Raw genomic sequence first — 57,423 nt, forward strand, 5'->3', positions numbered from 1 at the left:
CGCGAATCTGTTGAATCAAATGCAGCGCGGGCGAATCGCCCTTCAAAGTGAACTCATGGGCGGCATCATTCAAGTACAACGTCTCGAAACCCGCTTTGCGTGTGGCCCCCTTGGCCACGCCGAGCAGGATCAGGTCAGGTACCGCCAGCTCGTTGAGCACGTCGCGGGCCATGGACAGTTGCCCCTTGCCGCCGTCGACCAGAAGGATATCCGGCAACCTGCCCTCCCCGTCCTTCAACTTACTGAAGCGGCGCGTGAGAGCCTGGTGCATGGCGGCGTAGTCATCGCCGGCGGTCACGCCTTCGATGTTGTAGCGCCGGTAGTCGGACTTGATCGGCCCTTCCGGACCAAACACCACACAGGAGGCTACGGTGGCCTCGCCGCTGGAGTGGCTGATGTCGTAGCACTCCAGACGCTGTGGTGGCTCGTCCAGATTGAGGAATTCGGCCAGGGCGTCGAAACGTGCGGCAACATGCTGCCGGTTGGCCAGGCGCGCACTCAGGGCCTGCTCGGCATTGGTCACCGCCAATTGCTGCCAACGCGCGCGGGTGCCGCGTACGCGGTGGCTGATGTCCAGCTCGCGGCCACGCAGTTCGTGGATCGCCTCGATTAAGGTGGGGAAGTCTTCGTGCACTACGTTGACGATCAGCTCCGACGGCAGGTCGCGCTCAGGGCTGCTCACGTAGTACTGGCCCAGGAAGGCGGCCATGACTTCGGCTACTTCCTCGTCGATACCGGTCTGCGGGAAGAAGTTCTTGCTGCCGAGCACTCGCCCGCCGCGCACGCTGATCAGGTGCACACAAGCGCCGCCCGGGTTGACGAAGGCCGCTATCACGTCAACGTCGCCGGTGCCACCTTCCATGCTTTGTTGGTCCTGGACACGGCGCAGCAAGGAGATCTGGTCGCGTAGCTCCGCAGCCCGCTCAAAATCCAGGGTACTCGCCGCCTGCTCCATGGCTGCCGATAGCTCATCGGTGAGCGCATTGCTGCGTCCTTCTAGGAACATCACCGAATGGCGCACATCCTCGGCGTACTCCGACGGTTCCACCAAGCCCACACAGGGCGCCTTGCAGCGTTTGATCTGATATTGCAGGCAAGGCCGCGTGCGATTCTTGTAGAAACTGTCTTCACACTGGCGCACAAAAAAGGTTTTTTGCAGCAGGCTCAAGCTTTCACGAATTGCCCCAGCGCTGGGATAAGGCCCGAAGTACTTGCCCTTAGCCTTCTTCGCCCCGCGGTGAATGCTCAGGCGCGGGAAATTACCGTCCGATAAAAACACATAGGGGTAGGATTTATCGTCACGCAGCAGAATGTTGTAGGGCGGCCGCCATTCCTTGATCAGCGTCTGCTCAAGCAACAGCGCTTCGGTCTCATTGGCGGTGATGGTGGTTTCGACCTGGGCGATGCGCGCTACCAGGGCGGCGGTTTTCGGCGCGAGACCGCTCTTGCGAAAATAGCTCGCCAGACGATTTTTCAGGTTCTTGGCTTTGCCGACGTAAAGCAGGCGGGCCTCGCTGTCGAACATGCGGTACACGCCAGGGCGGCCACTGCAGGTTGAGAGAAAGGCACTCGGATCAAACGGTGTGGTCATGTCAGGCGCTGGCGTCCACCATGCCGTGGCGCACCGCGAGCAGGGTCAATTCAACATCACTGCTGATGGCGAGCTTCTCGAAAATGCGATAGCGGTAGGTATTAACGGTCTTGGGTGAGAGGCACAGTTTGTCGGAGATCGTCTGGACCTTCTGGCAACCGACGATCATCAAGGCGATCTGGATTTCCCGCTCCGACAGTGCATCAAACGGCGAGTCGCTGACAGGCTGGAAGGACTTGATGGCCAACTGCTGAGCAATCTGCGGGCTGATGTAGCGCTGGCCGGCAAACACCAGGCGAATGGCTTGGACCATTTCCGCCAAGCCTGCCCCTTTAGTGAGGTAACCCGCAGCACCAGCCTGCAGCAGACGTGTCGGGAACGGGTCTTCCTCGCACACAGTCACCACCACGACTTTGATGTCCGGATGGCTGCGCAGCAATTTGGTCGTTGCACCAAGACCGCCGATCCCAGGCATCTTGACGTCCATCAACACCACATCGGGTTTCAACTCCCGGGCCTTAATCAGGGATTCCTCCCCCGACTCGGCCTGGCCGACTACTTGCAGGCCATCGATGTCAGCCAGCATTCGTGTAATGCCTGTACGAACGAGATCATGGTCATCGACTACTAGCACCCTAATCAAGCAGACACCTCGCGAAATGGTCTTATAGGTTGCCGAACACCTTAGCAAAAAACCAAGGCGCAGACCTAGTTGCACGCGTCATATATATGGAGTTTGGTTAAGCGACGGCCACCCGCCGGGAGGCGGATGGCTCAATTTGCTGGGCGAAGCGTCAGGAATCCTGGGGGTTTGGCTTGGCTTTTCCATTCATCGACGATGAATGCTCGGCCAAAGTAGAGGTCAGGCGACGGATCGCAGCCTGGTCTTCCTTGAACATTGCGCGGTAATCCCCGAGTACCTTCTCTTCGATGTGGCTCAGGTTTTCCAATTGAATCGGCGTGGCTGCGCCAGTCAAAACGTACAGCACATCCACACCTCTCGCGGCGACGCGAGACAAGTAGTCCGCTTTAGGTGCACGTCCTCCACTTTCGTATTTACCTTGTGCGTTGGCTTCAACGCCTCCGATTTCACCAAATACTTTTTGCGACAGACCAAGTCGCTCCCTTTCTTGCCTCAAACGCAAACCGATTCCACTCATTTGGATGTATGATCCTGTTTGGCACACCCCAAGAGGTGACACTCTCATCCCTTATTTAAACAAACTTGAACGGTTTTGAACTATGCCCGGAATCCGTACCGCAGCACAAGCCAAGGCCTGGCTGGAACACCAAGGCAAGTCAGTTCAAGCGTTCGCTCGAGAACATGGCGTCGATCCGGCAACCACCTATCAAGTGCTCGCTGGGCGCAAAAAGGGACGGCGTGGGGAGGCCCACAAGGTAGCGGTCCTTTTGGGTATGAAAGAAGGGATTATCCTTTCTGAGGCTGATGGCCAAAACGCCGATCAGGAAGTCAACTCCTGAAGCCAGTATGCGCTTATTAGGATTGAACGCATGGTTTAGCTGCAGACACGCTCCATACGCAAGAAGTAGTCTTCTTCGCCCACGATATTGAATCCCATACGCAGATAGAGTTTTTTGGCCGGATTCGTCTTGAACACGGTCAGGCGCAACAGGCCCAGCACCTGCGCCTTGAGCGTCATCTGCGCCAATACCCAACTCCCGGCGCCGATCCCGCGACAGTCTTCGAGCAGATGCAACTCCCGAATGTAGAGCGCCCGGCTATCACGGCTCAGACTGATAAACCCCAAAACGGTGTCGTCCCGGCAAATCAGCCAGTTTTCCCGACCTGCCCACGCGGTGTCGAAGCCATCGTTGGACCACCACAACCCGTACTGAACGTAATAGCGGGCCATGGCTTGTTGGGTCAGCGTTCGTGCAAAGGACAGGTCCTGGTCGGTCGCAGCGCGCAGGTGAAAGGCCATTTACAGAGCTATCACTTGGCTGGTCCAACGCTCGGCGTGGCGACTCGCGATCAGCAGCGCATTCCCTACCCCGGGCACAACAGCAAGCAAACTGCCATCGGCGGCCCAGATCGCACTGCGACCCGCGCAGGCCCAGCCACCCGAAGGCCCACCATGGTTCGCCATCAACACCAGCAAGCCATATTCAGCGGCGTAGCCTTGGAGCAGCGCACTGTCAGTTGCGTAGCCGCCTTCACTGATCAGCACACCGGCGGCATAGACAGTGGCGCCCACTTGCGCCGCAGCACGCGGATGACTGGCGTGGGAAAAGTCTGCACACACCGCCAGTGAAATCCGGTCAGCCCCAAATTCAACAACAGCACCGCCCTGCCCTGGGACAAACGCGGCTTCTTCGCCGTCATGCAGATGTTGCTTGGTATAGACCGCCAGGGAGCCGTCCGCGCCCAGCACCAGAGCACCGATCAACACACCCGCCTCTGGCGCCAGTCGGATCGGCATACCCACCACCGCCGTCAGTCGCAGCTCCTGCGCCATTTCACGCAAGGGCGCCAGCACCCGATCCTCTGGCGCAATCGCCAGTTCAGCGGCCAGCGACGGCTCATAGCCCGTCAACGACAACTCGGGGAACACCAGCAGTTGCACCCCCTGCTCCGCTGCAGCACGCATAAATGCCAGATGGCGTTCGATGTTGGCCGGCACATCGCCCGCAATGGAAATGGATTGAGCAGCAGCAAGGCTGAAGGCAGTCATGGTCGCGTCCAAGCAATCGGTATGTGAGTGTGACCAGCATATCGGCACTCACCCCATAGCCGTAAGTACCCCCATACAATAGAAATTACTGATTGAATCTCCCTGCTTGCCTCTAGTAAGCTCCGACCATCATTTGGAGACACACCATGTTGCAACTCACCCACACTCAGGTTTGCACTGCTGCCAGCGCCCAGCGCTCGGTGTCGGCTACCCGTGTGAACGGTTCGAGCGCACTGGTCAGCTTTTATTTTGGGTATTGGTTTAGCCACTGGCGCGCCTGATACCTGAAATCGGCGCCCACTACTCAAGGGGTCGCCTACCAGAGAAATCTAACCCCCGGTCGGCTCCCCGACCGGGGGTTTTGTTTTTCAGGCCTCCATACACTTTTCAACTTGGTCAAGAACACTTAAAGGAATCACGACATGAACTACGCCACCTATTACCGCTACGACACTTGCACTGCATGGCGATTTAGCAAGCTCCGCTCGGGACAGCCTGCCGCCTCCGATCGGTCACCTATTGGTGGCAAGCCAACACACGTAGCCGATACGGCCAATTGTCGAACACCCCAGTAGGCCAAGCGCGCGGGAATAGCCCGCCGCTTGACCAGGAAGCCTTGAATATGAACTCCTCCGTCGCCGCTCTACCCGTTGCCGCTCTGACTTGCGCCAATGAAACCCTGACCCAGCGTCTGCCCAGCTCCCTTGAGCTCAAGCACCAACTGCCCCTCAGCCCGTTCCTCACTGAACAGATCCACGCCCATCGCCAAGCCGTGCGCGCCATCCTCAATGGCGAAGATTCGCGCTTGCTGGTGATCGTCGGCCCATGCTCGATCCACGACCCGGAATCGGCCATGGAATACGCCCGCAACCTGAAGAAACTGGCCCTTGAGGTCAGTGACCAGATGTTGCTGGTGATCCGCGCCTACGTCGAAAAACCACGCACGACGATCGGCTGGAAAGGCCTGGCCTACGATCCTCGCCTGGATGGCAGTGATGACATGGCCGCCGGTTTAACCCTGTCACGCGAACTGATGCGCGAGATGCTACGCCTGGGCCTGCCCGTCGCCACTGAACTGCTGCAACCCATGGCCGCCGGCTACTTCGATGACCTGCTCAGCTGGGTGGCGATTGGCGCGCGCACCACGGAATCGCAGATCCACCGCGAAATGGCCAGCGGCCTGGGCATGCCCGTGGGTTTCAAGAACGGCACCGACGGCGGCGTCGCGATTGCCTGTGACGCCATGCGTTCGGCGTCCCATCCGCACCGTCACTTCGGCGTCGACAGCCAGGGCCACCCGGCCATCATTCAGACCTCAGGTAACCCCGATACCCACCTGGTGCTGCGCGGTGGTCACCGTGGGCCGAACTACGATGCTCAGAGCGTGGCTGAGGTGAAGCACGGCCTGACCCAATCCAAGGTCATGCCACGGATCATGGTCGATTGCAGCCACGCTAACAGCGGCAAGGATCCACTGCGTCAGCCGGCCGTCTTCAATGACGTGCTGGAGCAACGCTTGCAGGGTGACACCTCGCTGATCGGCATGATGCTCGAAAGCCATTTGTTCGAAGGCTGCCAGCCGTTGAGCCCTTCGATGAAATACGGTGTGTCAGTGACAGACGGCTGCCTGGGCTGGACCGCCACCGAGCAGTTGTTGCGAGCGGCTGCCGAGCGCCTGCGCGCTTAAGATTGATCGTTCAAGGCGCTGCTACAGTGGGTACAGCGCCTCATGCCCCAGCCCCACACACTTGCCATTCGTGACATTCAGTCAAGAGTCCTTTTCGGATTCGACTGTGTTTGCAAAGGAACGACGAGGGGATACTTGACTCCATTGCCTACAGCCCTCATGGAGTTACTGATGTCTATCCTCACGCAAAAAGTCCCCGCCTTCGGCCTCGGCACCTTTCGCCTGCAAGGCCAAGTGGTGATCGACTCCGTCAGCACCGGCCTTGAACTGGGCTACCGCGCCATCGACACCGCGCAAATCTACGAGAACGAAGCAGATGTCGGCCAAGCAATCGCCGACAGTGGCATCCCAAGGGATGAGCTGTTTATCACCAGCAAGATCTGGATCGCCAATTTCGCCGAAGGCCAACTGATCCCAAGCCTCAAGGAAAGCCTGCGCAAGCTCAAGACCGATTACCTGGACCTGACCCTGATCCACTGGCCATCGCCGGAAGACCAAGTGCCCGTCGCCGAGTTCATGGGGCAGTTGCTGGAAGCCAAACGCCTGGGCCTGACGCGCCAGATTGGTATTTCCAACTTCACCATCGACCTGATGAAGCAGGCCATCGCAGCCGTGGGCGCCGAGCACATCGCTACCAACCAAATCGAACTGCACCCCTACCTGCAAAACCAGCACGTCGTGGATTTTGCCACCGCCAACGGTATCCAGATCACCTCATACATGACTCTGGCTTACGGCGAAGTGCTCAAAGACCCCGTGATCCAGCAGATCGCGAAGCACCACCAAGCCACCCCGGCACAAGTCGCCCTGGCCTGGGCCATGCAGTTGGGTTACGCGGTCATCCCTTCGTCAACCAAACACGCCAATCTGGAAAGCAACCTCAAGGCCATGCAGCTGACCTTGAGCCCTGCCGATATGGCGCAGATTGCCGGGCTGGAACGTGGCCACCGCTTGACCAGCCCCAAGGGCATCGCGCCGAAGTGGGACTAAACCCCGGCCACCGTTTTGCGCGATAATTCGCGCAGCCACGGCAGCACCCGCAGGCCGACCGTGGCCTCGGGTGGGTCGATAATGTCCATGAAATGTTCGAGATTGACGTTGTCCGGCACACCGGGAAGCCGTACCACCACCGCCGATGTTGCGCCGCAGGGTGCCCCCAAATCCAGGTGATCGTAGACCAGTACATGGCGCACCTGGGGCTGGGGCCCGCAGCCATGGGTTATCAAACCCGCGCTGATAATCAGCACGTCAAAGGGTTCGGCTGGGATAGCCGTGAGTATCTGGACTTCTTCGAAGGTTTGTACCGGCACGATCCGGTGGTACCCCAACTGATTGAGCATTTTTTCGATGTACAACCGTTGCAGGTGTTGTTCATCAGCAATCAGGATGGTCAGTGCTTTGTTCGGCATGGCAAACACCTGGGCAGGCAGCGCTCGTCAGTGAGCGACGCCTATTTTCCAGACATATCCCGAAGACAAAATCAGGCATATTCCCGCTTCGCGTAGGAGTTCTCCCAAATCAACCGAATGGCCCTCCTCCTCAGTCAAGCCTGATTGCCATAACGACTCAGGCTGTGCTGCAACTGTTCGATGGCCGCGTCTACGGACTCAACTGCAGCGTCCAACGCCCCCCTATCACGCCGCTCACATGCGCCCTCCAAGGTCTCGCAGCAGGAGGTCAGCACCTCAGCCTTGACCAAGCGCGCGCCTCCTTTGACACGATGAGCCAGGTCGTGAAGCTTGGCGAAAGCGCCTTGCCCTTTCAGCGTCGACAGCAAAGCACGGTCCTCTTCGAGGCTGTCCAGTAAAGGCGTCAGCAGTTCGCTGAGAGCATCGTCATCGCCCTGCGTCAGCGTGAGCAGCGGGCTTAAATCAAACGCTGCTCCGGCGTTATCCGTGGCGACTCCGGCGGTCCGTGATGCCAAGGCCAAGCGCAGGTCCTCAAGGCCGGTAGGTTTAAACAGGCAACCGTCCATGCCTGCTTGCCGGCAGCGTTCAGCCTCTTGCGGCAGTGCGTTGGCGGTGAACCCAAGTAACAGGCACGGCGTCAACCCAAGCTGGTGCTCTTGTGCACGAATGTCATGCGCCAACGCGTAACCGTCCTTGAAGGGCATATTGCAATCGGTGATCACGCCATCAAAATGTCCGGCCTGCCACAGTGCAAATCCTTGGGCACCGTCCTCTGCCGAAGTGATGCGATGCCCTAGAAAACTCAGTTGTCGAGCCAGTAACAAGCGGTTGGCTGGGTAATCATCCACCACCAGAATGTTTAACCCACGGGCAGGCGGTATATGCGGGACCGGTGCAGAGACCGGCAGGGCGGTGGTCATCGCAAGCGCCAATGTCACGTCCACTCGCGTGCCCTTGCCCAGCACGCTACTAAAATGCAGTTGACCGCCCATCATCTCGCACAGGTTACGGCTGATCACCAACCCCAGACCCGACCCACTTCGCCCTGGCTGCTCATTATTACTGCCTTGGATAAAGGGGTTGAACAAGCGCTGCTGGTCTTCGGCGCTGATGCCAATGCCCGAATCCTCCACCCACAACCGCACGTTCAGTTGGTCACTGTCCAACACAGGTACGCCCTGGGCGCCCAGCGACACTTGACCGGAGGCGGTGAACTTGATCGCATTGCCCAATAAATTGGACACCACCTGCTTGAAGCGCAGCGGGTCGACGATCACGGGTCGATCTATCAACGGGTCAAGTTCCACTCGCAGCAACAGGCCCTTGTCCCTCGCCAACCCCTCAAACACCCGCGCCACGGAGGCCAACAGTTCGTGCAGATTGGCTGGCTCCAGGCTAAGGGAAAGGTGGCCGGATTCGATCCGTGCAATGTCGAGAATATCGCCGATCAACTCCAGCATGCCCCGGGACGCCACCGACGCGACCTCCAGCGCATCCCGGTCAGCCCTGCCCTGTTCGGCATTCTTCAGCGCCAGCTCGATCATGCCGATCACTGCGTTCATGGGAGTGCGGATTTCATGACTCATGGTCGCCAGGAACGTAGTCTTGGCACGATTGGCCGCGTCAGCCTCCTCCTTCGCTTCCTGCAACTGGCGCAACAAGCGCTGGCGCTCGCTGACATCCACCCAGCCCGCAATCATGCCCACGACACTGCCATTGCTATCGCGGTACGGGAGCATCCACTGGTAAATGGTCAGAACGCCACCACCCGGCACCTTGAGCACGCGGTCATGGATCTGCGGCTCACCCAACTCCATCAAACGCAAATAATCGGCATGAAACGAACGGGCCTGGGGCGGGTTACCTGTATCGGTTTCCACCACTGTCTTACCGATGACGTCTTCCAACTTGAACCCGAATACATCGAGATAGGCGTTATTGCAGGCCATCAAGCGACCCAGGCGATCACGCACATAAATGGGGTGCGGTGTGCCATCAATCAGCACACTCATAAAACGCATCTGGTCGCTCAAAGCACGTTCGGCCTGGGCGCGTTTGCGAATCAGATTACGCAGGTAGAACACCCAGCCCAGCGTCACCAGCAACAGCAGCGCGGCTAAGCCGAACCCTTGGATAATCATATTGCGGTGACGCATCCAGTAGTTGTCTTCGATGATGATCTCGCTGCGCCAATGGTTGGTCAGCTCATCCATTTCTTCGGGTGAAATGCTCAACAATGCCTTGTCGAGGATCGAGTACAACTCCAGTTCGCTGCGGTTGACTCCAAACGTAATCCGCGCAGGCTCCCTCCCGACCGTACTGGTGATACGCAAACGCTTAAGGTAATGGCGCGCGATCATGTAGCGCGCGCTGATCAGCGAAACCGCCGTCGCATCGACGCTGCCATTGGCCACCCATTCCATTGCCTGCTCAGGGTTCTGCGCGTCGACAAACCCGATATTGGGATAGTCCTTGGCGATTTGTGCGACCAGGCTGTCGCCGCTAACGATTGCCAGGCGCTTGCCGGGCATATCTTCCAGGGTCACCAGTTGCTCGTCGTCGGCACGCACCACCAACACATAGGGGTTGGACAGGTAAGGTCGGGTAAAACGGATCTTTTCGGAGCGCTCGGCACTCGGGGTGACGACCGCCAGCATGTCCACACGACCGGCGCTGGCCTGATCAATTTGCGCGGGCAGCGAACTGCCGCGCTCTACATCGAACTTCAAGCCTGTGCGCAAACTGATGCGCGACAGTACTTCGGCGCTCAACCCTTCGAATTGCCCCTGCCCGTTGAAAAAAGACAGCGGCACAAACTTGTCGAGCACCGCGATTTTCACCCGAGGGTTCTTCTCCAGCCAGCGTTGCTCGCTTTCACTTAAGCGCAGCTGATCCGCCTCCAGAAACCCGCTGCCACCGGCACTCCAACGACGTAGGATTTCCAGCTGCTGGCTGGCCGGAACGTCGGCCAAAGCAGCGTTGATGATGCCCAACAGGCGTGTATTGTCCTTGGCGAATGCGAACCCGAAAGGGTTGACCTCCAGTGCGGAAAAATCCGCCATGCGCACGTTGTTGAGGTGGTTCTTGTTGATCAGATAACGAGTGCTGATAGCGTCCCCCAGGTACACATCGGCCTGGCCGAACGCGACAGCACCTATGGCTTCGAAGGCCGAGGCAAATAAGAGCAACTGTGCATTGGGATAAAACGTCTGAACGGCGTCGGGCTGCATGTAGTGGTAGAGCATCGCCACGCGCTTACCCGAAAGGTCAGCTTTCAGCGCCTGGCTTTCCCCCTGCGCGCGTTACCAGCGCAGGTTGGTCATTGGCGTAAGAACGGGACAGTACCAACTCCGAGTCAGCCGCCTCATAGCCATTGGCCGACCCGACAAAATCTACCTCGCCGGCCTTGAGGGCATCGATTACCTCATCGCGGGTGTCGTACCGCTTCACGTCGATCGAGACATTCAGTGCCTGGGCGACCAGTGCCGCATAATCGGCGGTGATGCCCTCCAATTCATCGTTGTTGCTGCTCAGGTCAAAGGGGGCGAAATCAGGGGCCGACACGCCCATCGACAGCGTGCGCCGCTCGCGCAGCCAGCGCCAGTCGGCCTCGTCCAACACTACAGAAGGGTTTGCAAAAGTGGAGTGACCCAGCAGTCTCAGGTCGCGGGGTGCTTCGATGGCCATCGCCGCCCAAGGCAACAGCCCCATCAGCAGGATGGCCGCGTGTTTCGCCAGCCGGGAGGTAATCATTTCAGATCAGATGATTGCGCTGGGCAAACTTGGACAGATGAACCACCGAGGACATGCGCAACTTCTCCTTGAGCCGCGTTTTGTAGGTACTGATGGTCTTATGGCTCAACAGCATGTCCTCGGCGATCTCCTTGTTACCCAGGCCCAGCGCCAGCTTTTGCAACACCGTCAATTCGCGGTCAGACAGCGCCGCCACCAACTCCTGCTCAGTGGACTGCAAATCGTCGCGACGCACCGAACTGGTGGGCAGGCTGGGGAAGCAACTGTAGCCAGACCTGATCGCCCTGATCGCCTTCTGCAGCTCATCAAGTTCACCTGTCTTGGCGACAAACCCCATCGCACCAGCGCGCATGCAACGAGTCGAAAAGAACACCGCCAGATAAGAGGTCAGCACCAGGATCCTGCAAGGCAGCTCCAGCGCCTTGATCCGGCTGATCACCTCCAACCCACCGAGCTTAGGCATCGCCAGGTCAAGAATGATTAGGTCAGGGCGGGTTTCGCGAGCAATCTGCATGGCGTCAGCGCCGTTACCCGCCTGGTAGATTTTGTCGAAGCCCTCCTGCTTCAGCAGATATTTGACGGTGGCGCGTATAAAAGGGTGGTCATCCACTATTAAAGCTTTGTTGCTCATAAGACTCCCCTGAGAAGATCAGTACGCTTACATATCACGCGAGACCCAACTACCTGTGAAAAGTAACAGTTCCGACAAACGGTGCTGATTACTCCCTACAACAACTCAGGCAGTAAAGGCCCCTCCTTTTGAAAAAAACAGTAAACACGTAAAGCCGCGCCTTGATTCCTGAGCAGGCGCAAGCGCGCAACCTTAACAACCGACTGTTTTTTCCAATGAAGGGATAATCTCGACTAAATGTAGGACTTTTCCTCGGCACAGCAAGGTTGAGTCATCGAACGTTACTCGGTGGTACTCGGGCTCCAGAAGGCCTGTACCACCAGCGTCGACCTGGAAATCCGCACCACCAGGGCGTCCAACTCGTCACCGTCGACCGACGTCACCGCCAGTGTGGCTTCGATTTCCACCTCCTCGGTGCCGAACGGACGCACGTCGACATCACTGGCAGGGTAGTTACAGCGCGCGAGTTCGGATTCCAGCAACGCCAATACCGCGGTTTGCTGGGTACGTCGGGCAATCACATACAGGATGTTGGTGACTTCCGCCGACACCACATCCAGCGGCTGGCGGTTGATGTTATTGACGATTGGCCGCAGCAAGGTATTGGCCGCCAGCACAAACAGCGTGCCCAGCAACGCTTCGAGCACCAGGTCGGCACCGGCACACGCCCCCACGGCCGCCGACGCCCACAGCGTGGCGGCGGTATTGAGGCCACGCACATTGCCTTCTTCGCGCATGATCACGCCGGCACCAAGAAAGCCGATGCCCGACACCACATACGCAACCACTCGCACCGCGCCTTCCGCCCCACCGAGTCGGTTGGCCATGTCGACAAAAATCGCTGCCCCCACCGCCACCAGCACATTGGTGCGCAGGCCCGCCGTGCGCTGCCGGTACTGGCGCTCGAAACCGATCAGGCCACCGAGGATAAACGCGGCGGTGAGGCTGACCAGGGTGTCGATCAGGGAGTTGAGGTTGATGTTGTTGATTGCTTGCATAGGAGAGCTTCCCTATTCATTGCCAGCCAAACTTACGGATGTAGTAGCCCTTCACCGCTTGTGTCAGCGCCATGTACGCCAGCAGGATCACCGGCAAAAACACAAAGTACAGCGAAGGCAGCGCCTGTAATTTGAAGTAGTGCGCCAGCGGGCCCATTGGCAGGAAGATCCCCACGGCCATGATCACGCCCGTCATCACCATCAACGGCATCGCCGCACGGCTTTGCAGGAACGGGATTTTCGGGGTGCGAATCATGTGCACGATCAGCGTCTGGGTCAGCAGCCCCACCACAAACCAGCCCGACTGGAACAGCGTCTGATGGTCTGGTGTGTTGGCATCGAACACGTACCACATGAGTGCGAACGTGGTGATGTCAAAGATCGAACTGATAGGCCCGAAAAACAGCATGAAGCGCCCCACATCCCCCGGCTGCCAGCGTTGCGGCTTGGCCAGCATCTCGTCATCGACGTGGTCGAACGGGATCGCAATCTGGGAAATGTCATACAGCAGGTTTTGCACGAGCAGGTGCATCGGCAGCATCGGCAGAAACGGGATAAACGCACTCGCCACCAGCACCGAGAACACGTTGCCGAAGTTGGAGCTGGCGGTCATTTTGATGTACTTGAGCATGTTGGCAAAAGTGCGGCGGCCCTCCAGCACGCCCTCCTCCAGGACCATCAGGCTCTTTTCCAACAGGATGATGTCGGCCGCTTCCTTGGCGATGTCCACCGCGCTGTCCACCGAAATACCGATGTCCGCCGTGCGCAGCGCCGGTGCATCGTTGATGCCGTCGCCCATGAAACCCACCACATGCCCGTTGGCCTTGAGCAGGCGCACGATGCGCTCCTTATGGCTGGGCGTCAGCTTGGCGAACACATTGGTGGTTTCCACGGCCCTGGCCAACTCAGCGTCAGTCATGTCTTCGATGTCGTTGCCCATCAACAGACCTTGTTGCTCCAATCCCACTTCGCGGCAGATTTTTGCAGTGACCAGTTCGTTATCACCGGTCAGTACTTTGACCGCAACACCGTGGGCTTTCAGGGCTTTCAGCGCAGGCGCGGTGCTTTCCTTGGGCGGGTCGAGGAAGGCCACATAGCCGATCAATGTCAGGTTGTTCTCATCTGCCAAGCTGTAGGTGTCGCGCCCAGGTTCCATCGGTTGCGCAGCCACGGCCACCACACGCAGGCCTTCTTCATTGAACGTTGCGGTCACTTGGCGAATGCGCGCCAACAGCTCATCGGTGAGTGCTTCGTTGGTGTCGCCGTGGCGCACGCTGTTGCACACCGAGAGGATCTCCTCCACGGCGCCCTTGCAGATCAGCAGGTGCGGTAAGCCTTGCTCGGCGACGACCACCGACATACGGCGGCGGTTGAAGTCGAATGGGATCTCGTCGACCTTATGGAAGGCGGTGCCGACTTTAAGCTCGCGATGCACCTCCACATGTTCCAGCACCGCCACGTCCAGCAGGTTCTTCAGGCCAGTCTGGTAGTAGCTGTTGAGGTAGGCCATTTCCAATACGTCGTCGGATTCTTCACCCCACACATCCACATGGCGCGCCAGGAAAATCTTGTCCTGGGTCAGGGTGCCGGTCTTGTCGGTGCACAGCACGTCCATCGCGCCGAAGTTCTGGATCGCGTCCAGGCGCTTGACGATGACCTTCTTGCGCGACAAAAACACCGCGCCCTTGGCCAGGGTGGACGTGACGATCATCGGCAGCATTTCCGGGGTCAGCCCCACGGCAATCGACAGCGCGAACAGCAGCGCCTCGGTCCAGTCGCCCTTGGTGAAGCCGTTGATAAACAGCACCAACGGCGCCATCACAAACATAAAGCGGATCAGCAACCAACTGACTTTATTCACCCCATGCTGGAACGAGGTGGTAGCGCGATCAGTGGCGGTCACGCGCTGGGCCAGGGCACCGAAGTAGGTGTTGTTGCCGGTGGTCAGGATCACCGCCGTCGCCGCACCGGACACCACGTTGGTGCCCATGAACAGGATGTTGTCCAGATCCAGAGGATTGCGGGTATTGGCGTCCTGATGCTGGGCGAACTTCTCCACCGGCATCGACTCACCGGTCATCGCCGCCTGGCTCACAAACAGGTCCTTGGCACTGAGCACGCGGCAATCGGCGGGAATCATGTCGCCGGCCGACAGCACGATCAGGTCGCCGGGCACCAACTGCTTGATCGGCAACTCGACGCGCTTGGCCTCATCACGACGCAGCACCGTGGCGGTGTTGCTGACCATGGCTTTCAAGGCATCGGCGGCCTTATTCGACTTGGCCTCCTGCCAGAAACGCAGCAGCGTCGAGAGCACCACCATGGAGAAAATCACCGTGGCGGCCTTCATGTCTTCGGTCAGCCAGGAGATCACCGCCAGCAAGGTCAGCAACAGGTTGAAGGGGTTTTTGTAGCAGTGCCACAGATGCACCCACCACGGCAGCGGCTGCTCGTGCTCGACTTCATTGAGGCCGTGTTGCACACGCAGGGCATCGGCTTCCTGGGTGTTCAAGCCCTCGGCATGGCTGCCCAACGTGCCGAGCAATTGCGTGGTGCTGCTGTTGGCCGCGGCCACCAGGGTTTGCGCCAGGGTCGGCGGCACTTCGCGGCTGACGCTGGCGTCGGTGACGGTTTCGAGCATGGCCAGGCGACGGAAGTGCCGGGCGATGTGCCGGGTCCGCAGGAAGCCGGCGAAGAACTCTTTCAGCAGAGTGAGGTTCATGGTGTTACTCCTGCGCGAGGAAAAACCGTCGTGCAGGTACTGCCGCTGCGCACCACGCCTGTCAGACAGGCGCAGTCAGCTTGGCCCGCCCGCCGCAAAAGGCAGGCGCGTCCGTAGCAACCTGAGGTCACTCAGGTGCTGGTCAGCGTCGATGAAAGAGGATCGAAACAGGACCAGAACTGGCCGCTGTCGGGATGCCGCTTCTCGCTTTGATGGCGAGACAACGGCATCGGATAAATGCGCGTTACCTTGCCAAGCCTATGCCGGTTACCGAAACCGGCCGACTACTGTCACTCGAACAAGTACCCACTGAGGGTCTCCGCTATTGATGAAAACGCGCGAAGCTTACGCCCCGACTTCAGGAGAGTAAACCGTAGGAAAGTTTCCGCATGATGAATAAGAAGATTCTTCAGGATGGGTTCAGGTAGGCGTTTTCCTGAGCTCACTGAGGATCAAAATGTGGGAGGGCGCGATCCTGAGCAACCAATGCCAGATACTCATCAAGCTGCCCTTCGGCTAGAACCTTGAGCTGGATCGACACATGGTTCACCTGGCGGCCCATCCTGATTCCCTCGCGGGTGCGCACCTCGACATAGCCGAGCTTCGGCCAGAAACGCTCGGCCTTGGAATTGCCAACAACCACTGTCAGCCGCAGCCACCGAGCGCCATTTTCGATCGCCCACGCTTGAAGATCCGCATGCACCTGCTGCGCCAGTCCAGTGCCATGAAAACGGGCATCTACCAGCAGCAGACCGATATGCCATACGCCATCTGCGAGCAAATCGGCCGCAATATTCACTACGGCGACCAGTTGCCCGTCCGCACCGCGATAACCCAACCAGTAGATCCGGCTGCAACGCCAGCCCGGCGGAAGCTGGTTCTGCAACGCTTCGTGCGCTTCGGTTGGCGTGGCAGGCTCGCCGTTAACCGCCATGAAGTAATCCGGCGCCCGCTCAAAAAAACGCTGGAGCTCAGCCTCATCGCCGGCCCCCAGTTCAACTATATAAACGTCCTTGATGGTGCAGTTGATATCCACATCGCTCGACTCTTCTCATTCATCCCGCGTCAGTACTTCCAACAACTCGATCTCAAAGCGCAGATTGCTGTTGGGCTTGATATGCGCGCCCATGGAGCGCTCGCCATAAGCCAGATGCGCCGGCACGTACAACGTACGCACACCACCCACCTGCATGCCCATCAAGCCCTGGTCCCAACCTTTGATGACACGACCGGTACCGATCACACACTGGAACGGCTTGCCCCGCTCCCAAGACGAATCGAACACCGTGCCATCTTCCAAGGTGCCTGTGTATTGAGTGGTGATCAGCGCGCCCTTGACGACGGCTTTGCCGGTGCCAGGGCGGGTGTCGGTGATCTGGAGTTCGTTGTTGCTCATGGGGGTTCTCGTTGAAGGCGTAGAGGGTGGGTTTTTCCCAGAATTGGGTGGGATTGGCAAGTGCAAGAGAACCACTGAACGCCCGCATGTTCTGCGTGGGAACCATTTAGATCAGGGGTTAAACCCATGGACCAAATCGTCCCCGCCCGCCCCAGAACTGCAATTTTTCACCACCACCCCAGACCTCAGCTTCGAAAACGCCCTGACCCACGCCAGCAATGTGCTGCGTTGCGCCACCGTTGCAGCACAGAAGGCTGGTGATCAACGGGACGGTACTCACACACGCTGATGCTTTCCGCCATGCACCTGGCGGACATGGCCAGTGTGATGGTGGATCGGTCACTGGAGTGTATGCAGCCGCGCTAAAGGCACAATCGGCCTCCGTGGAGAGGGAGTTTGCTCCCTCTCCACAAAAAGCCTTTGCGCCAACGTACTCCGCGTCGTGCGGATCAGTTGCTTGGCTACAACCGTTCTCCCTTCAAGGACTTATTCCTCGGAGTGGGGTTTCAGCACAGACCGCTAAATCAGAGTTAGAGAACTTAACTACAACGCAGCAGGAACCATCCGACTTTTCTCCAAACATCTCATCGCCTTTTATAAACATCCAACCAACGTTGGTTGCATAAAAATAAGAGGTCAACCCATGAGCGAACCAACAAGCCCTGCCCGCGTCGCCGTCATTCAGTTCGATCCCCAGGTGGGCGTGCGCAATCGAAGTGAAAACCTACGCCAGAGCCTCGTGCTGGCCACCGAAGCAGCAAACGGCGGTGCCAATCTGATCGTACTGCCCGAGCTTTCCAACTGCGGGTACTTCTTCAGCAGTCGCCAAGACGCCTTTGATCATGCGGAGACGGTACCCAGCGGGCAGAGCATGCGGGAGTGGATAGATTTTGCCCGTCAGCACAACGTGTATCTGGTGGCCGGTCTTAGCGAGATCGACGGGATGCAGCTGTTCAACACAGCGGTATTGATAGGTCCCGGTGGGTTTATAGGCAAGTACCGCAAGGCCCATTTGTGGAACCTGGAAAAACTCTGGTTCACCCCTGGAGATACAGGATTTCCGGTATTCGAAACGCCGATTGGTCGCATCGGCCTGCTGATTTGCTGGGACATCTGGTTCCCAGAGGTACCGCGCATTCTCAGTCAGCAAGGTGCCGATATCATTTGCAGTCTGAACAACTGGGTGTGGACGCCACCACCTCTTTTCGATGACGCCGGAAAGTGCATGGCGTCGTATTTGACGATGACAGCAGCCCATGTGAACAACGTGTTTATCGCTGCCGCCAGCCGCATCGGTGAAGAGCGGGATGCGCGCTACCTTGGATGCTCGCTGATCGCAGGAACCAATGGCTGGCCGATCGGCGCAGTCGCATCGGCAAATCGTCAGGAGATTTTGTTCGCCGATATCGACATCACCAGCGCCCGCAGCGCACCGATCTGGAACAGTCTCAACGATCTGCAAAGAGACCGACGCCATGATCTTTACGATCAGATGCTCGGATATTCCAAACACTCTGCCCTGCCTCGCTGAAAAGAGGGCATGCCATGGAAACCTTATTTGCCAAAAAAACCTTAACTGGCTCACGAGCCGATACTACGGTTCTCATCGTAGGCTTGATCGTCAGCTCGCTGGTGCTGTGGGTCGTATTCAGCCATCGAGGCTCCTGGCCGGGATACAGCGAGATGATTACAGGCTTCCCCCATCCGGCCGCCTGGTTGCGGTGGGTAGTGGGAGATATCAGCGAGGTTGCCTTCTATAAACATGAACTTGCATCACTTGGCCTGTTGAGCGGCGCTTACCTTGCATGGTGGGCGAGCAAGCGCGAAAAAGCCTGGCAGGGTTTTTCCATTTGCTATGGCAGCGGATTATGGCCTTGGCTGATAACAAGTTCTTTGATCGGGTTGCTGCTAAGCAACGTGCTGTGGGGTTGGAGCGTCACCGCCGAAACCTGGCAGCCAACATTTGCGGCGTTTGTTTCGTTGCCAGCCGCGATGGTGTTGATGTTTGGCGGGGGTTGGAAAGTCGCACTCAATGGTGCGGTGCTGGGCGCGTTGCTGGTTACACCGGCGTGCCTACTGATCGTCAATTTCGTGTGCATTCCATTGGGATTGCCGGCAGTTATCGGCAATGTGCTTGGAATGGCGTCTGGAAGCGTTATCGCGTTTTCACTGTGTCGCCGGGTGCCCTCGTTGGTGCGTTCAAACTACATAGCCCCAACCAGGCCATCGCCCGCTCCACCGCAATCGTATGGCGTAATCTGGAGCCTGCGCCGCGTGTTGGCGGACTTTTCCGAAGCACCGTTTTTCGGGAATGAGCTAGCCAGCCTCGGGTTGTTAGCCGGTGTATTGCTCGCCTATGCACTCAACCCCATGAGTCCGACCTATGGTTCAGGCTTGCTTCTACACTTGCTAGGTGCGCAGGCACTGACTTCTGCCCTCGGGGTCGTGATCTGGCGACGCCAATGGATCAAGCGGGGTTGGTATCCAACCTATGTTCCGTTGGTATCTGTGGTACCCGCAGCCGTACTTACCCATGGTGGCAGTTGGATGGTGATTGGCTCTAGTGCAATGCTCGGCGCACTGATCGCACCACCATTGGCCTGTGCCATCGCATCTAAGTTGCCTGCTCACTTTCATCCGTACATCGGCAATGTGATGTCGATGGCATTGAGTACGTTGATGATTGTGCCGGTAGTAGGATGGTTGGGAACTTGACGGACGTGGGGGTCGATCGGTTGCCGAAATGCATGCGGCCGCATTAAGCAAGTACGCTTCAAGCAATACCCTGTGGCGAGTGAGCGTACCCGCTTGCCATAGGGATAACAGCAACCCTGTAAAGCCACTGACAAAATCGACTCCAGAACCTCGCCCCAAGCATCCTTGCACCTCGCATAGTGCTCCGCATACGTCTGCGAACGCGCCTGCACAAGAGAGAAGTATCAGTTAGACGCCTTTGCTTGCGCTCTAATGTCACCTTTGCGTGATGCGCGTAACAAGGTCGCCCGTTTACGCGCATCACCATCAGGTCGAGCGTAGCTTTAACCCGTAAAGCGGCGTCCCTGCCACCTTATCGCCGGCCTTAAGCCAACGGCACGCGACGGTTAGTCAATGCCATGCGCCCTACAAAGAAGCTCAACGCCGCACCCAGCAACAGCATCGCCAGCGTACTCCAGGCCGCGCGGGACAATTGCTTGGCCGCGACTTCACCTGCTTCACGGGCCTTCTGCTCAGCCTGCTGTTTCAGCTCGTCAACTTTCTGCATGGCTTGCTGATAAGCCTGGGCATAGTTGTCGACGATCTGTGTGGCCTCTTCCTTGCTCTTGCCGGTACGGGCAGCAACGATATTGACCAAGGCTTCTTTGTCAGCCGCGTTAAGCGCTGGCTCACCGGAGGCTTTGACGCGCTCAAACCACTGCTTCAGCGCATCGCCGGCCTGGGCAGGATCGGTCGCTGCGGTAGTCGCTGTCTGCTTGCCATCGGCGGCAGCCTGGTCGGTTTTCTGCTCGACATTGGCCGGGTCCAGCTCAGGCTTGCCGCTTTGCTTGAGCAAGGTGTCCAGTTCGCCTTGCAGGCTTTTCCAGTCCAGCTGGATGCCCTGCTCGTTCAGTTGCTGCTTGACGCTATCGCTGATGCCAGGCGCGGCGGCGGCAATCCCGCTACCGGCAGCAGACAGGCCTTTACCAACCACGTTACCGGCGGTGCCAACCACACTGGCGGCCAAGCCTGCCAACAGCCAGGTGGTAAGCAAGGTGGTGACGGTCCAGGTCAGCACGCCGTGCAGGCCGCCACGATCCGGGGCCGTGCGGCCGGCGACGAAGGCACCCACACCGATGGCAAGTAATGTGGAGACAAACAGCCAGATCCCGGCCCCCGTGCCGAAACCGCTCAGCGGGTTACCGGCTTGCATCGGGTTAACCGCACTGGCACCGATGGCAGTGCCCAACACACTGAGGACCAGGTAGGTCACCAGGGCAATTGCACTACCGGCGAGCACCGAGCTCCAGGACACACGAAACAACGAGCGATTGGTTTCATAGACAGTGGTCATACAGAGGTCCTTCACATGTTGTTGAGGCAAGGCGAAATGCCTTGATGGATGGAGTCTGGCGAAACGACATACGTTCAGTCATGGCCCAAATGCACCAGTGCGCCTGGTGCATTCGCACTCCCCCGCACTCAGTTTCTTTGCACTATCGTGAAGGCAGGATGTCGTACGTCCATGCGCCCCTACACCGGAGAAATCATGACCCAGGATGTACTTGCCAAAGAAACCAACCGCCGCCAACTGCAGCAGATTATCTCCGGGCTCTCCGATGGGATTATCCTCGCGGAAGTCGACCAGACCATCCTGTGGGCCAATGAAGCCGCGCTGACCATGCACGGTGTGGATGACGTGGAGGCACTGGGTGCGAACGCCCAGGCCTACGCCGAGCGTTTTACCCTGCGTTATCGCAATAACCATCCCGTACAGCCGGATAGTTACCCATTGGCCCGCGCGGCGGCAGGCGATGAATTCAGCGACGTGGTGGTGGAAGTCACGCCCATCGCCGAGCCGGACAAAACCTGGGTCCACCGCCTGCGCAGCCTTGTGATCACTGACTCCCACGGCGAGCCGGAGTTACTGGTGTTGATCCTCAGCGACGCCACCGAATGGGCCAGCGCCGAGCAGCGCTTCGAAAAAACCTTCAACGCCAACCCCGCGCCCGCGGTGATTTGCCGCTTGAGCGACCTGCGCTACATCAAGGTCAACCAGGGCTTTTTGGAGATGACCGGCCACAACCGCGACCAGGTCATCGGCAAGTCCGTGTATGAACTGGATGTGCTGGAGCAGGCAGAGCGCAAAGACCTGGCCATCCAGCGCTTGGGCGAAGGCGCGACCATCCCGCAGATGCAGGCCGAACTGAAACTGCCCGAAGGCGGCAGCAAACTGGTGATCGTCGCCGGCCAGCCGCTGGACATGAACGAAGAAGACTGCATGCTGTTTTCGTTCACCGACCTTGAGCCTCGACGCAAGGCCGAAGTGGCCCTGCGCCAAAGTGAAGAACGTTTCGCCAAGTCGTTCCGCCTCACGCCGGTGCCCACGCTGGTGTGTAACGCCGCTAACCGCCAGGTGGTAGACGTCAACGAAGCCTTTATGAACATCACTGGCTATATCAGCGAAGAACTGATCGGTAAGTCCATCGAAGACATCGACTTTATCGACAGCCCCCAGGCAGGCACACAGTTGTTCACCACCCTGGAAAAAGCCGGCAACCTGGATGGCCAGGACCTCAAGGTGCGCAAAAAGGGCAACGAAGTGATCGACTGCGTGGTTTCCGCCGACACCGTGATCATCCAGGACGTGCCCTGCTACCTGCTGGTGCTGATGAACATCACCGAACGCAAGCGCTCGGAACTGGAGTTGGTGGCAGCCATCGAGGAAGTGATGCAGGACGCCTCTTGGTTCAGCCAGACCCTGATCGAAAAGCTGGCTAACGCCAAGAGCGTCAACAGCCCCAACCTGCCTAACGTCAACTTCACCGACCTCACCGCCCGCGAGCGCGATGTGCTGGGCTTGATCTGTGAAGGACTGGCCGACAAAGAGATCGCCTCACGCCTGAAACTGGCGCCCAACACCGTGCGCAACCACGTGGCCACGGTGTACTCGAAATTGGGGGTGCACAGCCGCAGCGCGGCCATCGTTTGGGCCCGCGAACGCGGGCTGTTCGCGAGTGAACTGCGTCTGAAAAACAAGCCCTGACAGTGCAAATGCACTAGTGAAGCTAGTGCGAATTCAACTTATGGCGGGGCGGCGTAAGCAATAACCTTCAAGGCGTCGAACTGGATGCCCTGAAGGAACACGCATGTTTACCCTCGCCCAACTGCGAAATTGCATCGAAGAAGGCCTGTCGCCACTGACCTGCGAGTTCACCCTGTGCCGGGATGCGTCCTTGACCCTCAAGGTCTACGACGCCGATACCGGCCGGGTTGATCTGGTGGTTACCGGGATCAGCACCAACCGGCTGCAGACCCCGATAGAAGTGGAAAAAATGGTGGAAGAACTGCGCTACGAACTGCAGAGCAACACCATGGGCAAGCTCACGCTGAATGACTTCCCTTCAACGACGAACCAATGAAATAGAACACACCGCCGGCCACGATAAACATCCCCAGCATGTAGAACATCGTGTGGGCCGGCAGGTTGGCCAGTACCAGCCCACACAACACCGGCCCCAGGGCTGCGCCGAGGTTGGACAGGTTCTGCGCGCCGTAGTACATGCCCCTCAAATGGTCCGGGGCAATCCGGTCGATAAACATGTATTCGGCCGGGAACACGATAATCTCCCCCACCGTGAACACCGCCATTGCCAGCACCCACCACAGCACGCTGGTGGACAGCGCAAAGCCGATCAGCCCCAACATGAACATGCTCAAGCCGAAGATGAGCCACTGGCTCAAATGACGGTGTGATATGCGCCGGCCGATCACATATTGCAAAGCGATCACCATCACCGCGTTGGTGGTGAGCACGGCGCTGATCACGGTGTAAGTGTGTTGCGCTGTGGTGGTGATCACCAGGTACTGCGACAGGTAGGCCGTGAACTGGCCGAACACGACTGCACTGAGCACACCGCCCATCGTGAAGCACACCAGCCGACGGTCCTGCAGCAATACACGGCCAACGGCAAGAAACGACACCGGCTTTTGCGCCACGTCCACTGTGGTTAACGTGCGATCGCCCCAGCGCCAATACAGCAGGAAAAACCCCGCCCCCAGCAGCGCCGATAACATAAACGGCAGGCTGATATCCATCTTCGCCACCATCGCACCGAAAAACGGCCCGACCGCGTAGCCAATGTTGGTAAGGGTGTACTTGATGGAAAACACTTCGCTGCGCGCGTCTTCCGGCAGCAGGCTCGCAAAGCCGGCCTTCACCGCAATATCGATGACCGCGTACGCAAGGTTGATCAGGATCAGGCAGCTATAAAACGTCCAGATGTTCTGCGCCAGCAGCGTGCCAATAAACCCCAGCACAAACAGCACGCTCATCCAGAGCAATAACCGATAGCTGTTGATGCGGTCGACCAGAAAACCGCCATACACGCTGAGCAGCGAGCCGACGATCAACGAGCTGCCGATCACCAGGCCAACTTGCGTGATGTCGAGGGTGAAATGATGGGTGAGGTAGATCACCAAGTACGGAAACGTAATCGCCTTGGCCAGCGTCAGCAGCAACGTGGCGCTCAGCAACAGGTTAACGGTGCGGGGGTAGTTTCTTATTGTGGCAAGCATCCTGCTCTCATTCTTTGAAGGTAACGCGACCATTGCGGTCGGCTACCTTAACGCAAGAACAAGGCAAAAAGGAGGGTCACTTCTTGACGGGTGTGATCTCCAGAATGGTGCCGTTGGTGGTCTTGAGCAGTACGTATTTATCGCCCACCCGCGCCCATTGGCTTTCGTCCTCGGGCTGCTTGAGACCGCGCTTTTTCCAGTCGCTCACGGCCGACTCCTTGCGCATCAGAATATCCGGCGCGCGATCGCCTTCTTTCAGGTCACGGGTGTTGATGTTGGAAGGTTGCACAGTTTCCTGAGGCGTATCACCGGCCTGTACCACAAAGCTGGCGGTGGACAGGCTGGCGGCGACCAACAGGCAGGCAGCTAGGGTTTTAGACTTCATGGGTGCTCCTTCAATTAATGACACGTACCCAGGTTCGGACCGCGAGGGTTCGCAATCATTCAGCAAAGAACGCGGCTTAAAGACATCTACCGACGACTTCACCGCCCCCATTGCCTCCATGAAATAAAACCTGTAATTTTTCATGAAATTTCTCGATATAAATTTCATGAACCAGCAAGAAGAACTCGACGCCCTGGCGATCCTGATCCACGACCTGCGCAAGCACAAGAAGCTGACCCTCGCCCAACTCGCGCAAAAGATCGAGCGCTCGGTAGGCTTTCTGTCACAGGTGGAACGCGGCCTGTCACGTCCGACCGTGGCGGACCTCACTGCCATCAGCCACGCCCTCGACGTGCCCACCACGTATTTCTACAGCCAGCCCAAACCCAAGGCCATTGACTGGATCACGCGCCCCAACGAGCGGCGCACGGTGTATTACGCCAATGGCATCACCGACATCCTGGTCTCCCCCAGCATGAACGGTGCGTTTTCGATGCTCGACAGCCTGCTTGCTCCCGGTGCCAACAGTGGTGAGCAGACCATGAGCGACCGCGCCGAGCAGGCCGGTTTTGTGCTGGAGGGTGAATTAACACTGTGGGTCGAAGGCGAGGCGGATTCGGTCACCCTCGGCCCTGGCGACAGCTTCCACCTCGCCAGCTTTGCCCATTGCCGCTACGCCAACTTGACTGACCTGCCCGCCCGCGTGTTGTGGGTTTACAACTAGGAGCTGCACCCGTGAAAAGCCATGCCGCCACGTTACTGGCCGAAGTACGGACCTTTCGCCAGAACCACCCCGACGTGCGCTACGTCGACCTGATCGCCCTGGACATCCCCGGGCATTTCTACGGCAAGCGTTATCCCATAGAAATGCTGGAAAAGGTCGCCTCCGGCAGCCCGCTGAAGTTGCCACAGAACGCGGTGCTGCTGGGCGCCCAGGGCGGGTTGTTCAAGATCGGCGATTACTGCTTCAACGACGGCGACCCAGACGCCAACCGCCGCCTGGTGCCGGGCACGCTCAAGCCGGTGAACTGGGAATCGCAGCCCTTGGGCCAGATGTTGATCACCTCGGACGGTACCGACGCGCCGATCGAGTTCGAACCTCGCGAAGTCTTGGCCAAGGTGTTGGAACGCCTGCACCACAAAGGTATTCACCCGGTGGTGGCCTTCGAGCTGGAGTTCTATCTATTCGACAAGAAACTCGACAACGGCCTGCCGCAATTTGCCCGTGACCCACTGAGCGATGACGCCGACGACCAGCCCAACCTGCATATCGAACGGCTGTCACGCTTCAACGATGTACTCGACGATATGGCCCAGACCGCCAAGGACCAGGGCATCGACATCACGGTGATCACTGCCGAACTCGGCCCCGGCCAGTTCGAGATCAACTTCGGCCACCTCGACGACGGCCTGCGCGCCGCCGACTGGGCCGCCCTGTTCTGTCGCAGCACCCGGGGCGTGGCGCTCAAACACGGCTACCGCGCCAGTTTCATGGCCAAGCCCTACCTGCAATTTCCCGGCAGCGGCATGCACGTGCATGTCAGCCTCTACGACGGCGCGGGCAACAACCTGCTGGCGGCGCATCAGCAACAACCGTTGCGCCATGCGGTGGCCGGCTGCCTGGAATTACTGCCCCACTGCATGCCGATCTTCTCGCCCAACCACAACGCTTTCCGCCGCCTGGGCGGCACGGTCAACGCTGCCACCCGCGCCTGCTGGGGGTTTGAAGACCGCGACGCGTGCGTGCGCATCCCTGAGTCTGACCCACGCAACCTGCGCATCGAACATCGCCTGGCCAGCGCCGACGCCAACCCGTATTTGGTGCTGGCGGCGATCCTCGTCGGTTTGGAACATGGCCTGGAAGCCAAACAGGAGCCCATCGCGCCACTGAACGAGGACCGCGCCAGCGGCACCGACTTCCCAGTGGAAATGCTTGATGCCGTGCGCGCCATGCAGCATCAGCCAGTATTGCGCGATAAGCTGGGCGCCGAATTTGTCGACGTGTACTGCGAGAACAAACGCCAGGATCACCTGGCCTTCCAGCAAGAGATCCACGCGCGGGAATACCGCTGGTTTCTCTGACTCAACCGCCATGGAATCACCGATGACCGACCAAAGCGCCCCGGCCCTCAAGGAAATCTTCAACGTCGAACGCCTGCAACACATCGCCACTGAAATGACGGCGGTGTATCCCGCGTTCGACGCCAAAGGTTTCCTCAAACACGCCACCGCCGGGCTGGACGAGTTGTCGGTGATGCAGCGCATGGCACGGGTCAGCGAAAGCCTGCACACGGTGATCCCCCTGGATTACCCCAAAAGTCTCAAGCTGCTTTACGCCCTGGCGCCACGCCTGAACAGTGGATTTGTCAGCCTGTTTCTACCGCACTACGTGGCAAGTTACGGCCTGGCTGACTTCGAGCGCTCCATGGCGGCGCTCAAGTACTTCACCACCTTTGGCTCGGCCGAGTTCGCGATAAGACACTTCTTGCTGCACGACTTCGAACGCTCCCTGGCAGTGATGCAGGCGTGGTCCCTGGATGACAACGACCACGTACGCCGCCTGGCCAGCGAAGGCTCGCGGCCCCGTTTGCCATGGTCGTTTCGCCTGACCGAAGTGCAGGCCAACCCAGCGTTATGCGCCTCGATCCTCGACAACCTAAAGGCCGATCCGAGCCTTTCTGTGCGCAAGTCCGTGGCCAATCACCTCAACGACATCACCAAGGACCATCCGGAATGGGTGCTCAGCCTGATCGAAGGCTGGAGCCTGGATAACCCGCACACTGCCTGGATTGCACGTCATGCGCTGCGCAGCCTGATCAAACAGGGCAACACCCGTGCGCTGACCATCATGGGCGCCGGCGCCAGGGCCGAGGTGACGCTCCATAACTTGAGCGTGACGCCGGCGGTGATCAATCTGGGCGAGCGGATTAACCTGTCGTTCAGCCTGGAGTCCACCGCGGCCACTGCGCAAAAACTGGTGGTGGATTACGCCATCGACTATGTAAAAAGCGCCGGGCATAGCGCGAGCAAGGTGTTCAAGCTCAAGGCGTTTACGCTGGGCGCGGGAGAACGACACAGCCTGCGCCGCGAGCAACATATTCGTGAACTGACTACACGCAAGCACTATCCCGGTCGGCATAGGGTGCATGTCATGGTGAATGGAGAAAGGCTCGGCAGCGCTGAATTCGAATTGCGCGATTAACCCGATGTTTAGCCAACACCGCCGATCAATGTGGGAAGGGGCTTGCCCCCGATAGCGGTGTATCAGCCAGCCCATCTGGCGACCGGCCCACCGCTACCGAGAGCAAGCCCACTCCCACAGTTTTGCTTCGGTTTCTTCAGGTCGACTCGCCGAGCAACAGTGGCTGCTCCCGCGCGCACAACTCCACCACGTAATCCCACAACACCCGCAGCCGCACCGACTTGTGCAGCTCCCTGCGCGAGCTGATCCAGTAGCTGCGCTGGATCCCCTCCCCCGGCAGCAACGCGACCAGCTCCGGATCGCCGGCAGCCATGAAGCACGGCAACACCGCAATGCCCAATCCGGAGCGCGCAGCCTGGTGTTGTGCGATCACGCTGGTGCTGTGAAACACCACTTTGGGGTTACGGCAGAAGCTGCTGAGGAATTTCAGCTCCTGGCTGAACAACAGGTCGTCGACGTAATCGATCCAGGAATGGGCAGCGAGGTCTTCGCGCTTTTCGATGGCTGGGTTGCGGTCCAGGTAAGCGCGGCTGGCGTAAAGGGCCAGGCGGTAATCGGTGAGTTTGCGGGTGACCAGTTGGTCGACGCTGGGGCGTTCGAGGTGGATGCTGATTTCCGCTTCGCGATTGAGGATGCTGACAAAGCGCGGCACCGCCACGAGTTCCACTTCCAATCCCGGATAACGTTCAAACAGCCCGCCCATGCGACTGGCGAGAAACATCACGCCCAGGCCTTCAGCCACGCCGAGGCGGATCTTGCCCAGCGGCGCGGCGGAATGCGTGAGTTCGTCTTCGGCCAGCAGCGCAACGTTTTCCATGGCTTCAGCGTGTTTGAGCAGGGCCTCGCCGGAAGGCGTCAGTTCGTAGCCCTGGGCGTGCTGCACGAACAGCGCGGTGCCGAGGCTTTTTTCGATGGCCTCGATATGCCTGGCCACGGTGGCGTGGGTGGTTTTCAGGCGCTGCGCGGCAGTAAGCAGACGACCACTGCGTTGGAGTTCAAGAAAGAACCGTAGGTCATTCCAGTCGAACATATCGCCTCCATTCAATCAGCCAGGGCAACGCTGTTTAAAAACGCACAGCAGCTGGGTAAAAACTAACATTTTTAAGACGAAAACTAACAACTAGGATGGAACCAATAAGAAAAACAAGCGAGGCCTCAGATGCCCATTGCAGCTGCACAATACGATTACGTGGTAGTAGGTGCCGGCCCCGCAGGCTGCCTGCTGGCCAATCGACTGTCCGCCAACCCTGCCCACCGCGTGCTCCTGCTCGAAGCCGGTGGCCGCGACAATTACCCCTGGATCCACATCCCCGTCGGCTACCTCTTCTGCATCGGCAACCCACGCACCGACTGGTGCTTCAAGACCGAAGCCCAGGAAGGGCTGCAAGGCCGTGCCCTGAGTTACCCGCGCGGCAAGGTGCTGGGCGGCTGCTCGTCCATCAACGGCATGATCTACATGCGCGGCCAGGCCCAGGATTACGACGGCTGGGCGGCGCAAGGTAACCCGGGCTGGGCCTGGAAAGATGTGCTGCCACTGTTCAAGCAGAGCGAAAACCACTTTGCCGGTGGCTCGGAATTCCACAGCGACGGCGGTGAATGGCGGGTCGAGCAGCAGCGCCTGTCGTGGCCGATCCTGGATGCATTTCGTGAGGCGGCGGCGCAAAGCGGCATCGCCGCTATCAATGACTTCAACCAGGGCGATAACGAGGGCTGCGGTTACTTCCAGGTCAACCAGAAAGCCGGCGTGCGCTGGAACGCGGCCAAGGCGTTTCTCAAGCCTATCCGCCAACGTCCCAACCTCACCGTGCTGACAGAAGTCGAAGTCGACCGCGTGGTCCTGGAAAACGGTCGCGCCTCAGCGGTGGTCGGGCGTCAAAACGGTCAGCAGATGAGTTGGAAGGCGTGCAAGGAGATCGTGCTGTGCGCCGGTTCCGTGGGCTCGCCAGGCATTCTGCAACGTTCAGGCATCGGCCCATCCAGCGTACTCAAGCCTCTGGGCATTGATGTGCTGCATGAACTGCCTGGCGTTGGCGGCAACTTGCAGGATCACCTGCAACTGCGGCTGATCTACAAGCTGGAAAAAGCCCGCACCCTGAACCAGATCGCCGGCACCGTGTGGGGCAAAATGGGCATGGGACTGCGCTACCTGTACGACCGCAGCGGCCCGCTGTCGATGGCGCCCAGTCAGCTCGGCGCGTTTGCCCGCTCCGGCCCGGAGCAAACCTCGGCCAACCTCGAATACCACGTGCAGCCGCTATCCCTGGAGCGCTTCGGCGAGCCGCTGCACGCATTCCCGGCATTCACCGCCTCGGTGTGTGATCTGCGCCCGCAGAGCCGTGGCCGTATTGATATCCGCTCGGCAAACCCGGCGGATGCGCCGCTGATACAACCCAACTACCTCAGCCATCCGCAAGACTTGCGCGTGGCCGCCGACGCGATTCGCCTGACCCGACGCATCGTCGCTGCCCCCGCCCTGAGCCAGTTCAAGCCGGTGGAGTATCTGCCCGGTGACTCGCTGCAAACCGAAGAGGAACTGCACGAAGCCGCCGCCCGTATCGGCACCACGATTTTCCACCCGGTGGGCACTTGCCGCATGGGCAGCGACAAAGACGCCGTGGTCGATGCGCAACTGCGGGTGCATGGCGTGCCCGGCCTGCGCATCGCCGATGCCTCGATCATGCCGAACATTACATCCGGCAATACCTGTTCACCGACGCTGATGATCGCGGAAAAGGCCGCGCAGCTGATCCTTTCGCCGAACACAAGGAGTCTCGCCCCGGAGAAAGAACTGGTTCATGCAATCTGAATAGCGGCGCCAAACCTGGCGCCGACAGTGGAACAACAATAAATAATCACTGTGAGGGCTTCCCGATGTCAGAACACGCTCAAACCCTGGGCTCGACGAGAGACGCGAGCGCCAGCAACGACTCCAAAAAGGTCATCTTCGCCTCGTCCCTTGGGACGGTGTTCGAGTGGTATGACTTTTTCCTCTACGGCGCGCTGGCGGCCGTGATCAGCAAGCAGTTCTTTGCCGGGGTCAACGACACCACGGCATTTATCTTTGCCTTGATGGCCTTTGCAGCCGGCTTTGTGGTGCGCCCGTTCGGCGCGCTGGTGTTCGGCCGTCTGGGCGATATGATCGGGCGCAAGTACACGTTCCTGGTGACTATCATCCTGATGGGTGTCGCCACCTTCTGCGTCGGTTTGCTGCCGACCTACGCCAGCATCGGCATTGCGGCGCCGATCATTCTCATCGTGCTGCGCATGCTGCAAGGCCTGGCGTTGGGCGGTGAATACGGCGGCGCGGCGACCTATGTGGCCGAGCATGCACCCGCCGGCAAACGTGGCTTCCATACCAGTTGGATTCAGTCCACCGCTACCCTCGGCCTGCTGCTGTCGCTGCTGGTGGTGCTGGCCTGCCGCTACTTCACCGGCGACCAGTTCGAAGTGTGGGGCTGGCGCATTCCGTTCCTGTTTTCCATCGTACTGCTGGGCATTTCCACATGGATCCGCATGAGCCTGCACGAGTCGCCGGCCTTCCTGAAGATGAAAGAGGAAGGCAAGGCCAGCAAGGCGCCGATCCGCGAGTCCTTCGGCAAATGGGAAAACCTCAAGGTCGTGCTGATTGCGCTGTTCAGCATTAACGGCGGGCAAGCGGTGACCTTCTACGCGGCGCAGTTTTACGTGCTGTTCTTCCTCACCCAATTCCTGAAGATGGACCCTGCATTGGCCAACATGCTGCTGATCATCAGCGTGGTGATCGGCGCGCCGTTCTTTATCTTCTTTGGCTGGCTGTCGGACAAAGTCGGGCGCAAGCCGGTGCTGATGCTCGGCCTGCTGCTGGCTACCTTGCTGTACTTCCCGATCTTCAAGAGCCTGGCGCACTACACCAACCCGGCGATGGACCAGGCCAGCACCCAGGCCCCGATCACCGTACTGGCCGACCCAGCCACCTGTACCTTCCAGTTCGACCCCGTGGGCAAGGCAAAATTTGACAGCCCGTGCGACAAGGTCAAGACCTTCCTGGTCAAGCAAGGCCTGCCCTACAGCAGCGCCGCCGCCCCCGCCGGCAGCCCGGTGCAGGTGAGCGTGGGCGACGTGCGTATCGACGGTTTTGACGAAAAAGCCCTGCGTGGCGCGGTAACCTTGGCCGGTTACCCGACTTCGGCGGATGTGGCTCAGGTCAACAAAGTCATGGTAGTGGTACTGATCGTTGCGCTGATCCTGATCGCAGCCATGTGCTACGGCCCGTTGGCGGCCCTGATGGTGGAACTGTTCCCGACGCGTATCCGCTACACCTCGATGTCACTGCCATACCACATCGGTAACGGCTGGTTTGGCGGGTTCCTGCCGACCGTGTCGTTTGCGCTGGTGGTGTACACAGGGGATATTTTCTACGGCTTGTGGTACCCGGTGGTGATTACCGGGGTGAGCCTGATTGTCGGGCTGTTCTTCCTCAAAGAAACGCGGCATGTGGATATCGATAACAACTGATCTTCAGAACGGCGACAGTCCCCTGTGGGAGGGGACTTGCTCCCGATAGCAGTGGTTCCGTCACCGTTACAGTGACTGATAGACCACAATCGGGAGCAACCCCCCTCGCATATTGGCTTCGCAGTGTTCACATAATTTGCTGTATATCCATCCAGATAAAGGTTGATCAAATCCCTTCTTTTGCCCATTCTGCTCCCCATTCATCTGTGTAACGAATGGGCTGACCATGCGGCTGTACCTCTGTGAAAAACCCTCCCAGGCCAAGGACATCGCGGCCGTGCTCGGCGCCAGTCGCCGGGGCGACGGCTGCTGGCTGGGCAATGGGGTCACCGTCACCTGGTGCATCGGCCATCTGCTGGAAACCGCTCCGCCCGATGCCTATGACGCCAAGTACAAGCGCTGGGTACTGGCCGACCTGCCAATCGTCCCGGAAAAATGGAAGATGCTGGTCAAGCCCAAGACCGCCAGCCAGTTCAAGGCGGTCAAGCGCCTGCTGGGGGAAGCGCAGGAGTTGGTGATTGCCACCGACGCCGACCGCGAGGGCGAGATGATCGCCCGGGAGCTGGTGGAACACTGTCGTTATCGCGGGCCGATCCAGCGTTTGTGGCTGTCGGCACTGGATGACGCCTCCATTCGCAAAGCCCTGGCGGCGCTCAAGCCGGGTGCAGAGACGTTCAGCCTGTATCACTCGGCCCTGGGCCGCTCCCGCGCCGACTGGCTGATCGGTATGAACATGAGTCGCCTGTTTACGCTCCTTGGGCGTCAGTCCGGTTATCAAGGTGTGCTGCCGGTGGGTCGGGTGCAAACCCCGACTTTGCGTCTGGTGGTGGACCGCGATCGCAGCATCGCCGATTTCGTCCCCGTGGCTTACTGGGCCATCGATGTGGACCTGCGCCACGAACGCATGACCTTCACCGCCCAATGGCGGGCTGCCGAAGATGCCTGCGACGACCAAGGCCGCTGCCTGAACCCGCAACTTGCCCGAGAAGCCGCCGATGCCATGACCCGCGCCTCCAGCGCACGCCTGGTAAAACTGCGAACCGAACGCATGCGCGAAGTGGCGCCCCTGCCCTTCGACCTGGGCACCTTGCAGGAGATCTGCTCCAAGAAGCTCGGCCTCGGCGCCCAGGAAACCCTGGACATCGCCCAATCCCTCTACGAAACCCACAAAGTCATCACCTACCCGCGCAGTGATTGCGGCTACCTGCCGGTGAGCCAACACAGCGACGCACCAAAGATTCTCGCCGCACTGGGCCGTGCCGATACGGCAGTCAACGAACTGATGCCCCATCTCGACCCCCAACGCCGCTCGCGGGCCTGGAACGACGCCAAAGTCAGCGCTCACCACGGCATCATCCCCACGGGCGCTGGCAAGGACGTCGGGCAACTCACCGGTAAACATCGCGCGGTGTACACGCTGATTCGTGCGCGCTACCTGGCGCAGTTCCTGCCCAACCATGAATACGATCGCACCCAGGCGGATTTCGACTGCGCAGGTTTCGCATTGCGCGCGGTCGGCAAAGTCGTGATAGAGCCAGGCTGGAAGCGCGCCCTGCCCGAAGCGTTGGCGCCGACCAGAGGCCGTGAGACACCTGCGCCACAGGCCTTACCGACGCTGACACAGGGCCAGGACTACGCAGTGGACAAGGTCAACCTCAAGGATTTGTGGACTCAGCCGCCCAAACCCTTTACCGAAGGCGACCTGATCAAGGCAATGAAAAACGTCGCCAAACTGGTGGAAGACCCGCTCCTCAAGCAAAAACTCAAGGACACCACTGGTATCGGCACTGAAGCGACCCGCGCCGGGATTATCCAGGGTTTGCTTGATCGAGGTTACCTGGTGAAGAACGGCAAGGCGCTGTCGGCTACCCCGGCGGCGTTCAGCCTGATCGACGCAGTGCCCCGCGCCATCGCCGACCCCGGCACCACCGCAATCTGGGAACAAGCGCTGGACATGGTGCAAAGCGGCGAAATGAGCCTGGAAGAGTTCGTCGCCAAGCAGGCGGCCTGGATGAGCAAACAAGTGGCGCGATGCAATGGTATGCGCATGACCATCACTGGTCCGGCAAGCCCCGCAGGTCGAGGCACAGCCCCGTGGAAAAAGAAACGCAAGAGCGCCCCCCGCAAGACCGCTACCGGACCAAAGCGCGCCAAAAAGCCGACAACTGCGGGGTAAACCGCAAAAAAATCCGGCGAATGACGTTTTTCGACGGGTTTAACGCCGCTTTGGACCTTGCTCCCGCGCAGGCCGTCTAGGATTCTTTAGGGCACCTTGACTACCTGATAACAACACCGGAGTGGCCGCCATGAAAACTGTCGCAGAAGTACTCAAAGCCAAGGATCTTAAAAACCAGGACGTCCACACCATCCAATGGGACCACACCGTGTTTGAAGCGCTGGTGCGGATGTCGGAGAAAAACGTCGGGGCCTTGCCGGTCGTCAAGGAAGGCGTGGTGGTGGGGATCATCAGCGAGCGCGATTACGCACGTAAGCTCATTCTCAAAGGTCTATCGTCGGTAACGACGCGGGTCGATGAAGTTATGAGTTCGCCGGTGATATGCGTCGACCCTCACAAAAAGGTCGATGAGTGCATGAATATCATGACCGACAGTCACCTTCGCCACCTGCCTGTGGTCGAAGAAGGTCAGCTGTTGGGCCTGTTGTCCATCGGCGATCTGGTGAAGGAAGCCATTGCCGACCAGGCAGACCTGATTAAACAGCTGGAGCAGTACATCCGCGGCGAATAGGGAGACCCCATGCTCGACAGCCAGGAACACCAGGAAGACCACCTCGACATCCTGCACCGGGCCATGGCCGAACGGCGCTTTCTGGTGCTGACCGGTGCGGGGATCAGCACTTCGTCGGGAATTCCCGATTACCGCGACAGCGAGGGCGTGCGCCGAGGCAAGGCGCCGATGATGTACCAGGAATTCCTGGCCACGCCACAGGCTCGTCGCCGTTACTGGGCGCGCGCGATGCTGGGGTGGCCAAGGGTACGCATTGCCACGCCGAACAAAGCGCACATGGCGCTGGCGACGCTGCAGCAACGCCAGCGCATCAGCGGGCTGATCACGCAAAACGTCGACACGCTGCATGACCAAGCCGGTAGTCACGACGTGATCGAACTGCATGGCAGCCTGCACAGGGTGCTATGCCTTGACTGTCAGCAGCGCAGTGATCGCAACGTCATCCAACGGTTGATGGAAGCCGAGAACCCCTATCTGGCGGGCGTTGATGCCGTTCAAGCGCCGGATGGCGATACCCTCCTCGACCCTGCGTTTGAAGAGCGCTTCCAAGTTCCCCGATGCCCCTATTGCCACGGTCAACGACTGAAGCCGGACGTAGTGTTTTTCGGTGAAAACGTCGCCACGGCAACGGCCGCCGCAGCGATGGCTGCGGTGGAACATGCCGAGGGGTTGCTGGTAGTGGGATCGTCGCTGATGGCCTATTCGGCATTTCGTCTGTGCAAGGCAATGGTCGAGCAAGGCAAACCGGTGATCGCCATCAACCTGGGCAAGACCCGTGGGGATGAGTTGTTGCAGATGAAGGTCCAAGCATCGTGCGAGGTATTACTGCCCTTGCTGGCGGAACGGCTTATCTGAAGTGTGGAACGCTCACCCCTGGATGCTCGCCACTAAAGCCTTCGAAGACCGAACCAAACCTCCAAAAAGTGACGCCCAAGTCACGTTATCCCGCATTTCCCCGTCCCCACAACGATTTATGTAGTGAATAAAAATAATCACTACACAACCGTTGACGTAACCTTTTTGTCCTTGCATTATCGAGACGTCTCCCGGATCGGGAGCGTTGGTAACAAGCGTTTTGAAAGAGCTCGTCTGACCGCCGAGCTGTTTTTTCCGGATGTGCACTGCCCAAAAGGCAGATTGATGAAGCTGACCCACCCCGGAGGGATGGGTACAAGGAGCTCAAACGCTGCTTGTCTTCGTTATGAAACCATTGCGTAGCAGTTCATCAGCAAGACTACATGCATCAGGTTCAAGACCCTGCCCGTACTCGGCAGACCGTCACTGACGCCCGGTTTTCAGAACCGGAGACAACTAAGCAGTTTTAACGGAATTAACTGATAGATCGCCAACTGGTCAAGGGGCTTACACATGAATCTGAACAACCAACCAACTATCGATGAATTGGCTGAGATGTTCGCAGCGCAGAAAGACACACTCGACGACCATATCTTGTGGATTGGCAAATCGGGCGAAGTGCAACTTGACTGCCTGGAGCCCAATACCGAAGAAGCCGAGTTTGACCGCAATAACCGTGAACTGGCAGCGCGCCTGAAGGTGTACCGCCGTGGCCAGGGTTATGTCGGCAAGAAGGCCGCGGCTGATCGCAACTTTATCGAGCAGGTCTTTCATACACTCAATACCGAATGGCAGAACCTTAAAGGCCAATCGCAAGTAAAAGTGATTGATAGATACTGCTGATCACTCAGCATTAAATATTAAAGCCCGCTCGTTAGTTCGAGCGGGCTTTTTAATTGCTGCCTTATAACAACGCCGGAAACCGCCCCTTCCCCGCTTCATCCCGAAAAATATCAAACAATACTTGCGCCGCCGCCGACAGCTCATGCCCAGGCTTGGTCAGCACACCAATCGGCCGCTCAATCACCGGGCTGTTTAAGGTGATGCAATGAGCGCCAGCCTCTTCCATCTGCTGGGCACACAACGCAGGCACGGCGCTGACGCCGAGGCCATTGGCAACCATCTTGCCAACCGTTGCCAGTTGATGGCTTTCCAGCGCCACGGGCAGTTTCATCTGCAACGCGCCCAAGTGCTCTTCCAGCATCACTCGTACCGTGGACGGTCGCTGCAACGTGATGAACGGCTGCTCCAGCAACGTCGCCCAATCGATCTCGGCACATTGCGCCAAAGGCGAATCACCCGGCACCACGGCAATAAAGCGATCCAAGTACAACGGTGTAAATGCCAAAGACGAGCCTTCCGACGGCTCAAATGCGACGCCCAGCTCCACCTGACGGTCGCGAACCATCTCCAGCACTTGCTCATTGATCAAGTCATGCACTGTCACATTCACTTGGGGGTAACGTGCACGGAATATCTTCAGGATCGGCGGCAGCAAATTGCCTGCAAACGATGGCATCGCCGCCACCGTGACCCGACCGCGTTGCAGCGTGAACCGTTGGCGCAGCTCATCTTCGGCATTGTCCCAATCCGCAATCAGCCGGCGCGCCAGGGGCAACAGGGATTCACCTTCCGGGGTCAGTGCAACGTTGCGGGTGTTACGGCTGAACAAACGGCCACCCAATCCTTCTTCCAGGCCCTTGATCGTCAGGCTCAGCGCCGATTGAGAGAGATGCAAGCGCTCGCAGGCGGCGGCAAAACTCAGGCTCTGGGCCACGGCGAGAAACGCCCGCATCTGCTTAACGGTCATGACGCTGCTCCGAGGGGGAATGAACTATGCTGTTTTTTAAATCAATCAACCTTAAAAAACAACTTAACAAATCAATCCGTCAGCGCAACACTCGGTTCACTGGCTGGACCACACACAATAAAAGAGGTGCATATGGCAGGTTTCGATAAACGCGTAGCGTCCTATGAAGAAGCGCTGGCAGGCCTGGAAGACGGCATGACCGTACTCTCCGGCGGTTTTGGCCTGTGCGGCATTCCAGAAAACCTCATCAACGAGATCAAGCGCAAAGGCACCCGCGACCTGACCGTCGTTTCCAACAACTGCGGTGTCGACGGTTTCGGCTTGGGCGTGCTGCTGGAAGAAAAACAGATCAGCAAAGTGATCGCCTCCTACGTGGGTGAAAACGCTCTGTTCGAGAAACAACTGCTCAGCGGCGAAATTGAAGTGGTCCTCACCCCCCAGGGCACCCTCGCAGAGAAAATGCGCGCAGGCGGTGCCGGTATCCCGGCCTTCTTCACCGCCACCGGTGTTGGCACCCCCGTCGCCGAGGGCAAGGAAACCCGCGAATTCAATGGTCGTCCGTACCTGATGGAAGAATCCATCACCGGCGACTTCGCCATCGTCAAAGGCTGGAAAGCCGACCACTTCGGCAACGTCATCTATCGCCACACCGCCCAGAACTTCAACCCGCTGGCCGCCACTGCCGGCAAGATCACCGTGGTCGAAGTCGAGGAAATCGTCGAACCGGGCGAGCTGGACCCGGCGCAGATCCACACCCCTGGCATCTACGTCGACCGGATCATCTGCGGCACGTTCGAGAAGCGCATCGAACAGCGCACCGTGCGCAAATAATCCGCCTCCAGCCCTAAGAATAAGAGGAACACAACCATGGCTCTGACCCGCGAACAAATGGCTCAACGCGTCGCCCGCGAAATGCAGGACGGTTTCTACGTGAACCTCGGCATCGGCATTCCGACCCTGGTGGCCAACTACATTCCCGAAGGCATGGAAGTCATGCTGCAATCGGAAAACGGCCTGCTGGGCATGGGGCCGTTTCCTACCGAAGAAACCATCGATGCCGACATGATCAACGCCGGCAAGCAAACCGTGACCGCGCGTATCGGCGCATCGATTTTCTCCTCTGCCGAGTCTTTCGCGATGATTCGCGGCGGCCATGTCGACCTCACCGTGCTTGGCGCGTTTGAAGTCGACGTACACGGCAACATCGCCTCGTGGATGATCCCTGGCAAATTGGTCAAAGGCATGGGCGGCGCCATGGACCTGGTGGCAGGCGCGGAAAACATCATCGTGATCATGACTCACGCGTCCAAGGACGGCGAATCCAAGTTGCTCAGCCAGTGCAGCCTGCCGCTGACCGGCGCCAACTGCATCAAGCGTGTCCTGACCGACCTGGCGTACCTGGAAATCGAAAATGGCGCTTTTGTCCTCAAGGAACGCGCACCAGGCGTCAGCGTTGAAGAGATTGTGAGCAAGACCGCCGGTAAACTGATCGTCCCGGACCACGTTCCAGAAATGCACTTCCAGTGAGGACAGATTCCATGCAAGACGTCGTGATTGTTGCTGCCACCCGCACCGCCGTGGGCAGCTTTCAAGGTTCCCTGGCCAGCATCCCGGCGCCGGAACTGGGCGCCGCCGTGATCCGTCGCCTGCTGGAGCAGACCGGCCTGGACCCGGCTCAAGTGGATGAAGTGATCCTTGGCCAGGTACTTACCGCAGGCTCAGGCCAGAACCCGGCGCGCCAGGCGTCGATCCTCGCCGGCCTGCCCCACGCCGTGCCCGCCCTGACCCTGAACAAGGTCTGCGGCTCAGGCCTCAAGGCTCTTTACCTCGGCGCCCAAGCCATCCGTTGCGGCGACGCGGACGTGATCATCGCCGGCGGCATGGAGAACATGAGCCTTGCCCCGTACGTATTGCCCGCGGCACGTACCGGTTTGCGCATGGGCCACGCCAAAATGGTCGACAGCATGATCACCGATGGCCTGTGGGATGCGTTCAACGACTACCACATGGGCATCACCGCCGAAAACCTGGTGGACAAGTACAACATCAGCCGTGAAGCCCAGGACGCGTTCGCTGCCGCATCGCAGCAAAAAGCCAGCGCGGCCATCGAAGCCGGGCGCTTTGCGGACGAAATCACACCGATCCTGATCCCCCAGCGCAAGGGCGACCCCGTGTCCTTCGCCGTGGATGAACAGCCGCGCGCCGGCACCACCGCCGAATCCCTGGCCAAGCTCAAACCAGCGTTCAAGAAAGACGGCAGTGTCACGGCCGGCAACGCCTCAAGCCTCAATGACGGCGCCGCAGCGGTGCTGCTGATGAGTGCCGACAAAGCCAAGGCCCTCGGCCTGCCGGTATTGGCGCGAATTGCCAGCTACGCCAACGCCGGCGTCGACCCGGCGATCATGGGCATCGGCCCGGTCTCGGCCACCCGTCGATGCCTGGATAAAGCTGGCTGGAAACTGAGTGACCTGGACCTGATCGAAGCCAATGAAGCCTTCGCCGCTCAAGCGTTGGCGGTGGGCAAAGAGCTGGAATGGGACGCCGAAAAGGTCAACGTCAACGGCGGCGCCATTGCCATCGGACACCCCATCGGCGCTTCAGGCTGCCGCGTGCTGGTGACCCTGCTGCATGAAATGATCAAGCGCGACGCCAAGAAAGGCCTCGCAACGCTGTGCATCGGTGGCGGCCAAGGCGTAGCCCTCGCCCTCGAACGCGGCTGATAATGCAGGAGGGGGCTTGCCCCCCTCCCACATCAGATCTTCATTGGGTGTCAGACTGAGGCACCGCAAACACCGCATTCGCCCGCGCCACAACCTTCTCCCCCACCTGCAAACTCACCGTCCCAAATGCCATCTGCCGCCCACGCTTGTGATGCTCCAAGCGCACGGTAATCCACTCGCCCACCTGCACCGCCCCCAGGTAATCCACGGTCATGCTCGCAGTAATCAGCGGCAACGGCGGCTCACTGGAAAACGCCATCGCGTAGCCCATGCCGATATCCGCCAGGGTTGCCAAGACCCCGCCATGCACCGTGCCGCGCCCATTGGCGTGGCGATTGTCGGCGCGCAGGCCGACTTCCAGTTGCAATCCCTCCCCCCGGCAATACGCAGGGCCAAGCAGGTCGAGTAATGGGCTGCTACGAGGCAGAGGGGCAAAACCTTCAGGCACGGCGCGAGCAATGGCAGTTCTTCCTTGGCGTCAGGTTTGACATGTACGCCACGCTCCAAACGGTAGCCATCACCATCAACTGCGCAAATCTTGCGCGATGCTTTGCGTTAATCCGCCAGACCCGCTTTAATCGCCGCCAATTTCCCCGCACACCTCAAGGAACTGCAATGCGCCATCCGGACGGCAACCTTAAATCGCTTCGCGTGCCACTGTTGATCTTGCTGACCGGCCTGGCGCTGGCCGGCTGCTCGCCCAAGGATCACTCTCGCGCCACGGTGATCAACGGTGAACAAGGCAAAGCCGGTGCCCAATTAGCCTATGAGCATGAATTGACCCTGGCCCTGCCCGGCGCCCTGCTCGCGCCAAGGATGCAGGCCACCCGTGAGGCGTGTGAAACAGCGAGGTTTGGCGCGTGCAATATCCTGGGTATCACCGAAGACGGTAGCGGTGGCGAGATCATCTTGCGCATCGCACCAATGGGTGTGGAACCGATAGTCGCCATGGCGGCTGAAGGCGGCACACTTGGCCAGCGCATCACTACCGCCGAAGACCTGGCCGACGCAGTTGCCGATGTAAACCGCCGCCAAGCCCGCCTGCAGGCCCAGCAACAACGTCTCGACGAACTGGCCAAGCGCAAGGACATCACCGTTAGCGACCTGATCGCCTTGAGCAAGGAACAGGCCGGCATTGAAAACGACCTGAAGGAACTTGCCCAGATTGCCGCCGGCCAGCAACGTCGTCTCGACACCAACCGCGTCACCTTGAACTTCCGCTCATCCGATGGCGCGAACCAAGCTTCACGCTTCAGCCGGATGTTCAGCAACCTGGGGACTAATCTGGTAGAGGGCACCGCAGATGCCTTGGAACGCGCCAGCTATGTGCTGCCGTTCGTGATCCTGGCGTTCCCGGTGGTGTGGTTGTGGGTTTGGCTGTGGCGTAAATTTGTCGTGAGGGGCAGGCGTCCTGTGGCCAGTGAGCGTCCTCTGGCCCCCTCGCCACAAAGGTGATCAGCGCTTCATACAGCGCTGAAACCGCTCATCCACCCGCTTGGCAAACCATGCCGTGGTCAGGTTGCGAGTGATCTTTGGACTCTTGAGCACGATGCCCGGCAGGATCGCCCGAGGCATCGGTTTACCAGCAGCCTTGTCAGCCAACGCAAATACACGCTTGTAAAGGGTGGTGTCCTCGAAATCCAACTGCTCGCCCTGCTCCAGTTGGCTGCGGATGCTGGGGTTACGCATGTCCAGCTTGGCGCCCAGGGAGCGCACCGCCAGTTCGGTGGTGCCCGGCAGCAGTGATCCATAGCGGATCAAGTCCCCATCCAGCGCCAACTCAGCCCCTGAAGCACGGCTGACCGCTGCCTGGAACGCCGCATTGCGGCTCGCATACCAGCCCGCGTTGAAGTCGGCAAAACGGTACAGCGGCTGGTCGTAATTCACCGGATAACCGAGCAAGTGGGCGATGCCAAAGTACATGCCGCCACGCCGAGTGAAGACCTCCCGACGAATCGTGCCGTCCACCGTGTAGGGATAACCCCGCGCCTGTTTCTGCGCAAAGTCGATGCTGACCTGCATGGGGCCAGCGGTGTGCACAGGGTTGAAGCCACCAAACAACGTATTGCCCAAGGGCACCATGCTGATGAAGTCGTCGAAGATGGCGCTGAGGTCGTTCTCCGTAAGTGCCGCACTCAACCGGTCGGCGTAGGACTTTCCGGTGGGCGACTTCAATTGCAGCGCGCTGCGCACCACGAAGGCCGGCACATGCACTTTGCCGGCGCGGCGCAGGATTTCGTCCTGGGCGATCTTGCCCATATTGGGTACGGGTGGGTCCACCTGATAAGTGGACTCCTGCTCAGTCACCGCCAGCACAGCGCAAATATTCTCGGTGCTGGGGTAGATCTTTTGGGTGTCGAAAGCGGTGTAGATGTCTTGGGCCCAACCATTGCGATCCGCCACCTTGGCTGGAAGCAGACGCACGATCTGCGCCTTCACCTCGGCCTCGCTGCGCTCCGGTTGCTGCGGACCGCGTGAAGTGGAGCAACCGGCCAGCACCAGCAAGGGGATGAGGCACAGGATCAGGCGGCGTGGGGACATGGGGCTTCCTCGAGGACGATGGGCCAAGCGTTGCGGATATTGACCGGTAAGTCTAACGCGGGTTCGCGTCCCTGCCTGCTGTATGACCGAAGGGGGGGAAACGCCGCGGAAACTTCCCACGCAAGCGCCGGATAAGCGCTACTCCCCGCTGCGGAAAACGCCTGCAAAGTCCCTCGCCTGAATACACAGTGCGAGGGATTGCAGATGGTTTTTTTCGTTAAGGCCCCAACTGATGGGGCTGTCTTTTGATTCCCGTCATTGCCAGCTTTGTCCTGGCACCCATGGATCCCGAGGCGCCGGATGTTGAGCGCGTCTTTGGGGACTTCCGTCATTGCCTGAACACCTTTGATACCTGGGCCGAAAGCTTCTGGAGCGGTTCGGCATTGGAAGTCAAGCAGGTCTTCAAGGTAGGGGACGAGGTGGCGCTGGTCGCGCCGGTTTCTTCCAAAGCCCCGAGCAAAACAGTTGCGATGTGCAGTGCCCAAGGCTCGTTGACCTTGGTGCATATGTTCGAAAGCACGCGCTTCGTGCCTATCGGCAATACGCCGGTGATGCTGCAAGCCATCGCGGCGGACGGCAGCCCGGTAGGTCTGCCGCTGTATCGAACCATCGGCCCCAGCGGCATCCTCGAAATCACCGAGTGTGATCGCAATCAGCCGTACCAAATCACCTTCTATCCCAACGTTTCCAAGGATCACGTCAAGGCGCTGTATGCGTCTTATCAGACGGTGATTGCGGGGTTGGAGGGTCGTCTGCGGGATGAGTGGACGGAGACGTTCCAACCCCAATGGCAAGACTTTGCCAACGCCACACCCTTGGAACGCAGCGCGATGCAGGGCGTGGCATTTTCAACCGGGATGGCCAATGCGCTCTACAACCTGTGGGACAACATCACCCAGCTCTATGACCTGCTCGCCGATCTCAAAGCGAATAGCGAGAAGCTGCTGCACTACCTCTCCCAGGCCGAGCTTGATGAGCTGCTGAAACAGGGTGCAGACGCGATTGCCAAGGGCTTGCTGGTGCTGAGCGATGAGCCACTGCTGTTCATCTATGTCTCGGCGATCGTCAGTTGGATACGTCTGCTACCGCCGCCAGACATGTATGAATTACTGGGCGAGATCACCGGTGAAGTGCTGATCAACCTGCTGCTGATGTGGGCGACGGCGGGCACAGGTGTGGCGGTACGCGTGGGTGCGCAGACGCTGAGTTCGATCAAATCCGGCCGCGCGCGGGCGTTGTTGGAGTTGCTGGCCAAGCAGCTTGTGGGGCCGAAGCTGGATACCCATGCCGAGGCGCTCAAGCCGTTGTTGTTGAGCAGTGCGGCGACGCCGATCAAGGCGGTGCCGGTTGCACCGTTGAAGGCTGGGGATCAGTTGATTTCCAACCCGGTGCCGGCGGTTCGTAACAGGACACAGAAGACGGCGTTGGTCAGGCAGGAGCCTGTCGATGATGTGCCTGCTGTATCGACGAATCCGAAGGGCGATGCAGCGGCTTGTTCGGATAAGACGGTAACCAACGGCTGCCCCGTGTCGATGGTTACCGGGGAGGAATTGCTCACGCTCACCGATGGCACGTTGGACGGGATTTTGCCGTTCGAGTGGACGCGGTTGTATCGCACCAGTGCGGTGGAAGTGGATTGTGGGCTGGGGTTTGGGTGGAGTCATTCGCTGGCGCATCGGCTTGTTGTGTCGGGCGATTCCGTGACGTGGACGGACCATGAAAACCGTGCGACCACCCTGCCCTTGCCGACGGTGGCTCGCCCCTCGATCACCAACAGCCTGGCCGAAGCAGCGATCTATTTAGGCGCGTCGCCGGATGAGTTGGTGTTGGCCCAGGCGTCGCGGTTTTATCACTTTCGCGACGGGGCGTTGGTCTCGATCAGTGATGCGTACGACAACCGGCTGCGGATTTCCCGAGACTTTTCAGGGCGCATTGAACGGCTGGATAACGGTGCGGGTTCTTCGCTGTTCTTGCGTTACGAGTCGGACCGCATCATGGCGGTGGACTACCAGATTCAGCGGGCCAAGGGACATGAGCCTTACGCCTGGATCACGGAGCAGAGTGTTGTTTCCTACGCCTATGACGACATTGGCCGATTGGTTTCGGCGACCAATGCGGTAGGCGAAAGCGAGACTTACCGCTACGACGATCAGCACGTGATTCTTGAGCGCGGTCTGGCCGGTGGGGCGAGTTTCTTTTGGGCGTGGGAACGGTCCGGCAAAGCGGCGCGATGTGTCCGGCATTGGGCCAGTTTTTCGCAGATGGATACGCGGTATGTCTGGGGGGACGACGGCAGTGTTGTCGTTCACAACGCCGATGATAGCCAGGAAATTTACGTCCACGACGACCGCGCACGGCTGGTGCAGCGCATCGATCCGGACGGCGCTAAGCATTTCAAATCCTACGATGCCCAGGGTCGACTGACGGTCGAGCAGGATCCGCTCGGTGCAGTAACGGCGTATCAGTACGACGATGCCGGACGTTTGGTGGCGCTGTTTCCTGGAGACGATGAGCCAACGTCCTACGAGCATGACAATGGCTTCGTACGGGTTGTAAGGCGTGGCTCAGCGGTCTGGAAGTACGAGCGTAACGACCAGGGCGACGTTACCCGCAGGACCGATCCCGACGGCCATATCACCGACTACAGCTACAACAAATACGGGCAACTGATTGGCGTTTGGCATCCCGATCACAGTTGTCAGCGGTTGGTGTGGAATGAACGCGGCCAACGGGTTGAAGAGCAACTGCCCAATGGTGGGATCAAGCGTTATCGCTACGACGACCTGGGCCGGCAGATTGCCCGCGAGGATGAACATGGCGCGCTGACCCAGTATCAGTGGGATGCGGTCGGTCGATTGGTTCGTATTGTCCTGCCCGGCGGCGCAACGCGGGAATACAGCTACAACCCCTACGGAAAAATCACCGCCGAACGCGATGAATTGGGGCGCATTACCCGTTACGAATACGCCGACGGCCTGCACCTGATCAGCCGTCGCATCAATGCCGATGGCACTCAGGTCAACTATCGCTACGACAACGTCCGCCTACTGCTGACCGAAATTGAAAACGAAGTCGGCGAAACCTACCGGCTGGATTACCACCCCAACGGCCTGATCCAGCAGGAAGTCGGGTTTGATGGGCAACGCACCGCCTACGTCTACGACCTCAACGGCAACCTGCAGGAAAAAACCGAACACGGCGACGACGGCAGTCAGCTCGTCACGCGTTATGAACGCGATTACGCCGGCCGCCTCGTAAGAAAAACGCTACCCGACGGCAGCAAGACCGATTACGCCTACGACCGCCAAGGCAATCTCCTCAGCGTCGACGACGGCCACTGGGCGCTGGCCTACGAGTACGACCAGCAAAACCGCCTCACCGCCGAGCATCAAGGCTGGGGCACCTTGCGTTATGGCTACGACGCCTGCGGCCAACTTCAACACCTGCGCCTGCCGGACAACAACCGCCTCACCTTCAACCACAGCAAAGGCGGCCACCTCGCCACCGTCGAACTCAACGGCAAAACCCTCACCTCGCACCTGTTCAAAGCCGGCCAGGAACACCAACGCCAACAAGGCCAACTGCTCAGCCACTACCACTACGACGACCAACACCGCCTGCACGCCCATGCCGTAACGCAGCAAGAACACCACCTGCTCCAACGCCAATACGACTACGACAGATCCGGCAACCTCACCCGCCTGCTCGACACCCGCAAAGGCGAACACCACTACCACTACGACCCACTAGGCCGCCTCACCCGCGCCGATCACTCCCAAGACCTACAGGAACGCTTCGGCCACAACCCGGCCGGCAACCTGCTCATGCACGACCGCCCCGGCCCCGACATCGTTGCCGGCAACCGCCTGATGATCCAAGGCGACCGGCATTACGACTACGACGCCTTCGGCAACCTCATCCGCGAACGGCGCGGCCGTGGGCACGCGCTGGTCACCGAATACCGCTACGACTGCCAACACCGGTTGATTGGCATTACCCAGCCTAACGGCCAAACCGCCAGCTACCGCTATGACCCGTTCGGGCGGCGTATCAGCAAAACCGTCGACGGTTTAACCACGGAGTTTTTCTGGCAAGGCGACAAGCTGATTGCCGAGCATCGTGCGGATAGCCACCGCAGCTATGTCTACGAACCCGACAGCTTCCGCCCGTTGGCACTGCTGGAAGGCTTGGGTCCTGAGGAAACCAAGCCCTACCACTACCAACTCGACCACCTCGGCACACCGCAGGAACTGACCGATCCAAACGGCGAAATCGTCTGGTCCGCGCACTACCGCGCCTACGGCCAGATCAGCCGTCTCGACAGAGGAAAAATAGACAATCCGCTGCGCTTTCAGGGTCAGTACTTTGATCAGGAAAGCGGACTGCATTACAACCGGCATCGCTACTACAATCCGGATGTTGGTCGTTACCTGACGCCAGATCCGGTGAAGTTGGCGGGGGGGATCAACGCGTACCAGTACGTGCCTAATCCTACGGGGTGGGTGGATCCGCTGGGATTGAGTACTTGTCCTAACGACAGATGTGAACCTAATGCGACTTCTGCCCATCCGAAGCCGAGCGCCAATGAGGGTACCCCCGCACTGCCCCAACTCGCTCGGACTGAACGACAGGCAAAAATAGACGAACTGACACAAGCAAATGCGAAACGAAAAGTGCTGAATTGGGAGCAAGAGTACAACATGCACGCTGCTGAAAAGCATGGTCCAGAGATACCAGACCATGCTTTGAAGCAACGATCCATCGACGGCACAAATCCAACCACTGGGAAGAGAGCACAAATTAACTCCAGTTCCCAATTTAAATCCTGGAAAATGCAGCTTCACGCTATAAATAAAGCGCTAGGCAGGATGCAGGGCAACTCGCCATCGCCTACAGGAATTGACATGAAGGGCAACCCAGTGGTGGTGGTTGAGTTACCCGACGCTGGACGAGGCTACAAACCCAACAGCAGGGACAAAAATAACCCTAGGTACATTGAGAGCATGGACAAAGCGGAGATCAGATTTGATAGAAAAAATCCAACTCGACCATTTACCGCATTTCCTAAGTGAGTAAGCAATGCTTAAATGCCCATTTATGAACACCCCTTACATCCCAAATATCTCTCATATATTAGGAGCGCTATCGATATACGACCTCGAGGACACTATTGGAAAAGAATTACGAAAATACGATCCCAATAATAAAGCAGACAGAGAAACAATCATAAGCTCCTATATTCTCAAAGAACTTATATATCTATCATATAGACATCGCTTCATATTGATATCTGCATTAAAAGAGGCACTCGAAAAACCCGACTTTGACTTCGCTAAAGAATTCGAAAGCGATCATGAAGAACATATAACTATGGCCTGGAATGAAACGGAAATAGAAAACCCCCGAGGCTTCTTCGCAGACATCTATCGTCTAGCTAATGAAATCTGGAAAGACGACCTCCAAAAAGCCAGCCTCGAAGACCCATCAACTTGGTAACAACACCGCCAATCCCACTGACAAATCGCAGTCGCTGTGGTGAGCAGGCTTGCCCTGCGCCGGGCTGCGAAGCAGCCCCCTTCAGGCAGATGCGGTGTATCAGGTAGATCGGAGACGTCAGGTTTGGGTTGTACCAACCTCGGAAAATCTCGTGAGTCTATGAAGATGAAAAAAAAATCGGAGAGTGCTATAAAAAAACAAATTTGAGTATGGAAAAAAAGAAAAGACACAGCAACCCAGTTACCACCTATACGGAACACTGCCATGAAATACCACGTTAAACTTTCTATCCTGCGCAGCCTGCTATTTACCTACAACATCGAAATACGGATGACTCGGGGAGGGAAGAACTTATTTTTTCAAAAAACATAAACGATAAAAATAGCTTACCGAGCTTTTCGACAAACTGACAAAACCAGAATTTTTGACTTATACAAAGCTAGAACAAGAGTGGTTCATTGACTCGGTAGAGCACTACCTATCTGTTAACGACAATTTCGACGCAGTCTTTAAAAAAATGACGACTTACTACAACCACAATATAACTGACCAGCGGGCATTTATGCGAATCCTTCTTAATAGTCTGAAGCATTACGCCAACAATCCTGACGACTCCCCCTCCCGGTGATGAGCAGGCTTACGCAGGGCAGCGAAGCGCCCCCTAAGGACGATGCGGCACTCAGGTGGAACGGCGTCGCCAAGTTAGGGGCTGCTCGCAGCCCAGCGCAGGGCAAGCCTGCTCACTACAAAGGCCCACCCGCCGAGTTCGCCCCGTGTGACGTCAAATCCTCGCTTTGCCAACGCCATAATCATCCGACTCAACAAGTAAAATCGGTACGCCTTTTACTCTATGTCCTATCAAGGAGGAACAAATGCTATTTCACCCTTTTTCAGACCAAATACCTTTCGACGCCAGCTTGTACTATTTCGTGGGGATTTTTGATATTTACGACCAAGAAGAAACTAAGGGAAAAGAGCTCGCCCGCTACGACCCCAACAATATTGAAGACAGGGAAAACCTCATACTGAAATACTGCCTAGATCCGTACAACAAACTCTCTTATCGCCACAGATACAAATTAGTGGAAACCTTATCGCTCGCTTTAAATACCAAAAACTACAATTTCCACTCATACTTTGAGGATAACCCAGAGGACCATTCAACAATGGCTTGGGATGAAAACCAGATAGATAACCCCCGAGTTTTTTTCTCAGAAATCTACCGTTTAGCCATCGACACATGGAAAAAAGACTTGCAAAAGGCAAGCCTCGAAGACCAATCGACTTGGTGATACGCCAGCGAGCGCAATTGATTTAGAGCCAAATATACCAGCAGCATCGACATTCAGAACTTTAGAGGAAGCAGAAAGCCTTGTTTCTAAAACCTTGATTTCTCGCCACGAGGAAATATCCAAATTTTTGAAAGGAAATAAAGACAAACACATTATTAGAGAACACTCGACCCAGACGGTAGGACTCAGTTTAATAAAAGGCACAACAGAGTCAGTATCCGTCTATAAATTCATATTAGTTTTGAAGCGCAAATCTAAAATGCCGGATGGTTACCTCCTCCTAACTGGATATCCAATAGAAAAATGAACAACCAATTAACTGAGCTTCAGCAATTTTTCGGTGGCTATTTCAATCAAGACTGGCCGGAAGATCATGCTTCGGCAGACGAGGTGATCGACACGTTTCTGCTCGAATCGTCTAAAGATTTAATATTGACGGTGCGAAATGAAATCTTAGACCTTATCGCTTCTTATACGAATGAATCAGAATTCCAGGAAAACCTATTGCACGAACAATATTGTTTCTATTACTACCCCTATCAATGGGCAACCGGGCCACTATGGCTGGAGCATGTGATCCGAAAGTTTGATAATTACTTACTCGAAAAATAATTCGACCTAAATATCAACTTATGAAGTAGTGAAAGTCTTAAACAACCTGATTAATTAGAAAGATCTGCTAATACGGGCCGCGAAGCGGCCCTGGTTATGACACTGCAGTTCTTCAGGTAGATCGGTAGTGTCGGTATGGGGGGCTGCTACGCAGCCCAACGCGAGCAAGTTCGCTCGCCACATCAAGAGGTTGCTTCGCACAGTGTTAAACGCCGCCCTCAGATCCCAGCCAACGCCAAGTCCATCGCAAAGTAAGTAAAGATCAAATCCGCACCCGCGCGCTTGATCGAACCCAACGTCTCACGCACCACCCGATCCTCATCGATCGCACCCGCCTGGGCACCAAACTTGATCATCGCGTACTCACCGCTCACCTGGTAAGCCGCCACCGGCAGACGTGAGGCTTCGCGGATGTCGCGGATGATGTCGAGGTAGGCACCGGCCGGTTTGACCATCAGAGCGTCAGCGCCTTCCTGTTCGTCGAGCAGCGATTCGCGCACGGCTTCGCGGCGGTTCATGGGGTTCATCTGGTAACTCTTTCGGTCGCCTTTGAGGGCGCTGCCGCCGGCTTCGCGGAATGGGCCGTAGAGGGCCGAGGCGAATTTGGTGGAGTAGGCCATGATCGGGATATGGATGAAACCGGCGTCATCCAGCGCGCGGCGGATGGCCTGGACCTGGCCGTCCATGGCGGCCGACGGGGCGATCACGTCGGCGCCGGCGCGGGCGGCGGCTACGGCTTGTTTGCCGAGATTGACCAGGGTCGCGTCATTATCGACATGGGCGCCATGCATCACGCCGCAGTGGCCGTGGTCGGTGTATTCGCAGAAGCAGGTGTCGGACATTACGATCATTTCCGGCACGGCGTCCTTGATGATCGAGGACATGCGCGAGACCAGACCGCGTTCTTTCCAGGTATCGCTGCCGTTGGCGTCCAGGTGGTGAGACACGCCAAAGGTCATCACCGACTTGATACCGGCACGGGCATAGCGCTCGATCTCGGCAGCGAGCTTTTTCTCAGGGATGCGCTGCACACCCGGCATGCTGGTGATCGGTACGAAGTCGTCGATTTCTTCTTCAACGAAAATCGGCAGCACCAGGTCGTTGAGGGTGAACTCGGTTTCCTGGAACAAACCACGCAGCTCCTGAGAGCGGCGCAGGCGGCGTGGGCGGGCTTGGGGGAACTGGCTGGTCATGGTTTTCCTGACATAAAGGCTAAAACTTTGGGGCGAAAGCTTATGCCCCCAGGCCCCGGCAGCACAAATACCAAGGGGCCAACAGTGTATTGCGACGCTCGTAATAATGTATTGATCTAGAGCTGTAGACGCCCTTCGATACACACCGCAACAGCGCCGCCGATCCAGATTTCATCGCCCTGGCGTTCGACGCTTATACGCCCCGCGCGCCCCATGGCTGTGCCTTGACTGACCACGTAGCGCTCCGGCGCCAGGCCTTCACCCAGCAACCATTGGGCAACGCCTGCATTCAGGCTGCCCGTGGCCGGATCCTCCGGCGCGCCGTCGCCTGCGACAAAGCCACGCACTTCAAATTGGGTATCCACGTCGTCTTGTTCAGGGTTACAGGGGGCAATCACGCCTACGGCCAGCCCTTTCAGCTTTGAATAATCCGGCTGCAAAGCCAGGACTTGATCACGATCCGCCAACATCACGGCGAGCCACCCCGCCCCATTGTCGACCCACTGGCTGCGTAGGATGCAGCCCGGCTCCAGGCCCAACCCCAGGCGAATACGCTCCAGCAGGTCTTCCTCCAGCGGCCCCGAACGCAACAACGGCGGCGCGATAAACGCCAGTTCATCACCTTGACGACGGATTCGCACCAGGCCGATTTCACACTCCTGGATGATCTCTTCACCTTTGGGCACCCCGCCCGCCGTCAACCACGCATGGCAACTGCCCAGCGTCGGATGCCCGGCAAACGGCAGCTCATGCACAGTGGTGAAAATTCTCACTCGGTAGTCAGCACGAGGATCGCGCGGCGTGAGTAAAAACGTGGTTTCACTGAGGTTGGTCCATTTAGCGAAGTCCGCCATCTGTTGATCGCTGAGGCTGTCGGCCCCCAAAACCACCGCCAGCGGGTTGCCCTTGAGCGACACGCGGCTGAACACATCCAGTTGTTTGAAATCGAAAGTCGGCATGCTTCAGCTCGGAATATTAAGGCCACGGATCACTGCCGGGCGGGCAACAAAACCATCCAGCGCGCGCAGTACATTAGGAAAGTCGGCGATGCCCACGATATCGCCCGATTCATAAAAGCCGATCAGATTGCGAATCCATGGGAAGGTAGCAATGTCGGCGATGCTGTAGTCATCGCCCATGATCCACGTGCGACCGAGCAGGCGTTTTTCCAGCACTTCGAGCAAGCGGCGGGATTCGGCGGCGTAGCGGTCGCGGGGTCGCTTGTCTTCGTAGGCCTTGCCGGCGAATTTGTTGAAAAAACCCAACTGGCCAAACATCGGGCCGATGCCGCCCATCTGGAACATCAGCCATTGAATCGTTTCATAGCGTGTCGCAGGATCTTCGGAGAGCAACTGGCTGGTTTTTTCTGCCAGATAGATCAATATCGCGCCGGATTCAAACAGCGCCAACGGCTGACCAGCCGGGCCGTCGGGGTCGATGATCGCGGGGATTTTGTTATTGGGGTTCAGGGACAGGAACTCGGGGGACAACTGGTCCTGGGTCTCGAAACTGACCTTGTGCGCCTCGTAAGGCAGGCCCAGTTCTTCGAGCATGATCGAGACTTTTACCCCGTTGGGCGTGGGCAACGAGTACAGTTGCAAGCGCTCGGGGTGCTGGGCAGGCCATTTGCTATTGATTGGGAATGCGGCAAGTGGGTTCATCAGGAAATCCCTGGCTAGGCAGAAAGTCCCCATGATAGACATCTCCCCGGTGTCCTGCATGGGTCATCAATGCGCAACATTAGCGGGCTATTATCCCGCGCAGGCGAACCAATACGCCTGCCGGCACTCATAAGTGCGCTTAAACGGTGAATGGAGGCGCCTCGCTATAACGACACGGAATACCGCAGGACGCCACCGGCGTCATTGGGGCCAGGCTTGTCCGCCTTAACGTGACGCACGAAGACTCGAACCTATAATGAAGATCAAGCCTCTGCGCCTTGTGCAACGACTCAAACACTATTCGTATGTCATGTTGCCGCTGCTGCTGGTCAGCGGCGCCATGGTTGCAGCCCTCGATGCCCGTGAAAGCCGCGCCCAACCGGTGGACGGTGTGCAAACCCTGGTGTTCCTGCGCCACGGCGAAAAACCCGCCGGCGGACTCGGCCAGCTCAATTGCCAGGGCCTGAACCGCGCGATGAACCTGGCCACCCTGCTGCCGGAAAAATTCGGCAAGGCCAACTTTGTGTTTGCTGCCAACCCGACGCGCAATGTCGAGGAAGGTGAGCTGGACAATTCCTACAGCTACATCCGCCCACTGATGACCATCAGCCCCAGCGCCATCAAGTTGGGCCTGCCGGTGAATATCAAATTCTCGGCGAATGACACCAGCGACCTCGCCGATGAGCTGGTCGAAGACAAATACCACAACGCCACCATCTACACCGCCTGGTCCCACGGTTACCTGCCGGAGTTGATCAATAAGGTGGCGAGTGAAGCGTCCGGCGAAAAACACACAATTACCGACGATTGGTCGGGCAGCGACTACGACACGCTGTATGTACTGACGCTGACCTGGCACAACGGCAAGGCCTCGCTGCTGAGCCGCAACTACAAGCAGGGCTTGAACGACGGCGATGAAACCTGCCCGGAACCGACACAGGTGAGTGCCGATAGCTGACAGCGTATGATGCGTCGCTATTGACTCACCGGCGGATCATCAGCATGTCTAAACTCTCCTCCACCCAGCCCGTACGGGGCTGGTCGTTCTGGTGGAAACCAGCGCTGTTCCTCTTGGTGGCCTGCATAGGCCTCTATTACGTGAAGTGGTCGCCCTACTACTTCAAGGCATTTGTAGCGGCCGACAATCACAGCATCGGCGCCTCGATTCTCAACGATCAACAAAGCTCGCCCCTGGCGGCAGCGCTGGCCTATGCCCAGGTGTATTTCCTGGCGATCTGGAAAGCCGCGGTGCTGGCGGTGATCCTTGGTTCGCTGCTGCAAGTGCTGATCCCCCGTGACTGGCTGCTGCGCCTGTTCGGCCGTGCAGGCCTCGGTTCGACCGTGCGCGGCGGGTTATTCGCCTTGCCGGGGATGATGTGCAGTTGCTGCGCGGCGCCGGTGGCGGCGGGCATGCGGCGCCAGCAGGTGTCGGTGGGCGCGGCGCTCGCTTTCTGGATTGCTAACCCGGTGCTCAATCCTGCCACCCTGGTGTTCATGGGCTTTGTGCTCGGCTGGGGATTTACCGCGTTGCGGTTGGTGGCGGGAATTGTGCTTGTGGTGGGCGTGTCGTTGGTGGCGCAGCGCATTGCTCGCCCGGACCAGATGCCTGAAGCGGCGTTGGACGCTGTCGCCGACGTCAGCACCATCGAGGCGCAACCTTTCCTGAGCCGCTGGTTGCGCACCCTGTGGCAGCTGTTCTGGAACACAATCCCCATCTACATCCTGGCGGTGCTGATCCTGGGTGCTGCGCGGGTATGGCTGTTCCCCCATGTGGACGGCGCCATGGCCAACAGCCTGATGTGGCTGGTACCGCTGGCGATTGTCGGCACGTTGTTTGTGATTCCTACAGCGGCTGAAATCCCCATCGTACAAACCATGATGGCCCTGGGCATGGGCACCGGCCCGGCCGTGGCCTTGCTGATGACCCTGCCGAGCGTAAGCCTCCCGTCGCTGTTGATGCTGCGTAAGGATTTCGATGCGCGGGTGCTGGTGACGGTGGCCGGGTTGACCATGCTGGTGGGAGTGGTGTGTGGGCTGATCGGGGCGGTCATTCTTTAGTTATGTGGTTAGGCTGATGGCGGTTGCGCGAGCGAGCCCCACGCTCGCGCAAGTATTCCACCACCGCTGCCTGCTCCCCGGCAAACTCGATCCGTGCACCTTTCTTCTCACGTTGAAACGCGTACATAGGGTCGTAGTACTCACGCAACCCCACGATCCAACCCCGATGCAAGTCCACGCTACCGCTGCGGGCCTGTTCAGCCAGGGCCGCTTGCATCAGCGCGTGCAAACGCTGATAGCGCTCGCCCCCCAGACGCTTGTGGATATTGGCCAGGCTCTGGGTCAGCCGCTCGGCAAACCGCTCGAAACCCGCTTCGCCAAACGCTACGGCGAACTGCGCACACAGATCGGTCACGTACTCGCGTAATACCCGCTCTACACGGTTTTCCAGGCTTTCTTCCAGCCACACCATTGGATACACCTGCATGCCCCGGTGCAGGTTCAGCGGCAAGGCGCAGCTGCCGATCATGCGGCTTTCGTCCTCAAGCACAAACTGTTCGATGCCACGTGCGCGTTTTTTCAGAACGTCCACTGCCAGGCGGTTTTCGAAGTCGATGTTGGACGGCTGGCCGGTGGCGCGCTTGCCGAAGCTGGAACCACGGTGATTGGCGTGGCCTTCCAGGTCCAGGCCATTGTTCAACTGATTGATGACCTCGGTCTTTCCGCTGCCGGTCAGGCCGCCCAGGAGCACGAAATCACACTGTTCGACCGCTTGGTCCACGGTCTCCAACAGAAACGTGCGCATGGCCTTGTAGCCACCGCCGATCCGCGGATAGTCGATACCCGACTCGTCCTTGAGCACCTGTTTCACCAATTGCGAACGCAGGCCGCCACGAAAGCAGTACAGGTAACCGTCCGGGTTGGCCTGGGCAAACTCGGTCCAACGTGCCAGGCGCTCTTCAAGCACCTTGCCGCTGACCAACTGGTGCCCAAGGACGACTGCCGCCTGCTGCCCTTGCTGCTTATAGCAAGTGCCGACGCGCTGGCGCTCGTCATCGTTCATCAGCGGCAGGTTGACCACGCCGGGGAACGCGCCCTTGATGAACTCCACCGGCGCGCGCGTATCCATCATCGGCCGGCCGTTGAGGAAAATGTCGCGGTAATCGGTGATGTCAGTTGCCATCAAAACACCTCTACCGCGTTGGTCTGTCGCTCAACCAGTGCGCCGATCGGCTCCAGGCTCAGGCCCAGTTCCTTCGCCACCGCGTGGAACTCGGCATCACCTTCGAGGGTGACGGCGATCAACAGCCCGCCACTGGTCTGCGGGTCGCATAGCACGCGTTTGTGCAACTCCTGCACGCGCCCGATTTTACTGGCGTAGCTGTCAAAGTTGCGCAAGGTGCCGCCGGGTACGCAACCCTGGTCCAGGTAGTACTCGACCCCGGGCAGGCGTGGGACTTTTTCATATTCGATGCGTGCAGTCAGGCCACTGCCGTCGGCCATTTCCACCAGATGGCCCAACAGGCCGAAACCGGTGACGTCGGTCATGGCTGTCACGCAGGCCAGCTTGCCGAAACGGCTACCGGGCTTGTTGAGGGTGCACATCCAGTCGCGGGCCAGGCCGATGTCAGCCTCGCGCAGCTTGCCCTTCTTTTCGGCAGTGGTGAGGATGCCGATGCCTAACGGCTTGGTCAGGTACAGCTGGCAGCCAGCAGTGGCGGTGTCGTTGCGCTTCATATGGCGCTTTTGCACGATGCCGGTCACGGCCAGGCCGAAGATCGGCTCCGGCGCGTCAATGGAGTGGCCGCCTGCCAGGGGGATACCGGCGGCGTCGCACACCGAACGGCCACCGCGAATCACTTCCCGGGCAATCTCCGGCGCCAGCACGTTAACCGGCCAGCCGAGAATGGCGATGGCCATCAACGGGTCGCCGCCCATGGCGTAGATGTCGCTAATAGCATTGGTGGCGGCTATGCGGCCGAAGTCGAAGGGATCATCGACAATCGGCATGAAAAAGTCCGTGGTGGAGACCACACCGCGCTCGTCGTCGATGGCATACACCGCCGCATCGTCCCGCGAGGCATTGCCGACCCACAGGTTGGGGTCGAGGTTCTGTGCGCCGCTGCCGGCAAGGATCACTTCCAATACCTGGGGCGAGATCTTGCAACCGCAACCCGCGCCGTGACTGTACTGGGTAAGGCGAATCGGCTGGTTCATGGTGGACCTCAAAGTAACAAGTGGGGGGAGTCTACCAGACAGCAAAAA

At 58.6% G+C, this 57,423-nt stretch carries 51 protein-coding genes and 1 pseudogene (1 of these 52 only partly in view); 28 read left to right on the forward strand and 24 right to left on the reverse strand.

All coding sequences use genetic code 11. The annotated features are described in order from the left end of the window. From uvrC to ACKZ62_RS18480, 3 genes are all read right to left on the reverse strand, one after another. On the reverse strand, positions 1-1,591 hold the 5' portion of the coding sequence (uvrC, locus tag ACKZ62_RS18470; RefSeq protein ID WP_447095636.1) for an excinuclease ABC subunit UvrC. It extends 233 nt beyond the left edge of the window; the window shows 1,591 of its 1,824 coding nt (coding positions 1-1,591); its start codon is at positions 1,589-1,591; the stop codon falls past the left edge of the window. 1 nt (position 1,592) lies between these two features. Beyond that, entirely contained in the window at positions 1,593-2,234 is a 642-nt protein-coding gene (gacA, locus tag ACKZ62_RS18475) for a response regulator transcription factor GacA (RefSeq protein WP_032886613.1), read from the reverse strand. 151 nt (positions 2,235-2,385) lie between these two features. Further along, positions 2,386-2,751, reverse strand: coding sequence for a helix-turn-helix domain-containing protein (locus ACKZ62_RS18480; protein WP_032886614.1), 366 nt, complete (start codon positions 2,749-2,751; stop codon positions 2,386-2,388). Between the two features lie 82 nt (positions 2,752-2,833). On the opposite strand from ACKZ62_RS18480, the gene ACKZ62_RS18485 reads away from it, so the two are divergent. Then, positions 2,834-3,073, forward strand: a complete 240-nt coding sequence (locus tag ACKZ62_RS18485; protein ID WP_032886615.1) for a DNA-binding protein — start codon at positions 2,834-2,836, stop codon at positions 3,071-3,073. A 35-nt stretch (positions 3,074-3,108) separates the two neighbouring features. On the opposite strand, the gene ACKZ62_RS18490 is transcribed toward ACKZ62_RS18485, so the two are convergent. Together ACKZ62_RS18490 and ACKZ62_RS18495 are read right to left on the reverse strand one after the other, a co-directional pair. Then, positions 3,109-3,534 (reverse strand): GNAT family N-acetyltransferase, encoded by a 426-nt coding sequence (locus ACKZ62_RS18490; RefSeq protein ID WP_095186524.1) that lies wholly within the window; start codon positions 3,532-3,534, stop codon positions 3,109-3,111. Then, positions 3,535-4,284 (reverse strand): carbon-nitrogen hydrolase family protein, encoded by a 750-nt coding sequence (locus tag ACKZ62_RS18495; protein WP_032886618.1) that lies wholly within the window; start codon positions 4,282-4,284, stop codon positions 3,535-3,537. Positions 4,285-4,430: 146 nt separating this feature from the next. On the opposite strand from ACKZ62_RS18495, the gene ACKZ62_RS18500 reads away from it, so the two are divergent. The 3 genes from ACKZ62_RS18500 to dkgB all read left to right on the forward strand — a co-directional run bounded on the left by ACKZ62_RS18500 (position 4,431) and on the right by dkgB (position 6,961). Next, positions 4,431-4,565, forward strand: coding sequence for a hypothetical protein (locus ACKZ62_RS18500; RefSeq protein ID WP_256992687.1), 135 nt, complete (start codon positions 4,431-4,433; stop codon positions 4,563-4,565). A 341-nt stretch (positions 4,566-4,906) separates the two neighbouring features. Beyond that, a complete protein-coding gene (locus ACKZ62_RS18505) occupies positions 4,907-5,971 on the forward strand; it encodes a 3-deoxy-7-phosphoheptulonate synthase (RefSeq protein WP_032886619.1) in 1,065 nt (354 codons plus the stop codon). 171 nt (positions 5,972-6,142) lie between these two features. Continuing rightward, entirely contained in the window at positions 6,143-6,961 is an 819-nt protein-coding gene (dkgB, locus tag ACKZ62_RS18510) for a 2,5-didehydrogluconate reductase DkgB (protein WP_447095637.1), read from the forward strand. On the opposite strand, the gene ACKZ62_RS18515 is transcribed toward dkgB, so the two are convergent. From ACKZ62_RS18515 to ACKZ62_RS18545, 7 genes and pseudogenes are all read right to left on the reverse strand, one after another. Beyond that, entirely contained in the window at positions 6,958-7,380 is a 423-nt protein-coding gene (locus tag ACKZ62_RS18515) for an ANTAR domain-containing protein (RefSeq protein WP_032886621.1), read from the reverse strand. The two genes, dkgB and ACKZ62_RS18515, sit on opposite strands and share 4 nt — an antisense overlap. Before the next feature lie 134 nt (positions 7,381-7,514). Then, positions 7,515-11,133: pseudogene (locus ACKZ62_RS18520) on the reverse strand (transporter substrate-binding domain-containing protein). Position 11,134: 1 nt separating this feature from the next. Further along, positions 11,135-11,764 carry a response regulator transcription factor gene (locus ACKZ62_RS18525; protein WP_032886624.1) on the reverse strand — a complete coding sequence of 210 codons (630 nt, stop codon included), beginning with the start codon at positions 11,762-11,764 and terminating at the stop codon, positions 11,135-11,137. A gap of 281 nt (positions 11,765-12,045) precedes the next feature. Next, complete coding sequence (locus tag ACKZ62_RS18530) at positions 12,046-12,762, reverse strand: MgtC/SapB family protein (RefSeq protein WP_032886625.1); 717 nt, start codon at positions 12,760-12,762, stop codon at positions 12,046-12,048. 16 nt (positions 12,763-12,778) lie between these two features. Further along, positions 12,779-15,484, reverse strand: coding sequence for a magnesium-translocating P-type ATPase (mgtA, locus tag ACKZ62_RS18535; RefSeq protein WP_122756080.1), 2,706 nt, complete (start codon positions 15,482-15,484; stop codon positions 12,779-12,781). Positions 15,485-15,926: 442 nt separating this feature from the next. Next, a complete protein-coding gene (locus ACKZ62_RS18540) occupies positions 15,927-16,520 on the reverse strand; it encodes a GNAT family N-acetyltransferase (RefSeq protein ID WP_122756079.1) in 594 nt (197 codons plus the stop codon). A 15-nt stretch (positions 16,521-16,535) separates the two neighbouring features. After that, entirely contained in the window at positions 16,536-16,880 is a 345-nt protein-coding gene (locus ACKZ62_RS18545; RefSeq protein WP_095186520.1) for an FKBP-type peptidyl-prolyl cis-trans isomerase, read from the reverse strand. A 643-nt stretch (positions 16,881-17,523) separates the two neighbouring features. On the opposite strand from ACKZ62_RS18545, the gene ACKZ62_RS18550 reads away from it, so the two are divergent. Both ACKZ62_RS18550 and ACKZ62_RS18555 read left to right on the forward strand, forming a co-directional pair. After that, positions 17,524-18,411: a nitrilase family protein gene (locus tag ACKZ62_RS18550; protein ID WP_099603168.1), complete on the forward strand. Its 888-nt coding sequence runs from the start codon at positions 17,524-17,526 to the stop codon at positions 18,409-18,411. 14 nt (positions 18,412-18,425) lie between these two features. Then, positions 18,426-19,595 carry a hypothetical protein gene (locus tag ACKZ62_RS18555; protein WP_447095638.1) on the forward strand — a complete coding sequence of 390 codons (1,170 nt, stop codon included), beginning with the start codon at positions 18,426-18,428 and terminating at the stop codon, positions 19,593-19,595. Between the two features lie 364 nt (positions 19,596-19,959). On the opposite strand, the gene ACKZ62_RS18560 is transcribed toward ACKZ62_RS18555, so the two are convergent. Beyond that, positions 19,960-20,928: a hypothetical protein gene (locus tag ACKZ62_RS18560; protein WP_032886629.1), complete on the reverse strand. Its 969-nt coding sequence runs from the start codon at positions 20,926-20,928 to the stop codon at positions 19,960-19,962. A 195-nt stretch (positions 20,929-21,123) separates the two neighbouring features. Here ACKZ62_RS18560 and ACKZ62_RS18565 point away from each other — a divergent pair, with 195 nt between their 5' ends. Next, positions 21,124-22,620, forward strand: a complete 1,497-nt coding sequence (locus ACKZ62_RS18565) for a PAS domain S-box protein (RefSeq protein ID WP_095186527.1) — start codon at positions 21,124-21,126, stop codon at positions 22,618-22,620. A 103-nt stretch (positions 22,621-22,723) separates the two neighbouring features. Beyond that, on the forward strand, positions 22,724-22,996 hold the full coding sequence (locus ACKZ62_RS18570) for a DUF1652 domain-containing protein (protein ID WP_095186519.1): 273 nt from the start codon (positions 22,724-22,726) through the stop codon (positions 22,994-22,996). On the opposite strand, the gene ACKZ62_RS18575 is transcribed toward ACKZ62_RS18570, so the two are convergent. Both ACKZ62_RS18575 and ACKZ62_RS18580 read right to left on the reverse strand, forming a co-directional pair. Then, the gene (locus tag ACKZ62_RS18575; protein WP_447095639.1) at positions 22,959-24,152 is read right to left on the reverse strand and encodes an MFS transporter; all 1,194 of its coding nucleotides are present in this window, start codon (positions 24,150-24,152) and stop codon (positions 22,959-22,961) included. The two genes, ACKZ62_RS18570 and ACKZ62_RS18575, sit on opposite strands and share 38 nt — an antisense overlap. 76 nt (positions 24,153-24,228) lie before the next feature. Beyond that, the gene (locus tag ACKZ62_RS18580; protein ID WP_032886633.1) at positions 24,229-24,537 is read right to left on the reverse strand and encodes an RcnB family protein; all 309 of its coding nucleotides are present in this window, start codon (positions 24,535-24,537) and stop codon (positions 24,229-24,231) included. A gap of 166 nt (positions 24,538-24,703) precedes the next feature. Here ACKZ62_RS18580 and ACKZ62_RS18585 point away from each other — a divergent pair, with 166 nt between their 5' ends. From ACKZ62_RS18585 to ACKZ62_RS18595, 3 genes are read left to right on the forward strand one after another with little or no spacing between them, the layout of a single operon-like run. Beyond that, on the forward strand, positions 24,704-25,261 hold the full coding sequence (locus ACKZ62_RS18585; protein WP_032886635.1) for a helix-turn-helix domain-containing protein: 558 nt from the start codon (positions 24,704-24,706) through the stop codon (positions 25,259-25,261). Positions 25,262-25,272: 11 nt separating this feature from the next. Beyond that, positions 25,273-26,619 carry a glutamine synthetase family protein gene (locus ACKZ62_RS18590; protein WP_122753696.1) on the forward strand — a complete coding sequence of 449 codons (1,347 nt, stop codon included), beginning with the start codon at positions 25,273-25,275 and terminating at the stop codon, positions 26,617-26,619. A gap of 22 nt (positions 26,620-26,641) precedes the next feature. Further along, positions 26,642-27,739: a DNA alkylation repair protein gene (locus ACKZ62_RS18595; protein ID WP_447095640.1), complete on the forward strand. Its 1,098-nt coding sequence runs from the start codon at positions 26,642-26,644 to the stop codon at positions 27,737-27,739. Between the two features lie 136 nt (positions 27,740-27,875). Here ACKZ62_RS18595 and ACKZ62_RS18600 read toward each other — a convergent pair whose 3' ends face one another. Continuing rightward, positions 27,876-28,769, reverse strand: a complete 894-nt coding sequence (locus ACKZ62_RS18600) for a LysR family transcriptional regulator (RefSeq protein ID WP_032886642.1) — start codon at positions 28,767-28,769, stop codon at positions 27,876-27,878. Between the two features lie 129 nt (positions 28,770-28,898). On the opposite strand from ACKZ62_RS18600, the gene ACKZ62_RS18605 reads away from it, so the two are divergent. The 6 genes from ACKZ62_RS18605 to ACKZ62_RS18630 all read left to right on the forward strand — a co-directional run bounded on the left by ACKZ62_RS18605 (position 28,899) and on the right by ACKZ62_RS18630 (position 36,678). After that, positions 28,899-30,545, forward strand: a complete 1,647-nt coding sequence (locus tag ACKZ62_RS18605) for a GMC family oxidoreductase (protein ID WP_447095641.1) — start codon at positions 28,899-28,901, stop codon at positions 30,543-30,545. A gap of 65 nt (positions 30,546-30,610) precedes the next feature. Further along, positions 30,611-32,233 (forward strand): MFS transporter, encoded by a 1,623-nt coding sequence (locus ACKZ62_RS18610; RefSeq protein WP_032886646.1) that lies wholly within the window; start codon positions 30,611-30,613, stop codon positions 32,231-32,233. Between the two features lie 226 nt (positions 32,234-32,459). Further along, positions 32,460-34,409: a DNA topoisomerase III gene (locus ACKZ62_RS18615; protein ID WP_447095642.1), complete on the forward strand. Its 1,950-nt coding sequence runs from the start codon at positions 32,460-32,462 to the stop codon at positions 34,407-34,409. A gap of 130 nt (positions 34,410-34,539) precedes the next feature. Continuing rightward, positions 34,540-34,980, forward strand: coding sequence for a CBS domain-containing protein (locus ACKZ62_RS18620; protein WP_032886648.1), 441 nt, complete (start codon positions 34,540-34,542; stop codon positions 34,978-34,980). Positions 34,981-34,989: 9 nt separating this feature from the next. After that, complete coding sequence (locus ACKZ62_RS18625) at positions 34,990-35,835, forward strand: NAD-dependent protein deacetylase (RefSeq protein ID WP_095186512.1); 846 nt, start codon at positions 34,990-34,992, stop codon at positions 35,833-35,835. Between the two features lie 513 nt (positions 35,836-36,348). Next, the gene (locus ACKZ62_RS18630) at positions 36,349-36,678 is read left to right on the forward strand and encodes a hypothetical protein (RefSeq protein ID WP_032886651.1); all 330 of its coding nucleotides are present in this window, start codon (positions 36,349-36,351) and stop codon (positions 36,676-36,678) included. 61 nt (positions 36,679-36,739) lie between these two features. On the opposite strand, the gene ACKZ62_RS18635 is transcribed toward ACKZ62_RS18630, so the two are convergent. Beyond that, positions 36,740-37,645, reverse strand: a complete 906-nt coding sequence (locus ACKZ62_RS18635) for a LysR family transcriptional regulator (RefSeq protein WP_032886652.1) — start codon at positions 37,643-37,645, stop codon at positions 36,740-36,742. Positions 37,646-37,777: 132 nt separating this feature from the next. Between ACKZ62_RS18635 and ACKZ62_RS18640 the strand changes: the two genes are divergently transcribed. From ACKZ62_RS18640 to ACKZ62_RS18650, 3 genes are read left to right on the forward strand one after another with little or no spacing between them, the layout of a single operon-like run. Then, the gene (locus tag ACKZ62_RS18640) at positions 37,778-38,476 is read left to right on the forward strand and encodes a CoA transferase subunit A (RefSeq protein WP_032886653.1); all 699 of its coding nucleotides are present in this window, start codon (positions 37,778-37,780) and stop codon (positions 38,474-38,476) included. Between the two features lie 36 nt (positions 38,477-38,512). Next, the gene (locus tag ACKZ62_RS18645; RefSeq protein ID WP_032886654.1) at positions 38,513-39,172 is read left to right on the forward strand and encodes a CoA transferase subunit B; all 660 of its coding nucleotides are present in this window, start codon (positions 38,513-38,515) and stop codon (positions 39,170-39,172) included. 11 nt (positions 39,173-39,183) lie between these two features. Next, a complete protein-coding gene (locus ACKZ62_RS18650) occupies positions 39,184-40,365 on the forward strand; it encodes an acetyl-CoA C-acetyltransferase (protein WP_447095643.1) in 1,182 nt (393 codons plus the stop codon). A gap of 40 nt (positions 40,366-40,405) precedes the next feature. On the opposite strand, the gene ACKZ62_RS18655 is transcribed toward ACKZ62_RS18650, so the two are convergent. Next, positions 40,406-40,825, reverse strand: coding sequence for a PaaI family thioesterase (locus ACKZ62_RS18655; protein WP_447096970.1), 420 nt, complete (start codon positions 40,823-40,825; stop codon positions 40,406-40,408). A gap of 155 nt (positions 40,826-40,980) precedes the next feature. Here ACKZ62_RS18655 and ACKZ62_RS18660 point away from each other — a divergent pair, with 155 nt between their 5' ends. Beyond that, positions 40,981-41,820 carry a DUF4349 domain-containing protein gene (locus ACKZ62_RS18660; protein ID WP_447095644.1) on the forward strand — a complete coding sequence of 280 codons (840 nt, stop codon included), beginning with the start codon at positions 40,981-40,983 and terminating at the stop codon, positions 41,818-41,820. Here the strand turns inward: ACKZ62_RS18660 and ACKZ62_RS18665 are convergent, their stop codons facing one another. After that, positions 41,821-42,906 (reverse strand): DUF1615 domain-containing protein, encoded by a 1,086-nt coding sequence (locus ACKZ62_RS18665; RefSeq protein WP_447095645.1) that lies wholly within the window; start codon positions 42,904-42,906, stop codon positions 41,821-41,823. It abuts the gene before it with no gap. A gap of 245 nt (positions 42,907-43,151) precedes the next feature. On the opposite strand from ACKZ62_RS18665, the gene ACKZ62_RS18670 reads away from it, so the two are divergent. From ACKZ62_RS18670 to ACKZ62_RS18690, 5 genes are all read left to right on the forward strand, one after another. Beyond that, entirely contained in the window at positions 43,152-47,978 is a 4,827-nt protein-coding gene (locus tag ACKZ62_RS18670; RefSeq protein ID WP_447095646.1) for an RHS repeat-associated core domain-containing protein, read from the forward strand. Positions 47,979-48,003: 25 nt separating this feature from the next. Beyond that, positions 48,004-48,402, forward strand: coding sequence for a hypothetical protein (locus tag ACKZ62_RS18675; RefSeq protein ID WP_447095647.1), 399 nt, complete (start codon positions 48,004-48,006; stop codon positions 48,400-48,402). An 872-nt stretch (positions 48,403-49,274) separates the two neighbouring features. After that, positions 49,275-49,694, forward strand: coding sequence for a hypothetical protein (locus ACKZ62_RS18680; protein WP_447095648.1), 420 nt, complete (start codon positions 49,275-49,277; stop codon positions 49,692-49,694). A gap of 34 nt (positions 49,695-49,728) precedes the next feature. Next, positions 49,729-50,001 carry an RNase A-like domain-containing protein gene (locus ACKZ62_RS18685; protein WP_241150287.1) on the forward strand — a complete coding sequence of 91 codons (273 nt, stop codon included), beginning with the start codon at positions 49,729-49,731 and terminating at the stop codon, positions 49,999-50,001. Further along, complete coding sequence (locus ACKZ62_RS18690; protein WP_122754027.1) at positions 49,998-50,306, forward strand: contact-dependent growth inhibition system immunity protein; 309 nt, start codon at positions 49,998-50,000, stop codon at positions 50,304-50,306. The genes ACKZ62_RS18685 and ACKZ62_RS18690 overlap by 4 nt, the downstream gene beginning before the upstream one ends. 218 nt (positions 50,307-50,524) lie before the next feature. On the opposite strand, the gene hemB is transcribed toward ACKZ62_RS18690, so the two are convergent. From hemB to ACKZ62_RS18705, 3 genes are all read right to left on the reverse strand, one after another. Further along, the gene (hemB, locus tag ACKZ62_RS18695; RefSeq protein ID WP_032886664.1) at positions 50,525-51,499 is read right to left on the reverse strand and encodes a porphobilinogen synthase; all 975 of its coding nucleotides are present in this window, start codon (positions 51,497-51,499) and stop codon (positions 50,525-50,527) included. A gap of 116 nt (positions 51,500-51,615) precedes the next feature. Further along, positions 51,616-52,458 carry a PhzF family phenazine biosynthesis protein gene (locus tag ACKZ62_RS18700; protein ID WP_122765005.1) on the reverse strand — a complete coding sequence of 281 codons (843 nt, stop codon included), beginning with the start codon at positions 52,456-52,458 and terminating at the stop codon, positions 51,616-51,618. Positions 52,459-52,461: 3 nt separating this feature from the next. Beyond that, positions 52,462-53,160, reverse strand: coding sequence for a glutathione S-transferase N-terminal domain-containing protein (locus ACKZ62_RS18705; RefSeq protein WP_032886667.1), 699 nt, complete (start codon positions 53,158-53,160; stop codon positions 52,462-52,464). A gap of 256 nt (positions 53,161-53,416) precedes the next feature. Between ACKZ62_RS18705 and ACKZ62_RS18710 the strand changes: the two genes are divergently transcribed. After that, entirely contained in the window at positions 53,417-54,118 is a 702-nt protein-coding gene (locus ACKZ62_RS18710) for a hypothetical protein (RefSeq protein WP_032886668.1), read from the forward strand. 44 nt (positions 54,119-54,162) lie between these two features. Then, positions 54,163-55,218 carry a permease gene (locus ACKZ62_RS18715; protein WP_260366430.1) on the forward strand — a complete coding sequence of 352 codons (1,056 nt, stop codon included), beginning with the start codon at positions 54,163-54,165 and terminating at the stop codon, positions 55,216-55,218. Here ACKZ62_RS18715 and mnmH read toward each other — a convergent pair. Next, on the reverse strand, positions 55,208-56,341 hold the full coding sequence (gene mnmH, locus ACKZ62_RS18720; protein ID WP_447095649.1) for a tRNA 2-selenouridine(34) synthase MnmH: 1,134 nt from the start codon (positions 56,339-56,341) through the stop codon (positions 55,208-55,210). The two genes, ACKZ62_RS18715 and mnmH, sit on opposite strands and share 11 nt — an antisense overlap. After that, the gene (selD, locus tag ACKZ62_RS18725; RefSeq protein ID WP_447095650.1) at positions 56,341-57,375 is read right to left on the reverse strand and encodes a selenide, water dikinase SelD; all 1,035 of its coding nucleotides are present in this window, start codon (positions 57,373-57,375) and stop codon (positions 56,341-56,343) included. The genes mnmH and selD overlap by 1 nt, the downstream gene beginning before the upstream one ends. Between the last annotated feature and the right edge of the window lie 48 nt (positions 57,376-57,423).

The sequence above is a fragment of the Pseudomonas sivasensis genome (genome assembly GCF_052938085.1).

Coding starts and splice junctions, on each gene's coding strand:
- ACKZ62_RS18680 (WP_447095648.1), top strand. CDS start 49,275: ATGCTATTTCACCCTTTTTCAGACCAAATACCTTTCGACGCCAGCTTG.
- ACKZ62_RS18665 (WP_447095645.1), bottom strand. CDS start 42,906: ATGTCCCCACGCCGCCTGATCCTGTGCCTCATCCCCTTGCTGGTGCTG.
- ACKZ62_RS18545 (WP_095186520.1), bottom strand. CDS start 16,880: ATGAGCAACAACGAACTCCAGATCACCGACACCCGCCCTGGCACCGGC.
- ACKZ62_RS18660 (WP_447095644.1), top strand. CDS start 40,981: ATGCGCCATCCGGACGGCAACCTTAAATCGCTTCGCGTGCCACTGTTG.
- ACKZ62_RS18570 (WP_095186519.1), top strand. CDS start 22,724: ATGTTTACCCTCGCCCAACTGCGAAATTGCATCGAAGAAGGCCTGTCG.
- ACKZ62_RS18600 (WP_032886642.1), bottom strand. CDS start 28,769: ATGTTCGACTGGAATGACCTACGGTTCTTTCTTGAACTCCAACGCAGT.
- ACKZ62_RS18650 (WP_447095643.1), top strand. CDS start 39,184: ATGCAAGACGTCGTGATTGTTGCTGCCACCCGCACCGCCGTGGGCAGC.
- ACKZ62_RS18705 (WP_032886667.1), bottom strand. CDS start 53,160: ATGAACCCACTTGCCGCATTCCCAATCAATAGCAAATGGCCTGCCCAG.
- ACKZ62_RS18530 (WP_032886625.1), bottom strand. CDS start 12,762: ATGCAAGCAATCAACAACATCAACCTCAACTCCCTGATCGACACCCTG.
- dkgB (WP_447095637.1), top strand. CDS start 6,143: ATGTCTATCCTCACGCAAAAAGTCCCCGCCTTCGGCCTCGGCACCTTT.
- ACKZ62_RS18505 (WP_032886619.1), top strand. CDS start 4,907: ATGAACTCCTCCGTCGCCGCTCTACCCGTTGCCGCTCTGACTTGCGCC.
- ACKZ62_RS18485 (WP_032886615.1), top strand. CDS start 2,834: ATGCCCGGAATCCGTACCGCAGCACAAGCCAAGGCCTGGCTGGAACAC.
- ACKZ62_RS18490 (WP_095186524.1), bottom strand. CDS start 3,534: ATGGCCTTTCACCTGCGCGCTGCGACCGACCAGGACCTGTCCTTTGCA.
- selD (WP_447095650.1), bottom strand. CDS start 57,375: ATGAACCAGCCGATTCGCCTTACCCAGTACAGTCACGGCGCGGGTTGC.
- ACKZ62_RS18565 (WP_095186527.1), top strand. CDS start 21,124: ATGACCCAGGATGTACTTGCCAAAGAAACCAACCGCCGCCAACTGCAG.
- ACKZ62_RS18615 (WP_447095642.1), top strand. CDS start 32,460: ATGCGGCTGTACCTCTGTGAAAAACCCTCCCAGGCCAAGGACATCGCG.
- ACKZ62_RS18690 (WP_122754027.1), top strand. CDS start 49,998: ATGAACAACCAATTAACTGAGCTTCAGCAATTTTTCGGTGGCTATTTC.
- ACKZ62_RS18620 (WP_032886648.1), top strand. CDS start 34,540: ATGAAAACTGTCGCAGAAGTACTCAAAGCCAAGGATCTTAAAAACCAG.
- ACKZ62_RS18550 (WP_099603168.1), top strand. CDS start 17,524: ATGAGCGAACCAACAAGCCCTGCCCGCGTCGCCGTCATTCAGTTCGAT.
- ACKZ62_RS18595 (WP_447095640.1), top strand. CDS start 26,642: ATGACCGACCAAAGCGCCCCGGCCCTCAAGGAAATCTTCAACGTCGAA.
- ACKZ62_RS18515 (WP_032886621.1), bottom strand. CDS start 7,380: ATGCCGAACAAAGCACTGACCATCCTGATTGCTGATGAACAACACCTG.
- ACKZ62_RS18625 (WP_095186512.1), top strand. CDS start 34,990: ATGCTCGACAGCCAGGAACACCAGGAAGACCACCTCGACATCCTGCAC.
- ACKZ62_RS18500 (WP_256992687.1), top strand. CDS start 4,431: ATGTTGCAACTCACCCACACTCAGGTTTGCACTGCTGCCAGCGCCCAG.
- mgtA (WP_122756080.1), bottom strand. CDS start 15,484: ATGAACCTCACTCTGCTGAAAGAGTTCTTCGCCGGCTTCCTGCGGACC.
- ACKZ62_RS18555 (WP_447095638.1), top strand. CDS start 18,426: ATGGAAACCTTATTTGCCAAAAAAACCTTAACTGGCTCACGAGCCGAT.
- ACKZ62_RS18495 (WP_032886618.1), bottom strand. CDS start 4,284: ATGACTGCCTTCAGCCTTGCTGCTGCTCAATCCATTTCCATTGCGGGC.
- ACKZ62_RS18480 (WP_032886614.1), bottom strand. CDS start 2,751: ATGAGTGGAATCGGTTTGCGTTTGAGGCAAGAAAGGGAGCGACTTGGT.
- ACKZ62_RS18560 (WP_032886629.1), bottom strand. CDS start 20,928: ATGACCACTGTCTATGAAACCAATCGCTCGTTGTTTCGTGTGTCCTGG.
- ACKZ62_RS18610 (WP_032886646.1), top strand. CDS start 30,611: ATGTCAGAACACGCTCAAACCCTGGGCTCGACGAGAGACGCGAGCGCC.
- ACKZ62_RS18525 (WP_032886624.1), bottom strand. CDS start 11,764: ATGAGCAACAAAGCTTTAATAGTGGATGACCACCCTTTTATACGCGCC.
- ACKZ62_RS18645 (WP_032886654.1), top strand. CDS start 38,513: ATGGCTCTGACCCGCGAACAAATGGCTCAACGCGTCGCCCGCGAAATG.
- ACKZ62_RS18640 (WP_032886653.1), top strand. CDS start 37,778: ATGGCAGGTTTCGATAAACGCGTAGCGTCCTATGAAGAAGCGCTGGCA.
- ACKZ62_RS18580 (WP_032886633.1), bottom strand. CDS start 24,537: ATGAAGTCTAAAACCCTAGCTGCCTGCCTGTTGGTCGCCGCCAGCCTG.
- ACKZ62_RS18675 (WP_447095647.1), top strand. CDS start 48,004: ATGAACACCCCTTACATCCCAAATATCTCTCATATATTAGGAGCGCTA.
- ACKZ62_RS18710 (WP_032886668.1), top strand. CDS start 53,417: ATGAAGATCAAGCCTCTGCGCCTTGTGCAACGACTCAAACACTATTCG.
- ACKZ62_RS18585 (WP_032886635.1), top strand. CDS start 24,704: ATGAACCAGCAAGAAGAACTCGACGCCCTGGCGATCCTGATCCACGAC.
- hemB (WP_032886664.1), bottom strand. CDS start 51,499: ATGACCAGCCAGTTCCCCCAAGCCCGCCCACGCCGCCTGCGCCGCTCT.
- mnmH (WP_447095649.1), bottom strand. CDS start 56,341: ATGGCAACTGACATCACCGATTACCGCGACATTTTCCTCAACGGCCGG.
- ACKZ62_RS18635 (WP_032886652.1), bottom strand. CDS start 37,645: ATGACCGTTAAGCAGATGCGGGCGTTTCTCGCCGTGGCCCAGAGCCTG.
- ACKZ62_RS18715 (WP_260366430.1), top strand. CDS start 54,163: ATGTCTAAACTCTCCTCCACCCAGCCCGTACGGGGCTGGTCGTTCTGG.
- ACKZ62_RS18630 (WP_032886651.1), top strand. CDS start 36,349: ATGAATCTGAACAACCAACCAACTATCGATGAATTGGCTGAGATGTTC.
- ACKZ62_RS18605 (WP_447095641.1), top strand. CDS start 28,899: ATGCCCATTGCAGCTGCACAATACGATTACGTGGTAGTAGGTGCCGGC.
- ACKZ62_RS18700 (WP_122765005.1), bottom strand. CDS start 52,458: ATGCCGACTTTCGATTTCAAACAACTGGATGTGTTCAGCCGCGTGTCG.
- ACKZ62_RS18575 (WP_447095639.1), bottom strand. CDS start 24,152: ATGCTTGCCACAATAAGAAACTACCCCCGCACCGTTAACCTGTTGCTG.